The following is a 57,671-nucleotide window of genomic DNA, read 5'->3' as shown; positions in this document are numbered from 1 at the left end:
CAAGGTGGCGTGAGCGCGCCGCCGCAACTCAGGAGACAAAACATGAAGATGACTCGGCTGGCGGTCGCAGTGGCGGCTACTGTCTTTGGTGCGTTTGCAGGGGGCGCCTCGGCGCAGGTGTCGGGCGACACCGTGAAGATCGGCTATATCACCGACATGTCCGGACTGTATGCCGATATCGATGGCCCGGGCGGCCTCGAGGCGGTGAAGATGGCAATCGAGGACCACGGCGGCAAGGTGCTCGGCAAGCCGATCGAACTGGTCTCGGCCGACCATCAGAACAAGGCTGACATCGCGGCGTCGAAAGCGCGCGAATGGATGGACCAGCAAGGCCTGGACATGCTGCTGGGTGGCACGAACTCCGCCACGGGCCTGGCCATGAACAAGGTGGCGCAGGAAAAGAAGCGCGTCTATTTCAACGTGGGTGCCGGCACGGCGCGCCTGACCAACGAAGAGTGCTCGCCGTACACGGTGCACTACGCCTACGACACGGTGGCGCTGGCCAAGGGCACCGGCAGCGCGGTGGTCAAGCAGGGCGGCAAGAAATGGTTCTTCCTGACTGCCGACTACGCGTTCGGCCACTCGCTCGAGAACGACACCGCGGCCGTGGTGAAGGCCAATGGCGGCACCGTGGTGGGCCAGGTACGCCACCCGCTGTCGGCATCTGACTTCTCGTCGTTCCTGCTGCAGGCACAGGCGTCGAAGGCCGACATCCTGGGCCTGGCCAATGCCGGTGGCGACACGATCAACGCGATCAAGGCGGCCAAGGAATTCGGCATCACCAAGAACATGAAGATCGCCGGCCTGCTGATGTTCATCAACGATGTGCACAGCCTGGGCCTGAAGAACACCGAAGGCCTGCTGATGACCGACAGCTGGTACTGGGACATGAACGACGACACGCGCAAGTTCGCGAATCGCTTCTTCGGCAAGATGAAGAAGATGCCGAGCAGCTTGCAGGCCGCCGACTATTCCGCGATCAGCACCTACCTGAAGGCCGTGGACGCGGCCAAGACCGATGATCCGGACAAGGTCATGGTCGAGTTGAAGAAGATGAAGATCAACGACTTCTACAACAAGGGCCAGATCCGCGCCGACGGCCGCAATATCCACGACATGTACCTGATGCAGGTGAAGGCCCCGGCCGAGTCGAAGAAGCCGTGGGACTACCTGAAGGTGGCGGCCACGATCCCGGGCGACCAGGCGTTCACCACGGTCGCCGAGTCGAAGTGCCCGATGATGAAGAAGTAAGCGAACCCAAGATGGTTTGCTCCCCTCTCCCGCACGCGGGAGAGGGGCAGGGGGAGAGGGCAGGCGCATATTCCGCGACAAGCCGTAACGGAAATCGCCTTGCCTTCTGTCCCGACCTCTCTCCCACAAGCGAGAGAGGAGAGACATACCAACAGGCAATCTGAGCCATGGATATTTTCGGAATTCCGCTACCCGCCATGCTGTCCCAGCTGCTGCTGGGGTTGGTCAATGGCGCTTTCTACGCGATGCTGAGCCTGGGGCTGGCCGTGATCTTCGGCCTGCTCAACGTGATCAACTTCGCGCACGGCGCACTGTTCATGCTCGGTGCCGTGCTGGCATGGGCCGGCATGGAGTACGCAGGGCTCAACTACTGGGTAATGCTGGCGCTGTCGCCGCTCGTGGTGGGCCTGCTTGGCGTGATCATCGAGAAGACGATGCTGCGCTGGATCTACAAGCTCGATCACATCTACGGCCTGCTGCTGACGCTGGGTATCACGCTGATCATCGAAGGGGTGTTCCGTTCGATCTACGGCGTGTCCGGCCTGCCGTACTCGCCGCCCGATGCACTGCAGGGCGCCACGGACCTGGGCTTCATGATCCTGCCGAACTATCGTGCCTGGGTCGTGGTGGCGTCGGTGGTGGTGTGCCTGGCCACGTGGTTCGTGATCGAGAAGACCAAGCTGGGTGCCTACCTGCGCGCCGGCACCGAGAACCCCAAGATGGTGGAAGCGTTCGGTGTGAACGTGCCGCTGATGGTGACGCTGACCTACGGCTTCGGCGTGGCACTGGCCGCGTTCGCGGGCGTGCTGGCGGCACCGGTGATCCAGGTGTCGCCGCTGATGGGCCAGAACCTGATCATCATCGTGTTTGCCGTGGTGGTGATCGGCGGCATGGGATCGATCATGGGTTCGATCATCACGGGCCTCGGGCTCGGCGTGATCGAGGGCCTGACCAAGGTGTTCTATCCGGAAGCATCGTCGACCGTGGTGTTCTTCATCATGGTGATCGTGCTGCTGCTACGCCCGGCCGGGCTGTTCGGGAGGGAGAAGTGATGAGCGGACCGACGGGACAAACCGCGGTGGCGGTGGAAGCCAAGGGCTTCAAGGAAGGAACGGGCTTGCAAAAGAAAGTGCTCTACGGCCTGCTGTTGCTGGGCCTGATCGTCGCGCCGCTGGCCGGCGCGTATCCGGTGTTTGTGCTGAAGGTGCTGTGCTTCGCGCTGTTCGCGTGTGCGTTCAACCTGCTGATCGGCTTTACCGGGCTGCTGTCATTCGGTCACGCGGCGTTCTTTGGCGGTGCCGGCTACGCGGCCGGCCATGCAATGAAGGTATGGGGCGTGACACCGGAGGTGGGGCTGCTGTGCGGCACGCTGGCAGGCGCGTTGATCGGCTACGTGGTGGGTTCGCTCGCGATTCGTCGCCAGGGCATCTACTTCTCGATGATCACGCTCGCGCTGGCGCAGATGCTGTTCTTCTTCTGCCTGCAGGCGCCTTTCACTGGCGGTGAGGACGGCCTGCAAGGCATACCGCGCGGCAAGCTGTTTGGCGTGCTGTCGCTGTCCGACGACATGACGCTGTACTACGTGGCACTGGCCATCATCGTGGCGGCGTTTGCGTTGATCGTACGCACCGTGCATTCGCCATTCGGACAGATCCTGAAGGCGATCCGCGAGAACGAACCGCGTGCGATTTCGCTGGGTTACGACGTCGACCGTTTCAAGCTGCTGGCCTTCGTGATCTCGGCCGCGCTGTCGGGCCTGGCGGGTTCGATCAAGGCGCTGGTACTGGGCTTTGGCACGCTGACCGATGTGCACTGGTCGATGTCGGGATCGGTGATCCTGATGACGCTGGTGGGCGGCCTGGGCACGCTGTCGGGCCCGATCGTCGGCGCGTTCGTGGTGGTGGCGCTCGAGAACAAGCTGGGCGATATCGGGACGTTCCTGGCCAATCTGACCGGCATCGGCTGGTTCAACGTGCTTGGCGAATCGGTGACGATGGTGACCGGCATCATCTTCGTGATCTGTGTGCTAACGTTCCGCCGCGGCATCATGGGCGAGCTGATCGCGCTCACGAATCGCAAGAAATAACCGATGGGCAAGTGCGGGTCGGGCGACATGCCCGATTTTGGGGCTAGGGTTATTGCTGACTTGTTTCATACGCACCGGTTCGTTACATTGCATATACGGTTTTCGCAGGTTACTTGGAGGCGGAAGCGAGGAGACGACAGGCGCGCACCCGGTGTCGGGTAGCAGCAGCCAATACGATAAAAGGGCGTTGCCGGGTGATCCCTGGCAACGCCTTTTTCATTTCCTGCCTCCGGATGTTCGCGATCCGCCCCTCGGATTCACCCGGGTGCTGCCCGATGCATGTTCGGCATGACCACCCGCCAGCCCCCGTGCGACAATGCCAGGCTCGTTTCGCAGCCCGCCATGTCCAGTCCTTCCGAACCCCAAGATTTGTCCGCCACGCAGCGCTGGGTACGCCCCGGCGTCAACGCCGATGCGCCCGCGCTCGATGTGTGGCTGATGGGCCGCGCGCCGTTGCCAGTGCCGGAAATGCGCGCGCGCAGGCTGTCGCTGGAAGCGCTGCTTGAGCAAGGCGGCCACGGCATCTGCCTGCTTGGCGGCACCAATGCTGTGCACGCCACATTCGATTGCCTGCTGCCGGTCACACTTATCCACAGCTTGTCCACCGGTGGGCGCGTGGCGATGGTCGCCGAATGGTGCCCGCCTGCGGCATTGCCCGCTCTCTGGCTGGGGCTGTGTTGCACCGTGCTGGCCGACTGGTGCCGCGCGCATGGCATCCGGCGTATCTGTATGGCACCGGGCGTGGTCAGCGATGCCGGAATGGCGCCTGAGGGCTTCCAGCCCGACCCGACCGGGCTTTGGGTACGCAATCTCGTGCCAACGCCCAAGCAGCTCGGATAGCGCCCTCCGTCGCCGGCATCTCATCAGTATCCTTCCCTCGGGTTCACCCATCTCTCGACTGTTCCACCATGGAGTTTGTGTTTCTGGCTGCTGCCGCCTTCCTGGCCGGCATGATTGACGCTGTGGCAGGCGGTGGCGGACTGGTGCAGATCCCGGCGCTGTTCTCGACATACCCGAACATGGCCCCGGCCACGTTGATCGGCACCACCAAGTTGGCGTCGATGGCGGGCACCGCCAATGCGGCCGCGCGTTATGCACGCAAGGTACGGATCTACTGGGGCGCCACGGCGCCGGCGATGATCGCCGCGTTCATGCTGTCGATGGCCGGGGCCTGGACGCTGACGAAGATCCCGGCGGAGCCGTTGCGCAAGGCCTTGCCGTTCGTGTTGCTGATCCTGCTGGCCTATACGGTGGCAAAGAAGGACCTTGGCGCCGAGCATGCACCGACGCTGTCCGGCACGCGGGAGCGCGTGGCGGTGCTGCTGGCGGGCGCGGCGATCGGTTTCTACGACGGTGTCTTCGGGCCTGGCACGGGCAGCTTCCTGATGATCGTGTTCGTGCGCGTGTTCGGCTATGACTTCCTGCATGCTTCGGCATCGGCCAAGGTCGTCAACCTGGCCACCAACCTTGCCGCACTGCTGTTGCTGGCGGCCAAGGGACATGTCTGGTGGCAGCTGGGTATCGTGATGGCCGTAGCCAATGTGGCCGGCAGCCAGGTGGGCAGCAAGCTGGCGCTACGCCACGGTAGCCGGTTCGTACGCAAGGCATTCATCGTGGTGGTCAGCGCGCTGATCCTGAAGACCGCGTACGACGCATTCCTGCGCCAGGCCTGAACACCAGAGCACCAGAACTCCAGGGTGCCAGAACACCGAAACCCGATACTGTTGCGCCCGCGCTGCTGCGGGTTAATCCCGCCTATTCGTGGCAAATCGCTGTGTTAGACTCGGTTCGCATTCCCGACCGTGCGGTCGGGAAATGCCACTGCGCAATCCGGGGGTAATACGCGCAGGACGGGAAAGAAGGGGCGAGCTTCGATGTTCCGCACCCATCGGATGCCAGCGCGGATGCCTGCGCTGCAACCGGCAGAGAGCCTGCACAAGCAGGCCGAAATAAAAACAACTGAGGGCATCCGTCGGCCGGAAGCCGGCGGATGCCTTTTTCCGTTTCTGGAACCGAAGGAGACACGCCATGACGTTCAAGCGCGCCAGCTTGCTGGCTCTTGCCGCCGCCAGCCTCTTTGCCGGGGCGGCCAGCGCCCAGGTGAAGGTTGGGGTCACGGTATCGGCCACCGGGCCGGCCGCATCGCTGGGCATCCCTGAAAAGAACACGTTCACACTGCTGCCGAAAGAGATCGCGGGCAAGAAGATCGAGTACATCGTGCTCGACGACGCCACTGACACGACCACGGCGGTCAAGAACACGCGCAAGCTGATCAGCGAGGACAAGGTCGATGTGGTGGTGGGTTCCACCGTGACGCCGAACTCGCTGGCGATGGTGGACGTGGCCGCCGAAAGCGAAACGCCGATGATCTCGATGGCCGCCTCGGCCCGCATCATCGAACCGATGGACACCAAGCGCGCCTGGATCTTCAAGACCCCGCAGAACGACTCGCACATGGCTACCGCCATTGCCGAGCACATGACCAACAACAACGTGAAGACGGTGGCGTTCATCGGCTTTGCGGATGCCTACGGCGACAGCTGGGCGCAGGAATTCGCCAAGGTCGCGGAGATGCGCAAGATCAAGGTCGTGGCCAACGAACGTTTTGCGCGCACCGACAACTCGGTGACGGGACAGGTCCTCAAGATGATGGGCGCCAACGCCGATGCGGTGCTGATCGCAGGCTCGGGTACGCCGTCGGCACTGCCAGCCAAGGCGCTCAAGGAACGGGGCTACAAGGGCAAGATCTACCAGACCCACGGCGTGGCCAACCCCGATTTCCTGCGCGTCTGCGGCAAGGACTGCGAGGGCACGTTCCTGCCAGCCGGGCCGTTGCTGGTGGCGGAGCAGTTGCCTGACAGCAATCCGGTCAAGAAGCCGGCCCTGACCTACAAGACCGCCTACGAGAAGGCTTTCGGTGGCCAGGTTTCGACCTTTGGCGGACACGCCTGGGATGCCGGCCTGCTGCTGCAGAACGCGATTCCGGAAGCGCTCAAGAAGGGGCAGCCCGGCACGAAGGAATTCCGCAAGGCCTTGCGCGATGCGCTGGAGCAGACCAAGAACCTGCCGGTATCGCACGGCATCATCAACATGACGCCCACCGACCACCTCGGCATGGACCAGCGCGCACGCGTGATGGTGCAGATCGTCGATGGCAAGTGGAAGCTGCAGAAGTAAGCCGGCAGGCATCAACCGCGCGAGGGTGTGCAAAGGTGTGCGTAACGGCGCAGGGGCGCATGGACAAGCCATGCGCCCTTTTTTTGCCCGCCGCGCGCCGAAGACTATGTAGACGGCAACGCAGCCATTAAGCTGACGTTGCGGACCCATCACGATACGGGGAGACAATGGACCTTTCGATTGCGGCCATTCTGGCGCAGGACGGCATCACCTCCGGCGCGATCTACGCGCTGCTGGCACTGGCCTTGGTGCTGGTGTTCTCGGTGACGCGCGTCATCTTCATTCCCCAGGGCGAGTTCGTGGCCTACGGCGCGCTCACGCTGGCCGCGATGCAGGCCGGCCATGCGCCACAGACCACGTGGCTGCTGCTGGCGATGGGCGTGCTGACGTTCCTCTACGAATGCGTGGCCGTGCTGCGCAGCCCCGAGCTGCGCAGCACGGCGGCGCGCAGGCTGGCAATCCTGGCCGGCAAATACCTGGTGTTTCCCGGTGCGGTCCATCTGCTGGTGCAGCAGTATGCCGGCCAGCCCTTGCCGATGATCGTGCAGATCGCGCTGACGCTGCTGATCGTGATTCCGCTCGGCCCCATGCTGTACCGGCTGGCCTATCAGCCGCTGGCCGAAGCGAGCACGCTGGTGCTGCTGATCGTTTCGGTCGGCGTGCACTTTGCACTGGTGGGGCTGGGGTTGGTGATGTTTGGCGCCGAAGGCTCTCGTACCAATCCGTTCTCCGATGCACGCTTCGACGTGGGCAGTCTCAGTGTGTCGGGACAGAGCCTGTGGGTAGTGGCCGTGTCAGCCGTGCTGATCGGCGCTTTGTACTTCTACTTCGAGCGCACGCTGCAAGGCAAGGCGCTGCGCGCAACGGCCGTGAACCGGCTCGGTGCGCGGCTGGTTGGCATCGGTACCACGCAGGCGGGCCGCCTCTCGTTCACGCTGGCCGCGGCAATGGGCGCGCTGTGCGGCATCCTGATCGCACCACTGACCACGATCTACTACGAGTCGGGCTTCCTGGTCGGGCTCAAGGGCTTTGTCGGTGCCATCGTGGGCGGGCTCGTCAGCTATCCGGTGGCCGCGCTTGGCGCGCTGCTGGTGGGGTTGCTCGAATCGTATTCGTCGTTCTGGGCCAGTGCCTTCAAGGAGGTCATCGTCTTCACGCTGATCATTCCGGTGCTGCTGTGGCGATCGCTCACCAGCAGGCATGTCGAGGAAGAGGAATAGGCCATGACGATGCTCACCGACAAACCGTTGGAGAAGACCGTGGACACGCAAGGTAGCGCCGCATCGCGCAAGCGTGACGCAACGCAGGGCGCCACGCGCAACCGTATCCTGACCCTGGCGTTCGTGATCGTGCTGGCACTGCTGCCGGTGCTGCCGACGCCCGAGTTCTGGATCACGCTCGGCAACTACATCGGGCTCTACAGCATCGTGGCGATCGGGCTCGTGCTGCTGACCGGCGTGGGCGGCATGACGTCGTTCGGGCAAGCGGCGTTCGTTGGCCTTGGCGCCTACAGCACGGCGTACCTGACCACGCAATTCGGGCTGTCGCCGTGGTTCGGCCTGGTGGTGGGGCTGGTCATCACCGTGGCGTCGGCCTACGTGATCGGATTGATCACGATGCGCATGTCGGGCCACTACCTGCCGCTGGCAACTATCGCATGGGGTCTGTCGCTGTTCTACCTGTTTGGCAATCTCGAGTTTCTTGGCAAGTACGACGGGCTTAACGGCATTCCGGTGCTGTCGTTCCTGGGCATCGACCTGCAATCGGGCCGTGCGATGTTCTACCTGATCTGGGCCGTGGTGCTGCTGGCGGTGCTGGCGATGCAGAACCTGTTGAACTCGCGGCCGGGACGCGCGATCCGCGCGCTCAAGGGTGGCGGCACGATGGCCGAAGCCATGGGCGTGAACACCGCGTGGATGAAGGTGGTGATCTTTGTCGTGGCGGCGATCCTGGCCTGTATCTCTGGCTTCCTCTATGCCCATCTGCAACGTGCGGTGAATCCCACTCCGTTCGGCCTGAACTACGGCATCGAATACCTGTTCATGGCCGTGGTTGGCGGCGTGGGCCATGTGTGGGGCGCGGTGCTTGGCGCGGGCGTGCTCACGATCCTGAAGGACGTGCTGCAGGGGCTGTTGCCGAAGCTGCTCGGCACCACCGGCAACTTCGAGATCATCGTCTTCGGTGTGTTGCTGGTATTGCTGCTGCAGTACGCGCGCGACGGCATCTGGCCGTTCCTGCGCAAGCTGATGCCGTCGGGGCCACCGGTAGCCGCGCCCGATCACGCGGATGCGTTGCCGCTCAGGCAGAAGCCTGGCGCGGGCGAACTGATTCTCGATGTGCGCGCCGCGCGCAAGCAGTTCGGTGGACTGGTAGCGGTCAACGATGTGAGCTTCGAAGTGCGCGCGGGAGAGATTGTTGGACTGATTGGCCCGAACGGCGCGGGCAAGTCCACCACGTTCAACCTGGTCACTGGCGTCTTGCCGCTGACGAGCGGCGAAGTGCGTTATCGCGACCAGATCATTTCCGGCTTGCCATCGCGTGAGATCGTGAAGCGTGGTGTCGGCCGTACCTTCCAGCACGTGCATCTGTTGCCGACCATGACGGTGCTCGAGAACGTGGCTATCGGGGCGCATCTGCGCGGTGACTTCAGCGCGCAGGGCGGCGTGTCGGCGGCGATCCTGCGCATGAATCGTGTCGAAGAGCAGAAGCTGCTGTTTGAAGCCAGGCGTCAACTCGAACGCGTGGGCCTGGCTGATTGCATGTACATGGAGGCCGGTAGCCTCGCACTGGGCCAGCAGCGCATTCTGGAAATCGCACGCGCGCTGTGCTGTGATCCTGCGCTGTTGCTGCTCGATGAGCCGGCGGCGGGGCTGCGCTACAAGGAGAAGCAGGCACTGGCCGAACTGCTGCGCAAGTTGAAGGGCGAGGGCATGAGCGTGTTGCTGGTGGAACATGACATGGACTTCGTGATGAACCTGACCGATCGCCTGGTGGTGATGGAGTTTGGTACGCGCATCGCCGAAGGCGTGCCGGAAGAGGTGCAGAAGAATCCGGCGGTGCTGGAAGCCTATCTCGGCGGTGTCGAGTGAGGAGATGAGATGAGTCTGATACTGGAGGTGAAGGACCTGCACGTGCGCTATGGCAAGGTCGAAGCGGTGCACGGGGCTAACCTGCAAGTGCAGGCCGGCAAGATCGTCACGGTGATCGGCCCCAATGGCGCGGGAAAGTCGACCATGCTCAATGCGATCATGGGCGCTCTGCCTGTGAGCGGGTCGGCCAGCGGCAGCGTGCGTTACCTGGGCCACGACATGGCCGGCATTCCCGTGGAAGGGCGGGTCGGGCGTGGCATGTGCCTGGTGCCCGAAAAGCGCGAGCTGTTCGCGACCATGACCGTCGAGGACAACCTGCTGCTGGGCGCCTTCCGTCGCAAGAAGGCCGGCGAGCGCAACTACCTTGACCAGATGGACGTGGTCTACGAACTGTTTCCGCGCCTGAAGGAGCGGGCGAAGCAGGAAGCCGGGACGCTGTCGGGCGGCGAGCGCCAGATGCTGGCGGTAAGCCGGGCGCTGATGGCCAAGCCGCAGCTGCTGATGCTCGATGAGCCGAGCCTTGGCCTGGCGCCGCTGATCGTCAAGGAGATCTTCCAGATCATCAGCAATCTGCGCAAGACCGGGGTAGCCACGCTATTGATCGAGCAGAACGCCCGGGCGGCGCTGCAGGTGGCGGACTACGGCTATGTGATCGAGACCGGCGACATGGCGATGGAAGGCGAGGCGGCCGCGCTGGCCAGCAATCCCAAGGTCATCGAAACTTATCTGGGCCTGGCCAGGAAGGCTGCCTGAGCCACCTGAGCCGGTCTGATCGACCAAAACTATCGATAGAAGAAATAACGGCGCCGTCTTGGGCGCCGTTTTTATCTATACAGACGATCTTGTTCACAAAATTATCCACAGGCACGATGGCTGCCTAAGAAAGTAGCACTGTGATATCGGCTGCTGCCGCGGCGAGCAGCCATTGCCTGAAAATGTTCAGTGCCGGATGGTCGCGCCGTTCTCGCGGCGAGCACAGAAAGTAGCCACGCGTGAGCGTAACCGGCAGGTCGAATGGTGCGACAACCTGGCCAGCCTGCATGGCGTCACGCACCAGGCAGCGCTGCAGCACCGCTATCCCCATGTCGGCCTTGACGGCCTCCAGCAGGATCGACACCTGGTCGAAGCCTCGCGCAAGCTTCGGCGCAGCACTGGGTACGCCCGCGGCGTGCATCCAGGTCTGCCAGTTGGCCGGTGCAGTGGTGTGGAAAAGTAGTGGTTCATCGAGCAGATCCGCCGGTGTTGTCCACAGGCCAGCCGCACGTTTTGCATGCGCTCGGGCAGGGTGGCATACCGGCACCATCTCGCGCCCGATCACATAGTCCACCTGCCAGTTAGGCCACTGGCCCGCCTCGCCGGTCAGGATCGCGGCATCGGGTCGGGCACCCGAGAAATCCTCGTCACGACGGTACGGCACGAAATCCAGGCGGATATCAGGATGCTTGCGATGGAAATCGGGCAGGCGCGGGACCAGCCATACGCTGGCTAGCGTGGGCACCGCCGAGAGCGTCAGATGATGCCGCCGGTCTTCGCCAAACATTGCCGCGCTGGCGTTCTCCAACGCTGCCAACGGGCCTGCAACCGCGTCGAGGTAGGTACGGCCTGCGTCCGTGAGCGTGATCCTGTGCGCGTTGCGATGGATCAGCGGCTGGCCGAAGTGCGATTCGAGCCGTGCAATGGCGCGGCTGATCGCACCTTGGGTTACGCACAGGGTTTCCGCCGCGCGCGTAAAGCTGCCCAGTCGTGCCGCGGTGGCAAACGCATGCAGCTCGGACATCGAGGGAGAGCGGATGCGCATACCAGGCCTCAGGATGATCTTTGGTAATGGAAGCGTGCAATATAGTCGTTTGTGCAGGGCCGGTAAACTCCACGACACTCGCTGGTCGGTACCCAGATTCGAGAACGAACAAGAGGAGTTTGACCAGATGAACCGAGCCCACAATGCCGGTGGCACGCGCCGCCAGTTCCTGTTGTCCACAGTTTTGTCCACAGCCGTCGCCGCCGCGTTTGCCGGCATCGCGACGCCTGCCGCGGCGCAGTCCGGCTATCCCAACAAGCCGATCCGGCTGGTGGTGCCGTTCGCGGCAGGTGGTACCACAGACCTGTCCGCGCGGCTGGTGGCCGAGTTCGCTGGGCGCGAGCTGGGGCAGACCATCGTGGTAGACAACAAGGGTGGGGCAGGGGGTTCGATCGGCATGGAGCAGGTTGCCCGTGCGGCGCCCGACGGCTACACCATCGGCATGGCCACGGTCAGCACCCATGGTTCGAATCCCGCCGTATACCCGAAGCTAGGCTATGACCCGCTCAAGGACTTCGCACCCGTCACCAACGTGGTAGCGATTCCGAGCGTGTTCGCGGTGCATCCAAGCGTACCCGCCAAGACGATGCAGGAGTTCGTGGCACTCGCCAAGGCCAACCCGGGCAAGTATACGTTTGCCTCGCCAGGGGCGGGTTCGCTCGGTCATGTAAACATCGAGAACTTCATGACGCTGGCGAAGATCGACCTGCTGCACGTGCCGTACAAGGGGGCGGGCCTGGCGCTCAACGATGCGGTGGCAGGGCAGGTCAATGCCATTACCGACAACCTGTCGACGACCTTGCCCCACGTGAAATCGGGTCGACTGCGCGCGCTGGCGGTACTTGGTGCGCAGCGCTCAGCGCAGCTGCCCAACGTACCCACGTATGCGGAGTTGGGCTACAAGGACATGGGCGAGGGCGGCTGGTTCGGTATCGTGGCCCCGGCCGGCACGCCGCCGGCGGTCGTCGACAAGCTCAACGCGGCGATCCATAGGGCGATGCAGAATCCCGAGTTCAAGCGCAAGGTGGAGGAGTCGGGCGGTACGCTGATTCCGACTACGCCAGACCAGTTCAAGGTGCAGATCCAGCAGGCCATGGCCCGCTATGCCCGTGTGGCCAAGGCCGCCAACATCAAGCTGGACTGAGTCATGACGATGTCTGCGATTGCCTATGAGGCCGTAACTGGCGACGCGGCCGCAGGGCCGTTCACGCTGGCATTGCCGGATGGCGATGCCTTGCCGCTGGTCTGCGATTCACCGCACAGCGGGGTCCACTATCCGGCCGACTTCAATGCCGCCGTGCCGTTGCAGCGCTTGCGGGGCGGGGAAGATACCCATATCGACACGCTGTGGTCGGCGATTCCCAAGGTCGGCGGCACGCTGCTTGGCGCTACCTTTCCGCGGGTATATATCGACCCGAACCGCATGCTGGAGGACCTGGATCCCGAGCTATTGGCGACTGAATGGCCGACACCATTGTCGCCGGGCGAGAAGACGCGGCTTGGATACGGGCTGGTCTGGCGCCGCATCGACGCCGCCACGCCGCTCTACGACCGCAAGCTCAGCGTGGCGGAAGTGCAGAACCGGATCGAGCGCTATTACCGGCCGTACCATGCGGCGCTGGCAAGCGCGGTAGAGGCGGCGTACCGGCAGTTTGGAGCGCTGTGGCACCTGAACCTGCATTCGATGCCCAACAATGCCTATGAGCGGCTCAAGATCGTTAGCCCGCACCCCTTGGCGGACTTCGTGCTGGGGGATCGCGACGGTACGACGTGCGAGCCCGGTATCGTCGCACTGGTCGAGCGCGAACTGAGGGAGATGGGCTACACGGTCGCGCGCAATGATCCGTACAAGGGGGTGCAGTTGATCGCTCAGATCGGTCGACCGGCCGAGCGGCGCAACAGCCTGCAGATCGAGATTCGTCGCCCCCTCTATATGGATGAAGCGACGAAGGCACCGAACGAGGGCTTTGCTACGTTGCAACGGGATCTGGCCAGCCTTAGTGGCAGCATCGCCACGTATATTCGGACTCAGCTTTGACGCATGTTTCACGTGAAACATGTGACGAACGGAAGGGCCCCGCGCAAGCGGGGCTTTTTATTTGGCGGGTGTCGTTGGCTGTCCTGTGAGCGAGTGTTTCACGTGAAACACACTTTCGCTCGACACGAGTATCGCGAGCGTCATGTTTCACGTGAAACATTGAGAGCGTCACGGTTCACCAATCGATTGCCGCTATAATTCGGCATCCCGTATCTTCCCGCCAGGCCTCCCGGAGGAGGTGTCCCATGCTTTACCCGAAAGAATTCGACGTCATTGTCGTCGGTGGTGGCCACGCCGGCACCGAAGCTGCCCTCGCTGCCGCGCGCATGGGTTGCCAGACGCTACTCCTGAGCCACAACATCGAAACGTTGGGCCAGATGAGCTGCAACCCGTCCATTGGCGGCATTGGCAAGGGGCATCTGGTCAAGGAAGTGGATGCGCTGGGCGGCGCGATGGCAGCTGCCACCGACGAATCCGGCATCCAGTTCCGCATCCTCAATTCCAGCAAAGGTCCGGCCGTGCGCGCCACGCGCGCCCAGGCAGACCGTGTGCTGTACCGCAAGGCAATCCGCACCCGACTGGAAAACCAGCCGAACCTGATGCTGTTCCAGCAGGCGGTAGACGACCTGATGGTGGAAGGGGATCGCGTGGTTGGCGCCCGGACCCAGGCCGGTATCGACTTCCGGGCCCGGGCCGTGGTGCTGACGGCGGGTACGTTCCTCGACGGCAAGATCCACGTCGGGCTGGACAACTACACGGGCGGACGTGCGGGCGATCCTGCTGCCGTGTCGCTGTCCGCACGCCTCAAGGAACTGAAGCTGCCGCAAGGGCGCCTGAAGACCGGCACGCCGCCGCGCATCGACGGCCGCACCATCGACTTTTCGGTCATGGAAGAGCAGCCCGGCGATCTTGAGCCGGTGCCCGTGTTCTCTTTCCTGGGCCGTGCGGAGCAGCATCCGCAGCAGCTGCCGTGCTGGATCACCCATACCAATAGCCGCACTCACGACATTATCCGCGGCGGCCTCGACCGTTCGCCGATGTACACGGGCGTGATCGAAGGGGTAGGGCCGCGGTACTGCCCGAGTATCGAGGACAAGATTCACCGCTTTGCCAGCAAGGAAAGCCATCAGATCTTCCTGGAACCCGAAGGCCTGACGACCAACGAGTTCTATCCAAACGGGATCTCGACCAGCCTGCCGTTCGACGTGCAGCTGGAACTCGTGCATTCGATCCGTGGCATGGAGAATGCCCACATCCTGCGTCCCGGCTATGCGATCGAATACGACTATTTCGATCCGCGCGGACTGAAGGCATCGCTGGAAAGCAAGGCGATCCAGGGACTGTTCTTTGCGGGTCAGATCAATGGCACGACCGGCTACGAAGAGGCCGCCGCGCAAGGTCTGCTCGCGGGTATCAACGCCGGTTGCTTCGTGCGCGAGCGCGATGCGTGGACGCCGCGTCGTGACCAGGCTTACCTGGGCGTACTCGTCGACGACCTGATCACGCGTGGCGTGACCGAGCCATACCGCATGTTCACCAGCCGTGCAGAGTTCCGCCTGAGCCTGCGCGAGGACAATGCCGATATGCGCCTGACCGAAGCAGGGCGCGAACTTGGCGTGGTCGACGATGTACGTTGGGATGCCTTCAACCGCAAGCGCGACGCTGTTTCACGTGAAACAGAGCGACTGAAAAGCACCTGGGTCAACCCGACCCTGCTGCCGGAGGCTGACGCCGTACCACTGCTGGGCAAGGCAATCGAGCGCGAATATTCGTTGGCGGATTTGCTGCGTCGCCCCGAAGTCCGCTATGAAGCACTGGTGACGCTGCAGGACGGACGGTACGCGCCCGAAGCACCGCTGGACGGTGACGCCATGCTGGCGGATCAGATTCGCGAGCAGATCGAGATCGGCATCAAGTACCACGGCTACATCGCGCGTCAGGCAGCCGAGGTAGACAAACTCGGTGCCAACGAGGCCACCAGGCTCCCCGCTGATTTCGACTACACCGAAGTACGCGGCCTTGGTTTCGAGGTCAGCCAGAAGCTGAACCAGCATCGTCCCGAAACACTGGGCCAGGCCTCGCGGATTTCGGGTGTAACCCCGGCCGCGATTTCGCTGCTGCTGGTGCATCTGAAGAAGAAGGGCATGGGTCGTGGCGCCCAGGCAAACACGGCGGCCGGCAACGGCCAGGAGGCTGCCTGAGTGGGGGGCTTCCGATACGCCGTGGTCGATGACGCGGCGCAGCGCCAACGGCTCGAAGCCGGACTCGATGCAATCGGGCTGGTACTGGCACCGGCGCAGATCGACACGCTGTTTGCGTACCTGACGCTGCTGCGCAAATGGAACAGCGTCTACAACCTCACGGCGATCCGTCACCCCGACGAGATGCTGACGCACCATCTGCTCGACTCCCTGGCCGCCATCCCGGCGCTGGCGGAAGCGGCGCGCAGCGTAGCCGTACCTGATGCTGCGCGGGGCAGGGTGCTCGATGTAGGTTCGGGTGGCGGCATGCCCGGCATGCCGCTGGCCATTTCATGTCCCGACGTGTCGGTGCTGATGGTCGATATCGTCCAGAAAAAGACCGCGTTCCTGACCCAGTGCCGTGCCCAGTTGCAATTGAGCAATGCCGCGGCGCATTGGGGCCCGGTAGAGAAAATCGAGGATGCCACCGGTTATGCGGTGATTACCTCGCGCGCGTTTGCCGAACTGACCGATTTCGTAAATCTGTCCGGCCACCTGCTGGCGCCGGGCGGCAAGCTGCTGGCGATGAAGGGCATTTATCCACAGGCAGAACTTGATCGCATGGAAGCCGCGGGCCTGATGCAGACGTGGCAAGTCGACGCTGTGCCGAAACTGATCGTGCCGGAACTCGACGCGGAGCGGCATCTCGTAGTGTTATCGCGGCGTTGAATCCGCACAATGTGAATTACCAAAGCATTATTCGTCGGACGAATGACGATGGTGCACTCAGGAGCTGCAAGCGCATATGGCCAAGGTATTCGTGATCGCCAACCAGAAGGGTGGCGTCGGCAAGACCACAACCACGGTGAACCTGGCCGCCGGCCTGGCCGCGCAGGAACAGCGCGTGCTGCTGGTGGACCTGGATCCGCAGGGCAACGCCTCGATGGGTTCGGGCATCGACAAGCAGGCGCTCGAACACAGCGTGTACCAGGTGCTGGTGGGACTGGCATCGGTGACGCAGGCGCGCCAGCGTTCCGAGTCGGGGCGCTATGACGTGCTGCCCGCCAATCGCGAACTGGCCGGTGCCGAAGTGGAGCTCGTGGAACTGGACCAACGCGAACGCCGGCTCAAGCAGGCGCTGGCCGAGGTCGATGACCAGTATGACTTTGTGCTGATCGACTGCCCGCCGTCGCTGTCGCTGCTGACGCTGAACGGCCTGTGCGCCGCGCACGGCGTGATCGTGCCGATGCAGTGCGAGTACTTCGCGCTGGAAGGGCTCTCGGATCTGGTCAACACGATCAAGCAGGTGCATGCGAACCTGAACCGCGAGCTCAAGGTGATTGGCCTGTTGCGCGTCATGTTCGATCCGCGCGTGACGCTGCAGCAGCAGGTATCGGCCCAGCTCGAGGCCCACTTCGGCGACAAGGTCTTCAAGACCGTGATTCCGCGCAATGTGCGACTGGCGGAAGCACCGTCGTACGGCATGCCGGGCGTGGCATTCGATGCGTCCTCGAAGGGCGCGAAGGCGTATCTCGATTTCGGCGCGGAAATGATCGCGCGCGTGCGTCAGCTCGGCTGAGCCGCACGAACAGACAAGGATGGCGAGCATGGTGACCGCGAAGAAGAAAGGCCTTGGCCGGGGACTGGAAGCACTGCTCGGCGGCCCCGCCGAGATCGTCGAGACCGCGAAGCAGGAGGGCGCGCCCTCGGTGCTGCGCGTGGACCAGATGCAGCCAGGCAAGTACCAGCCGCGCACGCGCATGGACGAAGGCGCGCTGCAGGAACTGGCCGCGAGCATTCGCGCGCAGGGCCTGATGCAGCCGATCCTGGTGCGTCGCGTCGCCGAGCCCGATCGCTACGAGATCATCGCTGGCGAACGCCGCTATCGTGCGTCGAAACTTGCGGGCCTCGACAAGGTGCCGGTACTCGTGAAGGACGTGCCCGACGAGGCCGCCGCCGCGATGGCGCTGATCGAGAATATCCAGCGCGAAGACCTGAACCCGTTGGAAGAAGCGCAGGGCATCATGCGCCTGATCCGCGAATTCAGTTTCACGCATGAACAGGCAGCCGAGTCGGTGGGCCGTTCGCGCAGCGCGGTATCGAACCTGCTGCGTCTGCTGAACCTGGCTTCGCCGGTGCAGACCATGCTGATGGCGGGCGATCTCGACATGGGGCATGCGCGTGCCTTGCTGGCAGTCGATGGTGCCACCCAGATCACGCTGGCCAACCAGATCGTCAACAAGCGCCTGTCGGTGCGCGAGACTGAAAAACTCGTGGCGTCGACGCTCAAGCCATTCGACCTCAAGTCGCTGAAGCACAAGCAGGGCAATGGCACGCGCGATGTGGCGCGCCTGGAAGAAGAACTCTCGGACATGCTGGGCCTCGCGGTCCAGATCAAGCTCGGTGCGCGTGGCAAGGGTCAGCTGACCATTCACTTCGCAACCAACGATGCGCTTGACGGCGTACTGACGCGCCTGCGCGAGCCTGCGGCCAGCGCATAACCTGTTCCGCGGTATACGGCAATTGTTTTACAGGTGGTTTTTTCAGGTTGTCGGCCCGGCGCGACAGGGCCGGCCCCCTGCACCATGTCGCGGCACAAATCTGCGCGATAACCGCACGAGCCTCCGCTGATGTCCTTTTGCAGTGCACGCCCAGCACTGCATCGCGCGGGTGGATTCACCATCATGCACGGACTGGCGTGCGCAATCCAATTACGTTTCGCATCATTGCCACGCAATATCACGCCATCCATCATGAAGACGTGATAGCAACCGTTGTGCGAAATTCCCTGCAAGCTAACTGAAAGCAGATTGACTCGTATCGACGATTGCTAATAGAATCGTGCGGTTTGAATTCTGGCCGGACGCGAAAAGTTCCGGCCTGGAACGAGGCTAGACAGGTGGTGGTTCAAGAGCGTCGCGACGATTGGGATGATAACGCCGAGCGTGACGACGAAGCTGTCGATCCGCTGTCGCGTGCCGATGCCGTGAAGTTGCTTGGCGAACGCGCATTGCGTCCGTCGCGCATGACACCGGCAAAGGTGGTGATGGCGCAGGTTGTCGTGACGCTGTTGTCCGCGCTTGGCTGGGCGGTGTTCGCGCAGCAGCATGGACCGGCAGGCTGGTCGGCATTCTTCGGCGGCATGGCGTGTTTCGTGCCCAGCGGTTTCTTCGCGCTGCGTCTGTGGATGTCGCGCGGGCAACCGTCGGTCGGCGGCCTGGTGGCCGGCGAGGCGATCAAGGTCTTCGGCACCATGGCTTTGCTGGTGCTGGTGATCGTGCTGTACCGCGATCTGCGCTGGGTGCCGCTGCTGGTCACGTTCCTGTTGGCGCTCAAGACTTATTGGGTGGCGCTCGCGATCCGCTGATCCATCAGGCGGTGTTCGCGAATCCCGTCGCCCTTGGCAATGCCTCAGGCAGGGCCACGGCGTGGGGTTCCATCTCAGATGAGGCACCCATCCGGAATATCAAGTGTTTCAACACGCAGTGCGTCACAACGGTGAAGCGCAGCGTGAGTAAGGTTTTGCCCAGAACAATACGGCGGGCTTGCCCAGGCGGTGACCGGTCATGTGACCGAAGGCCAAAGCAAGTCCCATACCGGTTAGCCACCAAAGTTGGCGCCGGACCAACAGATTTCGCAATATACCTATCGTTTCGACATGTCAGCTGAAGCTACTCAAGGCGCCGGGCACGTGCTCACACCCTCAGGCTATATCGCCGAGCACTTGCAGAACTTTAATTCGGTCGGCGGCAAGCAGCACTCCGTCGTCGACTTCAGCATCATCAACTACGACACCGTGTTCTGGTCGGTGCTGTGCGGCTTCATCGCCGTGCTGTTCCTGTACATGGCCGCGCGCCGTGTCAGCGCCGGCGTGCCGGGCCGCTTCCAGGCCTTCGTGGAGATGATCGTCGAGATGGTCGACGACCAGGCCAAGGGCATCATCCATGGCGACCGTTCGTGGATTGCGCCGCTGGCGCTGATGGTGTTCTGCTGGATCACCATGATGAACGCGATCGACCTGATCCCCGTGGACTGGGTCACCGGCCTGAACAACGTGCTGGGCGTCTTCCACATCCATCTTCCGCACCACCGCGCAGTGGCCACGGCCGACCTGAACGGCACGCTGGGCATGTCGTGCTCGGTGCTGGTGCTGATGATCTACTACAGCTTCAAGATCAAGGGCGCGGGCGGCTTCATGCACGAGCTGTTCTCCGCACCGTTCGGCGCCAAGTGGTACCTGGCCCCGTTCAACCTGATCCTGAACATCATCGAATTCCTGGCCAAGGCCGTGTCGCTGGGCATGCGGTTGTTCGGCAACATGTACGCCGGCGAACTGGTGTTCCTGCTGATCGCGCTGCTGGGTTCGATCTGGACGTTCAGCGCCGACCTGTCGGCACTGGGCTTCGTCGGCCACGTGGTTGCCGGCACCGTATGGGCGATCTTCCACATCCTGATCGTCCTGCTCCAGGCCTTCATTTTCATGATGCTGACGCTGGTGTACATCGGCCAGGCTCACGATCACCACTGATCGACAGATCACTGGTCACGAATTTTCAAGTTCTTCGTTTTTTGGTTTTTTGGTTCTAAGTCTCTCTAAATTAAAGGAGTCATCATGCAAGCATATCTCGCCAACATCCAGGGTCTGACCGCAATCGGTATCGGCATCATCATCGGTCTGGGCGCTATCGGCGCCTGCCTGGGTATCGCCCTGATGGGTGGCAAGTACATCGAAGCCTGCGCTCGTCAGCCTGAACTGATGAACCCGCTGCAAACCAAGATGTTCCTGCTGGCTGGCCTGATCGACGCTGCATTCCTGATCGGTGTGGGTGTTGCAATGCTGTTCGCCTTCGCCAACCCGCTGCTGGCTGTCATTCAGTAAGTCTTTTCGGTCTGCATGATGCTGACGGGTGGCGCAGGCCTCAATCCGATGGCCCCGCCGCCCTTGTGCATTTATCTGTAGTTTGATTACCGAAAGGAACACACCATGAATCTGAACGCAACGTTTTTTGCGCAGATGGTCGTGTTCTTCATCCTGTGGTGGGTTGTTGCCAAATTCATTTGGCCGCCGCTGGTGAAGGCGCTCGACGAACGCGCAAAGAAGATCGCCGATGGCCTCGCTGCTGCCGAAAAAGGCAAGGCGGAGCTTGAACTCGCCAACAAGCGTGTGGACCAGGCCATGGCCGAAGCCCGCACCGAAGGCGCACAACGCGTGGCCGACGCTGAAAAGCGCGCCCAGGCAGCCGCCGACGAGATCAAGCAGAACGCCCAGGCAGAAGCCGCACGCATCATCGCCCAGGCCAAGGCCGAGGCAGATCAGCAAGTGACCCGCGCACGCGAAACGCTGCGTGACCAGGTTGCAGTGCTGGCCGTGAAGGGTGCAGAGCAGATCCTCAAGCGTGAAGTGAACGCGCAGGTGCACGCAGACCTGCTCACTCAACTCAAGGCTGAGCTCTAATCATGGCTGAAACCGCAACCATTGCCCGTCCCTACGCCGAGGCGCTGTTCCGCGTCGCGAGCGAAGCCGGTGCAGGCAACATGGGTGCATGGTCCGAACTGGTGTCGGAGATGGGGCAGGTTGCCGCCAACCCCGACATGCAGGCGCTCGCCACCGATCCGAACGTGCCGGGCGACAAGCTCGAGCAAGTGTTCCTGTCGGTGCTGAAGAGCCCGGTCAACGACGAAGCTCGCCGCTTCGTGACGCTGCTGGTGGAAAACAACCGCCTGACGGTGTTGCCGGAAATCGCCGAGCAGTTCCATGCGCTCAAGAACGCCCGCGAGGGGTCGTCCGACGTAGAGATCACCAGCGCATTCCCGCTGGATGACTCGCAGACGAACGAACTGGTCGCCGCACTCGAACGCAAGTTCGGCCGCAAGCTGTACGCAAAGGTGGCGGTTGACCCGTCGCTGATCGGCGGCGTGAGCGTCAAGGTCGGCGACGAAGTGCTCGACACCTCCGTGCGCGCGCGCCTGGCTGCCATGCAAGCCACGCTGACCGCCTGACCGCAACGGCCGACGGATTGAAGAATTAGGAGCATTGTGATGCAACTGAACCCCTCAGAAATCAGCGAGCTGATCAAGTCCCGCATCTCGGGTCTTGGCGCCGACGCTGAAGTGCGCAACACCGGCACGGTGATCTCCGTGACCGATGGTATCTGCCGCGTGCACGGCCTGTCTGGCGTGATGCAGGGCGAGATGCTGGAATTCCCGGGTAACACCTTTGGCCTGGCACTGAACCTCGAGCGTGACTCGGTGGGTGCCGTGGTACTGGGTGATTACGAACACATTTCGGAAGGCGACACGGTCAAGTGCACCGGCCGCATTCTGGAAGTGCCGGTTGGCAAGGAACTGCTGGGCCGCGTGGTGAACACACTGGGCCAGCCGATCGACGGCAAGGGTCCGATCAACGCCAAGGAAACGGACGTGATCGAGAAGGTGGCCCCGGGCGTGATCGCACGTCAGTCGGTGAGCCAGCCGGTGCAGACCGGCCTGAAGTCGATCGACGCAATGGTGCCGATCGGCCGTGGCCAGCGCGAGCTGATCATTGGCGACCGCCAGACCGGCAAGACCGCCGTGGCCGTCGACGCCATCATCAACCAGAAGGGCAAGGGCGTCTTCTGCGTGTACGTGGCAATCGGCCAGAAGGCTTCGACGATCTCGAACGTGGTGCGCAAGCTCGAAGAGCTCGGCGCCATGGAATACACGATCGTCGTGGCCGCCTCGGCTTCGGACTCGGCCGCCATGCAGTACCTGGCTGCCTACGCCGGCTGCACGATGGGCGAATACTTCCGCGATCGCGGTGAAGACGCGCTGATCGTTTATGACGACCTGACCAAGCAAGCCTGGGCCTATCGCCAGGTGTCGCTGCTGCTGCGTCGTCCGCCGGGCCGTGAAGCATATCCGGGTGACGTGTTCTACCTGCACTCGCGTCTGCTCGAGCGTGCTGCCCGCGTGAACGAAGACTACGTGGCCAAGTTCACGAACGGCGCCGTCACCGGCAAGACCGGTTCGCTGACCGCGCTGCCCGTGATCGAAACGCAGGCCGGCGACGTGTCCGCCTTCGTGCCGACCAACGTGATCTCGATTACCGACGGTCAGATCTTCCTGGAAACCGACCTGTTCAACGCCGGTATCCGCCCCGCTATCAACGCCGGTATCTCGGTGTCGCGCGTGGGTGGTGCAGCGCAGACCAAGATCGTCAAGAAGCTGTCCGGCGGTATCCGTACCGACCTGGCCCAGTACCGTGAACTGGCTGCGTTTGCGCAGTTTGCTTCGGACCTGGACGATGCCACCCGCAAGCAGCTGGAGCGCGGCCGCCGCGTGACGGAACTGCTGAAGCAGCCGCAATACCAGCCGCTGCAGGTGTGGCAACTGGCCGCGTCGCTGTATGCCGCGAACAATGGCTTCCTCGACAACGTCGACGTGAAGGACATCCTGCCGTTCGAAAAGGGCCTGCACGACCACCTGAAGACCAAGTTCGCCGACCTCGTCAACCGCATCGAAGATACCAAGGATCTCTCGAAGGACGACGAAGCCGCCCTGCGTGCCGCGATCGAGGATTTCAGGAAGTCCGCCGCGTTCTAACCGCGTGATTCCATGCGCTGCGCCGCAGCTGCCGCAAGGCAGTCGGCGCGGCTCGAATGGAGAGGAAAGATATGGCCGGAACGAAAGAGATTCGAACCAAGATCAAGAGCGTGCAGAACACGCGCAAGATCACCAAGGCGATGGAAATGGTCGCCGCATCCAAAATGCGCAAGGCGCAGGAACGGATGCGTAACGCCCGCCCGTACGCAGAAAAAGTGCGCAATATTGCCGCGCACCTGGCCACCGCCAACCCCGAGTTCAAGCACCCCTTCATGGTGGCACGCGATGTGAAGCGCGTCGGCATGATCGTGGTGACGACGGACAAGGGCCTGTGCGGCGGCATGAACACGAACGTGTTGCGTGCGGTGACCAATGAACTGAAGACCCTGCAGGGCCGCGGCGTGGACGTGCAAGCGACCGCCATCGGTACCAAGGGCATGCAGTTCCTGGGTCGCATCGGTGCCAAGGTGGTCTCGAACGTGGTGCAGCTCGGTGACACCCCGCATCTGGAAAAGCTGATCGGCGCGATCAAGGTCCAGCTGGACGCATATACCAACGGCGAAGTCGACGCGGTGTACCTGGCCTATACCAGGTTCATCAACACGATGAAGCAGGAGCCGATGGTTGAGCAACTGCTGCCGCTGGCAGCCGACAAGCTGAGCCAGACCGAAGATGAAAAGCGCGCCTACTCGTGGGATTACATCTACGAGCCCGACGCCCAGACGGTTGTGGAAGAGCTGCTCGTCCGCTACGTCGAAGCGCTGGTGTACCAGGCCGTGGCTGAGAACATGGCGTCGGAGCAATCCGCGCGCATGGTGGCCATGAAGGCGGCTTCCGACAATGCCAAGAACGTGATTGGCGAACTGCAGCTGGTCTACAACAAGACCCGCCAGGCAGCCATCACGAAGGAACTGTCGGAAATCGTCAGCGGCGCAGCTGCGGTCTAAGGCGTCAAGAATTCAAGCTATCGGAGATACGAAATGAGTATCGGAAATATTGTGCAGTGCATTGGCGCCGTGGTGGACATCGAGTTCCCGCGCAACGCAATGCCGAAGGTGTACGACGCACTCGTGCTCGAAGAGGGCAACGACAAGTCGTTCGCCGAGAAGGGTCTGACCTTCGAAGTGCAGCAACAGCTCGGTGACGGCGTGGTGCGTACCATTGCCCTGGGCTCGTCGGACGGCCTGCGCCGTGGCATGTCGGTGAAGAGCACCGGCGCCCCCATCTCCGTGCCGGTTGGCCACGGTACGCTGGGCCGCATCATGGACGTGCTGGGTCGCCCGATCGACGAAGCCGGCCCGATCGCCGCTGACGAAAGGCGCGCGATTCACCAGAAGGCACCGAAGTTCGACGAACTGTCGCCGTCGGTTGACCTGCTGGAAACCGGCATCAAGGTGATCGACCTGGTTTGCCCGTTCGCAAAGGGCGGCAAGGTGGGCCTGTTCGGTGGCGCCGGTGTGGGCAAGACCGTGAACATGATGGAGCTCATCAACAACATCGCCAAGCAGCACAGCGGTTTGTCGGTGTTCGCCGGCGTGGGCGAGCGTACCCGTGAAGGGAACGACTTCTACCACGAAATGAAGGACTCGAACGTGCTCGACAAGGTGGCCATGGTGTTCGGCCAGATGAACGAGCCGCCGGGCAACCGTCTGCGCGTGGCGCTGACCGGCCTGACCATGGCCGAGCGCTTCCGCGATGAAGGCCGTGACATCCTGTTCTTCGTCGACAACATCTACCGCTACACGCTGGCCGGTACCGAAGTGTCGGCACTGCTGGGCCGTATGCCTTCCGCCGTGGGCTACCAGCCGACGCTGGCTGAAGAAATGGGCAAGCTGCAGGAACGTATTACGTCGACCAAGACTGGCTCGATCACGTCGATCCAGGCCGTGTACGTGCCTGCCGATGACTTGACCGACCCGTCGCCGGCTACCACCTTCCTGCACCTGGACTCGACCGTCGTGCTGTCGCGTGACATCGCCGCGCTGGGTATCTACCCGGCCGTCGACCCGCTCGACTCGACCTCGCGCCAGCTGGACCCGCAAGTCGTGGGTACGGAACACTACGAAGTGGCCCGTCGCGTGCAGCAAACGCTGCAGCGCTACAAGGAACTGCGCGACATTATCGCGATTCTGGGCATGGACGAACTGTCGCCGGAAGACAAGCTGGCCGTTTCGCGCGCGCGAAAGATCCAGCGTTTCCTGTCGCAGCCGTTCCACGTGGCCGAAGTGTTCACGGGTTCGCCGGGCAAGTACGTGCCGCTGAAGGAAACCATCCGTGGTTTCAAGATGCTGGTGGATGGCGAGTGCGATCACCTGCCGGAACAGGCGTTCTACATGGTGGGCTCGATCGACGAAGCCTTCGAGAAGGCCAAGAAGCTTCAGTAAGCGGCGTCTTTCGCCTTCATGCGCCGCGTTCGGCTGCCTTGGCAGCTGGCCGCGCGGCCTGAGGGCGAAACACATGCTTCCTGATATGAGGGAAGCAAACGCTTTCTGGAGAAAGGATCTTATATGGCAACCATTCTTGTAGACGTCGTCAGCGCGGAAGCGTCGATCTTCTCCGGTCAGGCGAAGTTCGTGGCGCTGCCGGGCGAGACGGGTGAGCTCGGTATCCTGCCAGGCCACACGCCGCTGATCACACGCATCCAGCCGGGTGCGGTGCGCATCGAGAAAGAAGACGGCAGCGAAGAGTTTGTGTTCGTTGCCGGCGGCATTCTCGAAGTCCAGCCCCAGCACGTTACCGTGCTGGCCGATACCGCTATCCGTGGTATCGACCTGGACGAGGCCAAGGCCCGGGAATCCAAGCGCGCTGCCGAGGAACTGATGCAGAACCAGAGCAGCGACCTGGACCTGGCGCGAGCCCAGAGCGAACTGGCAGTGGCCGCGGCGCAACTGGCCGCAATCGCCCGCCTGCGTCGTAAGAAGTAAGCATTTCCCGCAAGGGCGGCGCGCTGTTGTTTTTTGAGCGCGCCAATAAAAAAGGCAGCCAGGTGGCTGCCTTTTTTATCTTGCGAACGCTAATATTTTCTCGCCTGGACCACAAAAAAAAGCGCGCGGGCCGGGGAGGCTCCGCGCGGACGGGAAAATCCCTTCGAGGGGTCAATTCGAAGGAACGGGTTCGGTCCAGGATTCACTTACAAGCGCAGCGGAACTTTCTTTCCGCACATCAGCGAGTTTCCAGTCTTCGGAATCTCAAGCTTCGCGCTATCGGTCTTCCTGGTATTCCGGATCAGCTAATTCTTACATCGGCTGGTCCGGAAAAATCGGGTCACTGCTCAGACTTTCTTCAAAACCCCTTATTATTCAAGGCTTTAGCGGCGGGGTCACCTCGCACCAAGCGCTGGTCTGTCAATGCATTGTGGGGGAAACTTCCGAGGATGGCAGTAACAAAATGTATCGTTTTGCAAGTAGATGAAAGCCCGGCGAATAAAAAGCCGGCGTTTTAAACACTTTTGGCTCATTTTGAAAGCGTTTTCACGCTGAGGCTGTGTCGAGTCCGCGCTCAGCAATGTTAAGACATTGCCGCGCTAGTGTACTGAATGCATTACGTTTTTTCCGCCAGCGCTTAACTTGCACCCCACTTTGGCGGGGTGCTGAAAATCGACTTTGGTAAATTGTGTTCGGTAGCGCATTCAGCGTTACGATTCGAAACGGTTACCGGACAAGCCGGCAATGCGGCGAGTCAGTGGCGCGAACCGCAATACCGGGCGCTACACTGAGGCCCGCGCGCTTTTTCGTTGATTTCACCCATGGCCATCGATCCCCAGTTGCAAGCCTATTTCCGCCGCATGGCGGACCGTTACGCCGGCCAGCCCGCGCCCACGGACGCCCCTGCGCGCCGGACCCGCTTTGAAGAGATGGCCGCACTGTCACAGCTGCCCAATCCGGATGGCATGGTGGCCAGCAATCTGGAGATTCCGGTCCAGGGCGCGTCGATATCTGCACGACTTTTTCGACCGGCTGGGGCTGTGCAGCCAAAGCTGATCGTCTACTTTCACGGCGGTGGCTGGGTAATAGGATCGCCAGCCACGCACCATACCGTGGCCGCGTTGCTGGCAGCCGATACCGGGTGCGCGGTGGCGAGTGTCGACTATCGGTTGGCGCCCGAATATCCGTTCCCGGTGCCGTGCGACGATGCCATGGCCGCCGTGCAATGGCTGGCCGACGCCCGCGAGCAGCTTGACGTCGAGCGTGACTTCCTGGCCGTGGCTGGTGACAGCGCGGGTGCGCATCTGGCGGCGGTGGCCGCACGCGCAATCAATGAAGCGGCGCGCAAGCATGTGGTCAACGCCCAGTTGCTGATCTATCCGGTGACCGCGCCAGTGCTGACCACGGAAAGCTATCGTGCATTTGCCGACGGCCCGGGCCTGACGCGTGACGAGATGTCCTGGTTCTGGACCCAGTACATCGGCGCGGAGGCTTTGGCGCGCGGCGCGGAACATGCCGATCCACGCATTCGCCTGATGGCGACACCGCCCACGCAGCGGCCGCCGGGCAGCGTGGTCATGGTGGCCGCCAACGATGTCTTGCGCGACGATGGCCTGCTATATGCCGACTATCTGGTGCGCCACGACGCGCCGGTTGTCACGATCGAGGCCAGTGGCATGACCCATGGTTTTGCCCGGCTGCAGTCCGAGGCGCCACGCGCACGCGAATGGATGCGGCGCGCCGCCGAGGCCTTTGTCTCTAGCTTCGACGACCTCTGAAAAGTCGGCCTCATTATGACGGCCATCATCCCGCCGGCCGGCTGAAGCCGGCGGCGTTCCCGTAGAATGGCGGTCTTACGAGGATGACCATGACCGCATTGCAGAACGATACTTTCCTGCGCGCGCTGCGCCGGCAACCTACCGAATATACGCCGTTGTGGCTGATGCGCCAGGCTGGCCGTTACCTGCCCGAGTACAACGCCACGCGCGCCCGCGCGGGCAGCTTCCTGGGCCTGGCAAAGAATCCCGCCTACGCCACCGAAGTCACGCTGCAGCCGCTGGATCGCTATCCGCTCGACGCGGCGATCCTGTTCTCGGACATTCTCACGGTTCCCGATGCGATGGGCCTTGGCCTGTCGTTCGCGCAGGGCGAGGGGCCACGCTTCGCGCACCCGCTGCGTACTGAAGCCGATGTGGCGAAGCTGGTCGTGCCCGACATGTCATCGCTGCAGTATGTGTTCGATGCGGTCAGCGAAATCCGCCGTGCACTGGTCCAGAACGGCACCCAGCGCGTACCGCTGATCGGCTTCTCGGGCAGCCCATGGACCTTGGCCTGCTATATGGTCGAAGGTGGCGGATCCGACGATTTCCGCACCGTGAAAGCCATGATGTATGGCCGTCCGGACCTGATGCATCGCATCCTGGACATCAATGCACAGGCGGTTTCGGCGTATCTGAACGCGCAGATCGAAGCCGGCGCGCAGGCGGTCATGGTGTTCGACACCTGGGGTGGCGCACTGGCCGACGGCATGTACCAGGCGTTTTCGCTGGCCTATATGCGCCGCGTGCTGGCCGGCCTGATGCGTGACCACAACGGGCAGCAGGTTCCGGTAATCGTCTTTACCAAGGGCGGTGGTATCTGGCTGGAACAGATTGCCGAGATCGGGCCAGATGCCATCGGGCTGGACTGGACCGTCAACCTCGCCGAGGCGCGTCGCCGTACGCATGGCAAGGTGGCGCTTCAGGGCAATATCGATCCCACTGTGCTGTTCGCGCCTGAAGCCGCGATTCGCGAACAGGTGCGCAATGTGCTGGACAGCTATGCTGCAGCCGGCGGAAGTGATGGCCACGTGTTCAATCTGGGCCATGGGATTTCGCAGTTCACGCCGCCGGAAAACGTGTCAGTGCTCGTGGACGAAGTGCATCGGCACAGTCGCAAGCTGCGCACGGCCCAGGTTGCACCCGCGGCCTGAAACCATGTCTTTCCCCGCGCCGCAGCGATCTGATGGGTATTTGAGGCGCAGTGTCGGGGGAGGCGCTATCTGCAATCTGTCAAGTAAACTATTTCGCATTCTGACGCCAAAAAGGTGCTGACCGCTTGCTGTCAAGGCTTGACTTATGCACACCGATAGGTTTGCCGCAGTGCACGAGCGGGTTACCCCTTAACTCAGTTGGGGGGTGTTTGCAAGTCCTTGATTCATAAGGCTTTGAATCTTCTGCAAAGGTGGGTGCAAGGTCCATGAAAGCCTTGTCCCGGGCCCCTTGACAGGCAACTGATGCGACTTTTCAACAAAGTTATCCACAGGGCGGCCGCCAGCGTTGGAAAACCATCCTCGGATCATCGACTTAGGGTCACATTTGAAGTTTTACTTTAAGTTGATGTTGCGCCGCACACAGACAACCACACCGGCATTCGCCATGGCGCGGATGCACAATGATTGCGCAGCCGCAATGCACCACGCAGGGGTTTCCGGATGACCAGTGCAGGCGGGGGCGTCATCAATTCTGTGGCGGATACGTTACAGACAATCGCCGATACCGTTCCGCAGCCCGGCGGCATTGTACGCGTCGCGCTGGATACGCCTGCCGATGACTGTTTCGACTACCTCGCCGAAGGCGACGTGGCGGCCGGCGATCTCGTGGTGGTGCCATTTGGCAAGCGGCAAGTGGTCGGCGTAGCCCTCGAGCGCGCGGATACATCCGACGTTCCCGCCGATCGTCTGCGTCCGATTGCCAACCGTATCGACTGGATGCCGCCGCTGGGACCAGCCTGGATCGCGCTGGCCCGCTTTGCGGCCGGCTACTACCAGCGCCGGTTCGGCGAGGTGATGCTGCCCGCGCTGCCCCCGTCGCTGCGTGACACCGAGACCTGGGAGCGGCTTGGCCAGCGTGCCCAGACCACGCAGTACCGGGTACGCCCCGGGCAGGCCGACGTGCTGCGCGGCGCAATACCGGCGCGGGCCCGTTCGGTACTGGCGCTTGCCGATGCACTGGTAAATGCGCAGGAGTGGGTACGCCTGCCCGATGCGCGCGCGCTGTGCACCGCGGCGCCCGCGCGCCTGGCCGAGTGGGAAGCCGCTGGCTGGATTGAATCCGCACGCGTCGACCGTCCCTTGCTTGAAACGCAGCCTGCGCACACTGCCTCGGTGGCGCCGATGCTGCATGCCGAACAGCGTGATGCCGTCGCCGCCATCGGCGCCGTGTCGGGATACACGGCCTTCCTGCTGCATGGCGTGACGGGCAGCGGCAAGACCGAGGTCTATCTGCATGCCATGGCGGAGCGGCTCTCGGCCGATCCGACCGCGCAGGTGCTGATGCTGGTACCTGAAATCAATCTCACGCCGCAGCTACAGGCGCGCATAGCCGAGCGCTTTCCTCACCTGCCGCTGGCCGTGCTGCACAGTGGCCTCGCGGACCAGGAGCGCAGCCTTCAGTGGCTGGCCGCCCACCGCGGCGAGGCGCGTATCGTACTGGGTACGCGCATGGCCGTGATGGCGTCGCTGCCGAACCTGCGGCTGATCGTGGTCGACGAAGAGCACGATACGTCCTACAAGCAGCAGGAGGGCTTGCGCTATTCGGCACGGGACCTCGCGGTGTGGCGCGCCAACCAGCTCAAGGTGCCGATCGTACTGGGCTCCGCCACGCCGTCGATGGAAACCTGGCACCGTGCGGAACAGGGCGCCTACCGCAAGCTGGTGTTGCGCGAGCGCGCGCAGGCCGATGCGGCGTTGCCGACGGTCAGGCTGATCGACCTGAACCACGAGCGCCAGCGGCAGCGGGCACTGTTCGAAGGCTTGTCAGTGCCGCTGCTCGACGCCATCCAGCAACGGCTCGATCGCGGGCAGCAAAGCCTGCTGTTCCTGAACCGTCGTGGCTATGCGCCGGTGCTGGCCTGCGACAGCTGCGGCTGGCTGTCCGGCTGTCCGCGCTGCTCCGCGTACCTGGTGCTGCATCGCCCCGAGCGGCGCCTGCGTTGCCACCATTGCGGGATCGAATCGCCGGTACCGCATCACTGTCCAGATTGTGGAAATGTCGATGTCGCCCCGCTGGGCCGCGGCACGCAGCGTATCGAGGAAGCGTTATCCACACGTTTTCCACAGGCACGTATCGCGCGGATCGACGCCGATTCCACGCGGCGCAAGGGCAGCGCCCAGGCCATGTTCGATGAAGTCCATGCCGGCGAGGTCGATATCCTGGTCGGCACGCAGATGGTGGCCAAGGGCCACGACTTCCAGCGCGTGACACTGGTTGGCATCGTCCATCCGGATGCCGCGATGTTCAGTCACGACTTCCGCGCGGCCGAGCACCTGTTTGCATCGCTGATGCAGGTTTCCGGACGGGCGGGCAGGGCGGGACTGGGTGGCGAAGTGCTGATCCAGACGCGTTACCCGGATGCACCCGCATTGCAGTCGCTGGTGCGCCATGACTATGATGGATTCGCAGCCAGCCAACTGCGCGAGCGCCGGCAGGCCGGGTTGCCTCCATACGCGTATCAGGTGCTGGTGACGGCCGAGCACGGCCAGCTGGAACGGGCGCTGGCGTTTTTGCAGGCAGCCCGCGAGCACGCCGATTCGTGTGCGATGGCGCCCGAGGTGCAACTGCACGATCCGGTGCCGATGTCGATGGTGCGACTGTTCAACAAGGAGCGCGCCCAGATGCTGGTGGAAGCCGGCTCGCGCCCGGTATTGCAGCGTTTTGTAAGAGAGTGGGTCCAAACATTCGACGAAGTTGGCACGCGTGTGAAAGGCGTGCGCTGGCAGCTGGAAATCGATCCGCTTCGCATCTGAGTGCGGGCTGCCTCGCACCAGTCAATGTTGCTTCGGTGCAACCTGAGAACAGGTTGTCGAACTAAGTGGTTGCACTAGGTTGCACCTAGTAAATCTCCGAGAGTAAGATCGCGCCAATCGGGCATCCTGCCGTTGCTACGCGTATGTAGCGGCCAGGGGTGCCAAACGCCTTACCACGATCCGCTGGAGAACCGCCCGCATGGCCACCACCACCCTCGGCGTCAAGCTCGACGACGCCTCGCGCGAACGCCTCAAACGTGTCGCCCAATCGATCGACCGTACGCCGCACTGGCTGATCAAGCAGGCGATCTTCACGTACCTGGAGCAAGTGGAGCGGGGTCATCTGCCGCATGAGGCAGGCACGGGTGTGCCGGGCGATGCCGATGGCGCCGACACGGGTGACATGGCGCAAGGCGATGCGATGCCGCAGCCGTTCCTGGAGTTCGCCCAGAGCATCCAGCCGCAATCGGTACTGCGCGCGGCCATCACGTCGGCCTACCGCCGCCCGGAAACCGAGTGCGTGCCGGTGCTGCTGGAACAGGCGCGCCTGCCGCAAGGCCAGGCCGACGCCGCGATCAAGATGGCCAAGACGCTCGCGCAAAAACTGCGCGAGAACAAGGTGGGTACGGGCCGTGAAGGCCTGGTGCAAGGCCTGATCCAGGAATTCTCGCTGTCGTCGCAGGAAGGCGTGGCGCTGATGTGCCTGGCCGAAGCACTGCTGCGCATTCCCGACAAGGCCACGCGCGACGCCTTGATTCGGGACAAGATCAGCGGCGCCAACTGGCAGTCGCACCTGGGCCAGAGCCCTTCGCTGTTCGTCAACGCGGCCACCTGGGGCCTGCTGCTGACCGGCAAGCTGGTGGCCACGCATACCGAATCCGGTCTGTCGAAGGCGCTGACGCGCATTATCGGCAAGGGTGGTGAGCCGCTGATCCGCAAGGGCGTGGACATGGCCATGCGCCTGATGGGCGAGCAGTTCGTCACCGGCGAAACGATTTCCGAAGCGCTGGCCAATGCGCGCAAGTACGAAGCCGAAGGCTTCCGCTATTCGTACGACATGCTCGGCGAAGCGGCGATGACCGAGGCCGATGCCCAGCGCTACCTGGCGTCGTACGAGCAGGCCATCCACGCGATTGGCCAGGCTTCGCGCGGCCGCGGTATCTATGAGGGTCCCGGGATCTCGATCAAGCTGTCGGCGCTGCACCCGCGCTACAGCCGCGCCCAGCATGAGCGCGCGATCACCGAACTGTATGGCCGTCTGAAGAGCTTGACGCTGCTGGCGCGCCAGTACGATATCGGCATCAATATCGATGCGGAAGAAGCCGACCGCCTGGAAATCTCGCTCGACCTGCTCGAACGGCTGTGCTTCGAGCCCGAGTTGGCCGGCTGGAACGGCATCGGCTTCGTGGTACAGGGCTACCAGAAGCGTTGCCCGTTCGTGATCGACTACCTGATCGACCTGGCGCGCCGCAGCCGCCATCGCCTGATGATCCGCCTGGTCAAGGGCGCCTACTGGGACAGCGAAATCAAGCGCGCCCAGGTGGACGGGCTGGAAGGCTATCCGGTCTATACGCGCAAGGTCTACACCGATGTGTCGTACGTGGCCTGCGCGCGCAAGCTGCTGTCGGTGCCGGACGCAATCTATCCGCAGTTCGCCACGCACAACGCGCACACGCTGTCGGCCATCTACCAGATCGCTGGCCAGAACTACTACCCGGGCCAGTATGAGTTCCAGTGCCTGCATGGCATGGGCGAGCCGCTCTACGATCAGGTCGTGGGTCCCATTGCCGATGGCAAGTTCAACCGCCCGTGCCGCATCTACGCACCGGTGGGTACGCACGAGACGCTGCTCGCCTATCTGGTGCGGCGCTTGCTGGAGAACGGCGCGAACACGTCGTTCGTGAACCGCATCGCCGATGAAACGATCGCGCTGGACGAACTGGTGGCAGATCCCGTGGCGGTGGTCGAGCAGATGCACCAGACCGAGGGCGTGCTGGGCCAACCGCATCCGCGCATTCCGCAGCCGCGTACGCTTTATGGCAAGTCACGCGCCAACTCCGCCGGCATCGACCTGTCGAACGAACACCGGCTGGCGTCGCTGTCGTCGGCATTGCTGTCCGGCACCAGCGAGTCGCATCGCGCCGACCCGTTGCTCGGTACCGATGTGCCGCGCGGTGACGCGAAGTCTGATCCGGTGCTGAATCCGGCCGATCATCGCGATGTGGTGGGTCAGGTCAGCGAAGCCACGCCGCTTGAAATCGAAGCCGCGCTGGCGGCCGCGGTGAACGCGGCGCCGATCTGGCAGGCCACGCCGCCCGAAGTGCGCGCCGCCGCGCTGGAACGTGCCGCCGACTTGATGGAAGCCCAGATGCAGTCGCTGATGGGCATCATCATGCGCGAAGCCGGCAAGACCTTCTCGAACGCGATTGCCGAAGTGCGCGAGGCCGTGGACTTCCTGCGCTACTACGCGGTGCAGGTGCGCGAGACGTTCTCGAACGATACCCATCGCCCGCTGGGTCCGGTGGTCTGCATCAGCCCATGGAACTTCCCGCTGGCGATCTTCACCGGACAGGTGGCCGCGGCGCTGGCCGCCGGCAACCCCGTGCTGGCCAAGCCGGCCGAACAGACGCCGCTGATCGCGGCTGCCGCGGTGCGCCTGCTGCGCGAAGCGGGCGTGCCGGCCGGTGCCGTGCAATTGCTGCCGGGACGTGGCGAAACCGTGGGTGCCGCGCTGGTGGGCGATACGCGCGTCAAGGGCGTGATGTTCACCGGCTCGACCGAAGTGGCGCGCCTGCTGCAACGCAACCTGGCAGGCCGGCTTGACGCCGCTGGCCGTCCGGTGCCGCTGATCGCTGAAACCGGCGGGCAGAACGCGATGATCGTCGATTCGTCGGCGCTGGCCGAACAGGTGGTGGGCGACGTGGTGTCGTCGGCATTCGATTCGGCCGGCCAACGCTGCTCGGCATTGCGCGTGCTGTGCCTGCAGGAAGACGTGGCCGACCGCATCCTGGAAATGCTCAAGGGCGCCATGGGCGAACTGACGCTGGGCAACCCGGATCGCCTGCCGACCGACGTGGGCCCGGTGATCGACGAGGAAGCGCGCGGCAATATCGTGCGCCATGTCGAGGCCATGCGTGCCAAGGGGCGCCGTGTGCATCAGGCCGATTCGGCAGCCGCGCAATCGGCGGCCTGCCGCCATGGCACGTTCGTGCCGCCGACGCTGATCGAACTCGATTCGATCGAAGAACTGCAGCGCGAAGTGTTTGGCCCGGTGCTGCACGTGGTGCGCTATCCGCGCGCCGCGTTGAACACGATGATCGACCAGATCAACGCTACCGGCTACGGCCTGACGCTGGGCATCCACACCCGCATCGACGAGACCATCGCGCATATCGTGGAGCGCGCGCATGTGGGCAACCTCTATGTGAACCGCAATATCGTGGGCGCGGTGGTGGGCGTGCAACCGTTCGGTGGCGAGGGCCTGTCGGGTACCGGCCCGAAGGCGGGTGGACCGCTGTACCTGCATCGTCTGCTGTCGGTCTGCCCGCAGGATGCGGTGGTGCGCGCGGTGCGTGCCTCTGACATCAACGGTGGCACCGCCACCGTCCCGGTGTCGCCCGAGCTGGCCGCGTTGAAGGCCTGGGCGCAGGCCGGCCAGCCGGAGCTGGCGGCCGCATGCGAGCGCCTTGCTGCCGCATCGGCGTCGGGTCTCACCGCCACGCTGCCGGGTCCCACGGGCGAACGCAACACGTACTCGCTGCTGCCGCGCGACCGCGTGCTGTGCCTGGCGCAGACCGAGTCCGACCTGGCGCTGCAACTGGCCGCCGTGCTGGCCGTGGGTGCGCAGGCGTTGTGGGTTGACACACCCGTGTCGAAGACGCTGTTGGCACGCCTGCCGGCCGCAGTACAATCGCGCGTCCGCGTGGTTTCCGACTGGAAGTCGGCCGACACCGCGTTCGACGCGGTACTGCATCACGGCGATTCCGACCAGCTGCGTACCGTGTGCGAGCAGGTGGCCACGCGTCCCGGCCCGATCGTCGGCGTCCAGGGTCTTGCCCAGGGTGAACCGAATATCGCGCTGGAGCGTTTGTTGATCGAACGTTCGCTGTCCGTCAACACGGCGGCGGCGGGCGGCAATGCAAGTTTGATGACGATCGGCTAAGGCGCTGCCTGCCGACGGAAGTCAGAAGCGTGTGGCGGGGGCCGGCGATCCCGACCCCGCCCGCAACCCAGGAACGGACGGTGCTGCCAACGCCGATCCGCAAATATGCCGACACCGGCACCATATGGCACCCTATGGGACCCAAGGAGAACTGATGAGCTCGACATTCCGCAAGACGGCCATGACCGTTGCCATGGCCGTTGCTGGCCTGACCGCCGCCTCGGCCGCTTTCGCCCAGGCACAGGAAATCAAGCTGGGCTACGCAGGCCCGCTGACCGGCGGCCAGGCGCAATACGGCAAGGACATGCAGAACGGCATCGTCCTGGCTATCGACGACATGAACGCCACCAAGCCCAAGATTGGCGGCAAGGAAGTCAAGTTCGTCCTGGTCTCCGAAGACGACCAGGCCGACCCGAAGACCGGTTCGGTCGTGGCCCAGAAGCTGGTGGACACCGGCATCCAGGGCATGCTCGGCCATTTCAATTCGGGCACCAGCATTCCCGCGTCGATGGTCTACAACCGCGCCGGCATTCCGCAGATCGCCATGGCCACGGCGCCTGAATACACGCGTCAGGGCTTCAAGACCACGTTCCGCATGATGACGTCCGACACGCAGCAGGGTTCGGTGATCGGCGCCTACGTGGTGAAGAAGCTCGGTGCCAAGAACATTGCCATCGTGGACGACCGCACGGCCTACGGCCAGGGCCTGGCCGACGAGTTCGAGAAGGCTGCCAAGGCTGCCGGCGGCAAGATCGTGCGCCGCGAGTTCACGAACGACAAGGCCGTGGACTTCAAGGCGGTGCTGACCAACATCAAGCGCAGCAATCCGGACGTGATCTTCTACGGCGGCGCCGAAACGCAGTCGGCCCCGATGGCCAAGCAGATCAAGGAGCTGGGCATCAAGGCACCGGTGGTGTCGGGCGAAATGTCCAAGACCGACAACTTCCTGAAGCTGGCTGGCGCGGCTGCCGATGGCACCGTGGTGTCGCTGGCTGGCCTGCCGCTGGAGCAGATGCCCGGCGGCGCTGCCTACGAGAAGAAGTACGAGAAACGCTTCGGCTCGAAGGTGCAGACGTACTCGCCGTACGCCTATGACGGCGCCACCGCGATGATGACCGCGATGGTCAAGGCCGGTTCGGCCGATCCGGCGCGCTACCTGCCGGTGCTGGCTGCGACCAACATGCAGGGCGTGACCACCAAGACGCTGGCCTACGATGCGCGCGGCGACCTGAAGGACGGCGGTATCACCGTCTACAAGGTCCAGGGCGGCAAATGGACCGTACTGGAGACCGTCGGCGGCAAGTAATTCCGGCCGTTGAATACGGGCCAGCCTGACGCCTTTCCTGCGTCGTGCTGGCCGGCAGAACTGGCGCCACGCGGAGTGCTCCGCGGTGGCGCTTTTTTGTTGGTGGAGCACCGTGTTCATGCAAGGTCAATCGTAAGCAGACTGTTTTTTCCCGTTGTTCTCTGAAAGGTGTGCCGCGCCGATAGCGCATAATTCGGCTTTTGCTGAATTCTTGAAGGAGCGGGCCGTGCAGGATGTCCGTTACGAGCACGCGATCGCGCTAGCCAATGCCGGGCGCCATGAAGAGGCGCTGCAGATTGCCGACCAGTTGTGGGCGGCGTACCCCGAAGTCGTGGACTACGCCGCGTTGCGCGCGCAGTTGCATGCCGACCGTGGCGATGGCGCCGCCGCGCTGGCCGCGCTCGATGAAGCCATGGCGCGCCTGCCCGATCTGCCGCTGGCGCCGATGCACCGCTGGGCATCGCGCGGTGCGCTGGCCCATCTGTATGGCACGCTGCTGATGCGCGAAGGCCGCGATACCGATGCGCAACCGTGGTTGCACGAGGCTGCCCGCCGCAATGGGCTGGCAACAGGAGAATGGGCCGCGCACTTCTACGCCGGCTTCGTGGCCTTCCGCCTCAATGATTTTGCGCTGGCCGGGCGCTACTGGCACGATCTGCTGTACCGCGCGCCTGACCTGGGTGCTGGCGACATCCTGCCGCTGGTGCAGGACTATGTGGCACGCAGCGATGCCGCGGAACAGCTTGGCGAGCCGCTATTGCGGATCTGCCTGGGCCGCATCGCGCTGGATTCCCCGGAACTGCTCGACCTGACCCCGGCCGCTGGCGACACCCTGGCCGCGGCACAGGCCGAGCGCGTGCTGGCCGAACAGCCCGATCATCCCGAGGCCCGCCGGCTGCGTGCCCCGCTGCGCGTGGGCAGCGACCCCGCCGGGGCCATCGACGATATCGATACGTATCTGCGGCAGCGCCCCGATCCGCTGGCACAGGTACGCGCGCTGACCTGGCGTCACCAGGTTCACGCGGCGGCAGGCGCCAACGCGCCCGCCCAACCGGCCTGGACCGGCTTTGCGATGACCGCTGACGCGGACGATGGCGCGCTGTACCTCCAGGCGGCCACCGCGCTGGGCAGTTTCCTCGACGAGGTGCCTGCCTCGCAGGCAGCGCTCAAGCCGATGCTCGAAGCCGCCTGCCGCAAGGGCCTGGCCTGCTTCGAGGCGTACTTCGCCACCGGCGAGGGCGATGTCGGCGGCCATGGCGGCAATGCCGATCCGCACCTCTATTCATTGCTGTGCCGGTTGCTGGCGCGCACGCTGCCCGCGGATGCCGCACACCTCGAGGAAAAGGTCGCGCTGCACCGCAAGGGCATGGCTGCCAGCGACTTCATCGACCATTGGATCGACCTGCTCGACGCCTACGCATCGGCGGGCCAGCACCAGCAGGTGGTGGACCTGTCCGGCGAAGTGTTGAACCGCTATCCCGTGGAACGCAATCCGGCCGACGTAAGCTGGGCCTTCAGCCGGCTGGTGGCGGCCTGGGCGGCTATCGGCGGGCGCGAGGCCACGGAATCGGCCAGCGCCGCACTGGCGCATATGGATGCGCGTCTCGACGCCTTGCCGGTCGAAGCCCGTAGCGAGGGGGCGCACGCCATGGCCCATGCGCGGGCGCACTACGGTGCGCTGTTGCAGACTGGCATGGCGTCGATGGACGAGCACGACAAGGCCGATGCGATTGCCGAGCTTGAAGCGCTGCAGCGCCGTTCGATGCTGGTCGAGGACGCCTGGCTGTGCGGGCGCTTTGGCCAGATCTGGCGTGACCTGGGCGACACCGGGCGCGCCTTGCCGCTGTTCGAACAGGCGGTGGCGCTTGGCGAAGGCGATGCGCGTGCGCAGGCGTCTGCACGTGTGCAGCGCGCGAAGCTGCTGGTGGAACTCGAGCGCCATCCCGAAGCGCTCACCGATTTCCAGCTGGCCTTTGCCACCCGTGACGGCTGGGATGCACAGACCTGGCTGGTGGCCGTGCAGGCCGCGCTGGGCATGTCGCAACGTGAAACCGCGCTCGAATGGTTCGAGAAGGCGCGGGCGCTGGATGGCGGTAACGGCACTACGCGCGGACTCTATGCAAAGGTGGAAACCGCACTGAAGGCCACTCGGCCGAAATGGAAAGTCTGGGGCGTCTGAACCGGTGCGCCATGAATGTGGCCTATCGCACAGGACGATTCTGATTTTGCAAGTCCTACAAATCAGCGATCGCGCTTGATTGCCGATTTTAGTGAGAAATGAAGATAGTTGGCGGTACGTTGCGGAAAGTGTCGGACAAGCACTGACACTTTAAGACGTGTCCTTCCGTTACCATGTCGCGCATGAACGGATTAAGCCAACTATTTCCCTCGTTGCCGCTGGCGCCGGGCGGGCTGTTCTGGGTGGGTCTCGCGCTGGTTGGCGCGGGCCTGGCCGGAGAGGTCTGCCGCCGCTGGCTGGGCTGTCCGCGTATCGTCGGCTACGCGGTTGTGGGGCTGTTCGCGGGCATGCTCGGCCGCAGCATCGTCGACGACAACATGATCACGCAGACGCGCGTGCTGATCGACATGGCGCTGGCATTGGCGCTGTTCGAGCTCGGGCACCGGCTGTCGCTGTCCTGGCTGCGCGCAAACCGATGGCTGCTGTTCACCAGCGCCGCGGAAAGCCTGCTGACCTGGGGGCTGGTGGCCACCGTGCTGCAATGGCTCGGCGCGTCGCCCGGCGTGGCCATCCTGGCGGGCGGCATCGCCGTAAGTACCTCGCCGACCATCGTGCTGCAGCTCAAGAACGAATTGCGCGCCGAAGGCCAGGTCACCGAGCGGCTCATGGCGATGGCCGCGCTGAACTCGATCTACGCCGCCGCCATCGTGCAGGTTGCGACTGGCTGGCTCCATTCCGAGTACGGCAATATCGGCGCCGCGCTGCTGCATCCGCTCTACCTGCTCGTGGGCTCGTGCCTGCTGGCATGGGTGGTGGGCAAGGTGGGCCATGCGATCTATGCGCGCATGTCGGCCGATGACCACTACAGCTTCCTGGTGCTGGTCGGGCTGGTGCTGTTCACGCTGGCGCTTACGCGCGTACTGAAACTGTCGATGCCGCTGACGCTGATGCTGGCCGGGGTCGTATTCAAGCATCAGGACCGTCAGCCGCATGTGTGGCCCACGCACTTTGGCAGCGCGGGGAGCCTGCTGATCATCGTGATGGTGGTCTCGCTGGGCCTGCCGCTGACCGCACACGACTGGGTGATTGGCGGCACATTCGCGGTGGCACTGGTGGTCTTCCGCCACGTTGCCAAACTGGTGGGCGTGGTCTCGCTGGGATCTTTTTCGGGGCTGAGCCTGCGGCAATCGATGGCGCTTGGCCTTGCGCTGGCGCCGATGTCGGGGCTGGCCTATCTTCTGATGAACGACGTGGCCCGCCTGTATCCTGGCACGGGCGCGCCGCTGGCATCGATCATCCTGTGTGCACTCGCGATCGAGCAACTGCTTGGCCCGATCATCGCAGCCTGGGCGCTGCGTTATGCGGGTGAGTCGCGGATCAATGGAGGAGGGCGCTGATGTCGCTCGAACCGTTCAAGCATTCCGAGGCGCTGACCTTTGGTGTCGAGCTGGAATTGCAGCTCGTCAATCGCCATGACTACGACCTGGCGCCGTTCGCACCGGACCTGCTGCGCGCGCTGAAAGGGGCGCAGCATGCCGGCGATATCAAGCCCGAGATCAGTCCATCGATGATCGAGATCAGCACGGGCATCTGCCGCGACTATGCGCAGGCGCTGGAAGAACTGACCGTGATGCGCGACCTGATGATCAACGCATCACGCGGGCTGAACCTGGGGATCTGCGGTGGGGGCACCCATCCGTTCCAGGTCTGGTCCGACCGAACCATCTCGGACTCACCGCGCTACCAGTACATCTCCGAACTCTATGGCTACCTGGCCAAACAGTTCACGGTGTTCGGCCAGCACGTCCATATTGGCTGCCCAAGCGCCGACGAATCACTGTTCCTGCTACACGCGATTGGCCGCTATGTGCCGCACTTTATCGCGTTGGGCGCATCGTCGCCGTATGTGCAGGGCGTGGATACCGGCTTTGCGTCGGCACGCCTGAACTCGGTGGCGGCATTCCCGATGAGCGGCCGTGCCCCGCATGTGCTGACGTGGGATGGGTTCGGGGCTTACTTCGAGAAGATGCGCGCCACCGGCGTGATCGAGAGCATGAAGGACTTCTATTGGGATATCCGTCCCAAGCCCGAGTTCGGCACGATCGAAGTTCGCGTGATGGATACCCCGCTGACCGTGCAGCGCGCCTGCGATATTGCCGCCTATATCCAGGCGCTCGCGCGTTACCTGCTGTTGTCGCGGCCGTTCATGCCGCAGGAAGACGACTACCTGGTGTACACGTTCAATCGCTTCCAGGCCTGCCGGTTCGGACTCGAAGGCGAGTACGTGCATCCGAATGAACTGACTCGCATGCCGATCGCGGACCATATCCTGTCGATCTGCGATGCGCTGGAACCGCATGCGGAGGCGCTGGGTTCGCTGCAAGCGCTGGCGAACATTCGCGCGCAGGCGGCCAGTCGCGATAACGATGCGCATTGGGTACGCACGGTCAACGATGAGGCCCACAGCCTGCGCGATACGGTACGGCGTACGTGTGAACGCTGGGAGGCGTAACCGGATACCGATGCAGATTCACTGCACCGAATATCCCTTGCCAGACATGCAGGCTTTCCACGCCTGCCAGTAAGTCCCCATCGCCTGATCCTTGCTGGCCGCAGCTTGCGAGTTGGCGGCGTTGGTCTGGCGGCGCTCCTGCCGATGCGCCATGCCGCCGGCCATCGTTCCCGTTGCCGCGCCAACCGCGGCGCCCTTGCCTGCATCCCCACCAATCGCACCGGCTACCGCACCCACGGCCGCCCCGCCTGCCGCCCCGCGCACGCGCTGGCCACCCTGTGCCTGGGCCGGTGGCGGTGCCTGCGCGACCGCTGCCGGATCGATGCCGGTCTGTTGCTTGGCCCAGCTATAACAGGCGCCGTCGTCACTGGCCTGTTGTTGTTGGGATTGGCCTTTGGCGGGATAGGCAACGGGCTTCTGCGGCATGGACTGTGCCTGCACCGTCAGGACTGCCATGGCAGTGGCGCTGGCGAGCGCCAGCCTGCGTAAGTTGCGGATCGTCATGCTTCGTTCTCCTCGGTCCCGGGATACGGCACACGTGCGCTGATCAGTATTGCAGCGGGAGAAGCGAAGTCAATTGAATTAGTTGATGCGCGGTAATAAGTGCAATCAGGCGCCGTGCGGCACGCTTTCCCCGTCGCGTCCCGTCACCAGCCCAAGCTGCTGGTTGGCAGGCACGGCAACGTCGATCAGCTTTGGACGTGGCAGATTCAGCCCACGCATCATCACGATGAACTCGTCGCGTGTGCGGCCCGCGATACGGCTGTTGGTGGCGCGCTCGTGGCCGATCGTTGACGCCGTACGCCCCTTATAGTCGTGCGCCGGGTACACGTACGTGTCGTCGGGCAACTTGAAGAGCTTCTGCGTCAGGCTGTCGAACAACGTGCCGGCGTCACCCGACTGGAAATCGGTGCGGCCGCAACCGTCGATCAGCAAGGCATCGCCGGTGAAAATGCGACGCACCACCATGCCATCGGCGGTGGCCTCTTCCCACAGGTAGCTCATGCTCCCAGCGGTATGGCCGGGTGTATGGATTGCATGGAGCACCTGCTTGCCGAACGAAATGGTGTCGCCATCGATCAGTTGCTTCTGTGCGGGCTTGATATCGCAGCCCGACGGGGCAGCGGTGCCTGCGCCGGTCAGTTGGGCGAGATGGCCCGCGGACGTGATGTGATCGGCGTGCGCATGGGTCTCCACCACCCACACCAGCCTGGCCCCGGTCTGTTTCAGCAAGGCCTGGTCGCGCTCGTACTGGCGATCGACCGGGTCGATCAGGACTGCCTCGTGTGTATCGGCGTCGATCAGCAGATAGGTGAAGGTGGAGGACGTGTCGTCAAACAGCTGATGAAAGGTCTGCATGGCCGTATTTTTCTTTGGCAAACCGAAAGTGCTTCCATCATACGTCGTTGGCTCGCGCCGGCAAACGTGTTCAACATTCGACGATATTGACAGCGAGCCCACCGCGCGCGGTCTCCTTGTACTTGGTCTTCATGTCGGCGCCGGTCTCGCGCATGGTCTTGATGACCGAGTCCAGAGACACATAGTGCGTGCCGTCGCCGCGCAACGCCATGCGCGCCGCATTGACTGCCTTCACGGCCGCCATCGCGTTGCGCTCGATGCACGGAATCTGCACCAGGCCACCCACCGGATCGCAGGTCAGCCCGAGGTTGTGCTCCATGCCGATTTCGGCGGCGTTCTCGACCTGCTCCGGGGTGCCGCCAAGTACCGCCGCCAACGCGCCGGCGGCCATCGAACACGCGACGCCGACTTCGCCCTGGCAGCCCACTTCGGCGCCCGAGATCGACGCGTTGAGCTTGTAGAGCAGCCCGATAGCGCCGGCGGTCAGCAGGAAGTCGACCACGCCCTGGCGATTCGCACCGGGAATGAAGCGGTCATAGTAGTGCAGCACCGCGGGGATGATGCCGGCGGCGCCGTTGGTTGGCGCAGTGACCACGCGGCCGCCCGCGGCATTTTCCTCATTGACGGCGATCGCATAGAGATTGACCCAGTCCATCACCGAAAGCGGATCGGACAGCGCGCGTTCGGCCTGCTGCGTCAAATGGCGATACAGCTCGGGGGCGCGCCGCTTCACCTTGAACGGGCCCGGCAGTTGGCCATCGGTGCGGCAACCGCGCGATACACATTGCTGCATGACGTCCCAGATATGCAGCAGGCCATTGACCACTTCGGTTTCGGAGCGCCACGTCAGCTCGTTCTCGCGCATCAGTTGCGCGATCGACTTGCCATTGGCATGCGCCATGTCCAGCATCGCCCGTCCGCTGCGGAACGGATGCGGCAACTGCATCTCCGCCACCTGCAGCTGGGTATTTGCCGCCCCGGCCGTGACCACGAAGCCGCCGCCCACCGACAGGTAGCGTGCTTCGCGCAAGGTGTTGCCATCGGCATCGTACGCATGAAACTTCATGCCGTTCGGATGCTCGGCCATCGCTTCGCGACGATAGAACGCAATATGCTCGCGCTCGACGAACGGCACCGTATGCTTGCCCAGCAGCGTGAGCAGTTTTCCCGAACGCAAGGCGGCCAGCTTTTCGTCGATGGCGTCCGGATCGACCGTGTCCGGCGCTTCACCCATCAGGCCCAGGATGACACCCTTGTCGGTGCCGTGACCCTTGCCGGTCGCACCGAGCGACCCGTACAGCTCCGCGCGCACGCTTGCCACCTGGGGTAGCAGGCCATCGCGTTCCAGGCCCTGCGCGAACATCAGGGCCGCGCGCATCGGACCCACGGTGTGCGAGCTCGACGGGCCAATGCCCACCTTGAACAGATCGAAAACGCTGACTGCCACGGCTGACTCCAGGAATATGCCGGCGCTAGACCGGCGTGTCGATATCGAACCTGTCCGGCTGGCGCCATAGCGTGCCGGGGGTGGTGTGATCGGAGGAATCGAGCGGCCGCTCCTTCATCTTCACACTGATGGAGCCGTCGGTTTCGAGAATGGCGAAATGCACGTCATCCACGCGCGTACAGCCGTTGCGCCGCAGTGCCTTGTGCAGTTCATGCGTGCTGATGCGCTCGCGGCGCATCACTTCCTCGAACACCTGGCCCTGGTGGATCACGATCTGCGGCCGGCCGCCGACCAGCGCTTCGAAGCGCCGGCTGCGCCAGGTGAAATAGCCAAGCGTGCTATCGGTCAGGAACAGCGTGCCCGCCAGGATCAGACCGCCCAGTACCGAGTTGTCGCCGGCGTTCATCGCGTTCTGCACCGCGTTCGAGATGATCAGCAGCAACACCAGGTCGAACGGTGTGAGCTGGCCAATCTGGCGTTTGCCCGACAGGCGCATCAGCACCAGGATGGCCACATAGACGATCAGCCCGCGCACTACGAATTCCCACCAGGGAACACTCAGCGTCCACATGAATGAGACCTCCGCTCCGGAACCGCGCCGCACGCCGGCGCTCGCAGTTTGAGCATAGCCTGTGGAAGGCGTCCGCGTGTATCGGACGCCGCCCGACAGGCTAACGGGCTAACGGGCTAACGGACTGAGCGGCGCACTCCGGCTTACTCTTCTGCGTACTCGCTCATCGGCACGCACGAGCAGAACAGGTTGCGGTCGCCGTACACGTTGTCGGCACGGCCCACCGGCGGCCAGTACTTCTGCGTGCGCAGCGATGCCACCGGGTACGCGGCTTCCTCGCGCGTGTACTTGTGATTCCACTCGTTACCGACCACCACGGCCGCGGTATGCGGTGCGTGCTTGAGAGGATTGTCGTCGCGGTCGAAGCTGCCGTCTTCCACGCGCGCGATTTCGCCACGGGTGGCGATCATGGCGTCGATGAAGCGGTCGAGCTCGTGCAACGCCTCGCTTTCGGTCGGCTCGATCATCAGCGTGCCCGGCACCGGGAAGCTCATGGTCGGGGCGTGGAAACCGTAGTCCATCAGGCGCTTGGCTACGTCCTCGTTGGAGATGCCCGTGGTTTTCTGCAGCGGACGCAGGTCCAGGATGCACTCGTGCGCCACCAGGCCGTGCTGGCCCGTGTACAGCACCGGGAAGTGCGGCGACAGGCGTCGTGCCACATAGTTGGCGGTCAGGATCGCATTCTCGGTGGCGGCGGTCAGGCCGCTCGAGCCCATCATGGCGACATACATCCACGAGATCGGCAGAATGCTGGCCGAGCCGAACGGCGCGGCCGAGATGCCGCCGATGCCGTTGTCGTCACGACGGTAGCCAACGCTGTCCTGGTTCGGCAGGAAGTCCGCCAGGTGCGCGCCTACCGCGACCGGGCCCACGCCGGGGCCTCCGCCGCCGTGCGGAATGCAGAACGTCTTGTGCAGGTTCAGGTGCGACACGTCGCCACCGAATTGGCCCGGCGCGGCCACGCCGACCATTGCGTTCATGTTTGCGCCGTCGACATAGACCTGGCCACCGTGCTGGTGCACGATCTCGCAGATCTGTTGCACGCCCTGTTCGAACACGCCATGCGTGGACGGGTACGTGATCATGATCGCGGCCAGGTTCTTGCTGTGCTGCTCGGCCTTTTTCGCCAGGTCTTGCAGGTCGACGTTGCCGTTCTCGTCGCAGGCCACCACCACCACCTTCATGCCGGCCATCTGGGCCGATGCCGGGTTGGTGCCGTGCGCCGACGACGGGATCAGGCAGATGTCGCGATGGCTTTCACCACGGCTGGCGTGATACGCGTGAATGATCAGCAGGCCTGCGTACTCGCCCTGCGAGCCGGCGTTGGGCTGCAGGCTCACCGCGGCATAGCCGGTCGCCGCGCACAGCATGGCTTCGAGCTGGTCGATCATCTCGCGGTAGCCCACGGTCTGGTCCAGCGGTGCGAACGGATGGATGTTGCTGAATTCGGGCCACGTCACCGGAATCATTTCGCTGGTGGCGTTGAGCTTCATCGTGCATGAACCCAGCGGAATCATGGTGCGGTCCAGCGCGAGGTCCTTGTCGGCCAGCGAGCGCAGATAGCGCAGCATCTCGTGCTCGGCGTGGTGCGTGTTGAACACCGGGTGCGTCAGGTAAGCACTCTGGCGTGCCAGCGCAGCCGGGAAGCCCTCGCCAACCGTGGCTTCGATCTTGTCGAACTCGGGTACCGGCTTGCCGTGCGCGAAGATTTCCCACAGCGCGATCACGTCATCGCGCGATGCGGTCTCGTCCAGCGAGATGCCGATGCGCGTGGCGCCCGCATGGCGCAGGTTGATGCCGCGCGCAGTAGCCGAGGCATGGAACGCTTCGGTGTTGAAGCCGGTTTCCAGTGTCAGCGTATCGAAGAACGTGGCATTCACTGGCGTATGGCCCAGCGTCTTCAGGCCGGCGGCCAGCGTGGCGGTCAGGCGGTGAACGCGTTGCGCGATGCGCTTCAAGCCCTGCGGGCCATGGTAGACCGCGTACATCGACGCCATTACGGCCAGCAGTACCTGAGCGGTACAGATATTCGAGGTCGCCTTCTCGCGACGGATGTGCTGTTCGCGGGTCTGCAGCGCCAGGCGATAGGCTTTGTTGCCTTGCGCGTCGATCGTTACGCCCACCAGGCGGCCCGGCATCGAACGCTTGAAGTCGTCCTTGACGGCCATGTAGCCCGCGTGCGGACCACCGAAACCCAGCGGCACGCCAAAGCGCTGCGAGTTACCCACCGCCACGTCGGCACCCCATTCACCCGGCGCCACCACCAGCGTCAGGGCCAGCAGGTCGGCGGCAGCCACCACGAGGCCACCGGCCGCATGCACGGCTTCGGCGATCGCGCGGTAGTCGGCGACATCGCCGTTCACGCCCGGGTACTGCAGCAGCACGCCGAATGCATGCGCCTGCGCGGCGTCGGCCGCAGGGCCGACCTTGACTTCGATACCGAGCGGCAGGGCGCGCGTGCGTACCACTTCCAGCGTTTGCGGCAGCACGTCGTCGGCCACGTAGAACGTGTTCGATGCGTGCTTGTTCACGCGTTGCAGCAGCGTCATGGCTTCGGCCGCGGCGGTGCCTTCATCGAGCATCGACGCATTGGCGATATCCAGGCCGGTCAGGTCAGTGACCATCTGCTGGAAGTTCAGCATGGCTTCCAGGCGACCTTGCGAGATTTCGGGCTGGTAGGGCGTGTACGCGGTGTACCAGGCCGGGTTCTCGAAGATATTGCGCAGGATGACGCCCGGCGTGAGCGTGTTGTAGTAGCCCTGGCCGATAAAGGTCTTGAGCACGCGATTCTTGCCAGCCAGGCCGCGCAGGCGGGCCAGTGCGGCTTCCTCTGTCAGCGGCGCGGTGAATTCACCAAGCGACATGCCATCGCGGCGGCGGATCGCGGCGGGCACCACGGCGTCGATCAGCGCGGCGCGGCTGTCAAAGCCGAGCACCTTGAGCATGTGTTGCTGTTCGGCGGAGTCGGGGCCGATATGGCGAGCGGCGAAGGCGTCGCGCGCCTCCAGTTCGGCCAGCGTGGGCCGTGCACCTTGGGCGGCAGCGTTCATGGGAAGCGGGGCGTTCATGGCAAGGAATCTCGTGGGGCACGCGGCGGCAGGTGGTCAGCCTGGCCGCCGCGCGCGGCATCAAACAGTCAGCGCAATCAGGCGCCGACGCTGGCCTTGTAGGCGTCGACGTTCATCAGGCCGTTCACATCGTCGCCGTTGGCCGGCTTGAGCTTGAACAGCCATGCATCGAATGCGTTGGCGTTGACCGATTCCGGCGCAGCCGAGGCGGCGTCGTTGACGGCGATCACTTCGCCGGCTACCGGCGCGTAGATGTCGGAAGCCGCCTTGACGGACTCCACCACGGCCAGCGCGTCGCCAGCGCCGACCGACTTGCCCACTTCAGGCAGTTCCAGGAATACGATGTCGCCCAGCGCGTCCTGCGCGTGGTCGGTGATGCCGATCGTCAGCGTGCCGTCGGATTCGACGCGCACCCATTCGTGCGACTCGGTGTACTTCAGGTCAGCGGGGAAATTCATGAGGTTCTCCGGGATACAGTGTGTTTCTTGTTTCAAGCACCCGCCGCAGCATGTGGGCTCGAGCGGACGGGTGAAAGGGCGACCGTTGTTGTGAAGCCGGGCGATGCCTCAGCTCACGAGTGCCTTGCCATTGCGCACAAACGGCAGTTTAACCACAGTCGCGGTCAGTTTGCGGTCGCGAATCTCGACCTGGACGTCGGTACCGGGCGTGATCTCGCGGGGCAGGCTGGCAAAAGCGATCGACAGTTGCAGCGACGGGCTGAACGTGCCGCTGGTGATCTCGCCGTCGCCGGCTGCGGTAATGACCTTCTGGTGCGCGCGCAGCACGCCACCCTTGTCGCGCAGGATCAGGCCCGCGAAAGTCTTGCGTTGTCCGTCTTGCTGCAATGCGGCCTTGCCGACGAAATCGCGCTCGCTTTGCAGGTCCACGGTCCAGGACAGGCCCGCGTCGAGCGGCGAGGTGTGAATATCCATGTCCTGGCCATACAGGTTCATGCCGGCTTCCAGGCGCAGCGTGTCGCGTGCGCCCAGGCCGGCAGGGCGTACGCCCGCGGCGGACAGCTTTTCCCAGATCCCGGCGACGTTCTCGGCGGGCACCACCAGCTCGAAACCGTCTTCACCGGTATAGCCGGTACGCGCCACCATCAGTTCGCCCATGCCGGGGTCCTGCACGACGAGCGCATTGAACGGCTTCAGCGCCTCGGCGGGCTGGGTGGACGGGAACGCCTGATAGACCTTGGCGCGCGCATTCGGGCCTTGCACGGCCACGATGGCCAGCTTGCCGGCGCCGGCCGGCGCCACATCGCCGCGGCGCGGGGTGATGGTCACGCCGCTGCCGGTGGCGGCATTGCGCGTCACGATCCATTCGAGATCGCCGACGGCCGTGCTGGCATTCACCACCAGGCGGAAATGGTCCTCGGCAAAGAAGTAGACGATCAGGTCGTCGATCACGCCGCCTTTTTCATCGAGCATGCACGAATACAGTGCCTTGCCCGGTGTTTGCAGCTTGTCCACATTGTTGGCCAGCAGGCCGCGCAGGAAAGCACGTGTGTTGGCGCCATGAAGGTCCACCACGCACATGTGCGAGACGTCGAACATGCCGGCATCGGCGCGCACGGCATTGTGTTCCTCGATCTGCGAGCCGTAGTTGACCGGCATGTCCCAGCCGCCGAAGTCGACCATACGGGCGCCGAGGGCGCGGTGGATAGCGTTGAGGGGCGTGGCCTGGAGCGTCATGGGTATCCTCGGATCGAAAACGAAAAAAGGGTCATCCGCCGCAACGCTCGGCCGCACCAATGTGCAACCAATCCGCTGCGGCGGATGACCCCTCTGTCCTCGATACCTGAGAGATTACAAAGCTTGCGCTTCGTGCGCCCCTTCGGTGGACATGCTCACCCTGCATTCAGCAGCGGCGGATGTCGCTCTCCAGAGTGCGGCATGCATTGTGTGCATGTTGCATGCCGATCCGGTCGGTCCATGGTGCCTGAGAGTTTTTGGGTAGTTCCCCTTCGGCGGCGCAATGACTGCGCGCTCTCCCGGCCGGATGCGCGAGAATGTACGGGACCGGTCTGCCTTTGTCAAACGCGGGCAGCCGGTCTCGCCCCCGGCATTGATCACCGGACCCCCGGCCGGCTAGCGGCGGTCCTTCGTCACCACGTTACCGACCACGCCACCCACGGCCGCACCGCCCAGCGTACCCAGCGCGCTACCGTCGGTCAGTACGGCGCCGCCCAGCGCACCCGCACCCGCGCCGATTGCCGTATTCCGTTGTTTCGGGGTCATGTCGGCGCAACCGGCAAAGGTCACCAGCGTCACGCCGATCAGCGCCACTTTTGAAAGCGTGCGAACTGTTTTCATGATGGGCTCCTTGAGGTCATCGATGTCATCGTTTCCGATGTGTTGAAGTTGTCTCCCGTGACGGTGGCGCAGCGCGCCTGAACCGGGCGGTCGTGATCGATAAGAGGCAAGCTCCATGCCCCGGGTGCGGTCGCTTTACGATTGTTACCGTCGTGAAACGCCTGCTGTCGGACACCGCCGGACAAGCCTGCCGCGGGCTTGAGCGCGTGTTAACATCGACGCCTTTCGCGACACGCCTGCCGCGTGCGCTTTTCGCCCTCTCGCCGGTTTCATTCCCTGCCTCATGACCCACGGACTCAACGCCGCGCAATCCGAAGCCGTCCGCTACCTGGACGGCCCCTGCCTTGTGCTGGCGGGCGCCGGCTCCGGCAAGACGCGCGTGATCACGCAGAAAATTGCCCACCTGATCGAGGACAAGGGGTTCGAGCCACGTCACATTGCGGCGGTGACCTTCACCAACAAGGCGGCCAAGGAAATGCAGGAGCGCATTGGCAAGCTCATGGAGGGCAAGACCACGCGCGAAGGGAAGCGCATTCCACTCAAGCAGCTGACCGTTTGTACGTTTCACTCGCTCGGCGTGCAAATCTTGCGCATGGAAGCCGAGCATGTCGGGTTGAAGCCGCAGTTCTCGATCATGGATTCGGACGACTGCTTCGGTCTGGTGCAGGAGCAACTGGGCACCACCGACAAGAAGCTGATCCGCAGTGTGCAGGGCACCATCTCGCTGTGGAAGAACGGCATGGTCGATCCCGAGACGGCGCTCGCGCAGGCGGCCAACGCCGATGAGCACCAGGCGGCCATGGTGTATCGCAACTACGTGGCCACGCTGCATGCCTACCAGGCGGTGGATTTCGACGACCTGATCCGCCTGCCCGCCGAACTGTTCGCGCGCGATGAAGCGGTGCGACTGAAATGGCAGAACCGGCTGCGCTATTTCCTGGTCGACGAATACCAGGACACCAACGCCTGCCAGTATCAACTGCTGAAGCTGTTGGCAGGCGGCTCGCATTTGCGCGCACCGGCGTTCACCGCGGTGGGTGACGACGACCAGGCCATCTATGGCTGGCGCGGTGCCACGCTCGACAACCTGCGTTTGCTGCAGACCGATTTCCCCGATCTCAAGGTCGTCAAGCTCGAACAGAACTACCGTTCGACGGTGCGCATCCTGGAGGCGGCCAATGCGGTGATCGCCAACAATCCAAAGCTGTTCGACAAGAAGCTGTGGTCGGAGCACGGCATGGGCGACCCGATTGCCGTGCACCCGATGAACGACGAAGAGCACGAGGCGGAGTCGGTGGTGTTCCGCTTGTCGGCGCACAAGTTTGAACGGCGCGCGCAGTTTCGCGATTACGCGATCCTCTATCGCGGCAATCACCAGGCGCGGCTCTTCGAACAGATCCTGCGCCGCGAGCGGATTCCGTATGTGCTGTCCGGTGGCCAGAGCTTTTTCGACAAGGCCGAGATCAAGGACATCTGTTCCTACCTTCGCTTGATTGCGAATCCCGACGATGATCCTGCGTTCATCCGCGCGATCACCACGCCACGGCGCGGGGTCGGCAATACCACGCTGGAAGTGCTCGGCACGTTCGCGGGGCAGGCCAAGGTATCGCTGTTTGAAGCCGCGATGATGGGTGGCATCGAGGCGAAGCTGCAGCCGCGCCAGCTGGAACCGTTGCGCGTGTTCTGCGAATCGATGGTGCGGCTGGCCGATCGCGCGGAGAAGGATCCGGCCACGGTGTTGCTCGATGACATGATGGAAGGCATTCACTACGAAGCCTATCTGTACGACACCTTCGACGAACGGCAGGCGCAATCACGCTGGACCAACACGCTCGAGTTCCTGGACTGGCTCAAGCGCAAGGGCACGCGGCCCGAAGCGGAAGGCGAGGGCGAGGCCACCGGCTTCGACAATGCCGATGGCTTTGGCGACGAAGGCAAGAACCTGCTCGAACTGACGCAGACCGTGGCGCTGATGAGCATGCTCGAAGGGCGCGAGGAAGATCCCGATGCGGTGCGGCTGTCGACGCTGCATGCGTCCAAGGGCCTCGAATACCCGCACGTGTTCCTGGTGGGCGTGGAAGAGGGCATCCTGCCCCATTCCCGCGAAGACGAGGACATGGGCGACGACAAGATCGAGGAAGAGCGCCGGCTGATGTATGTGGGGATTACGCGCGCGCAGCGTAGCCTGCAGATCAGCTGGTGCAAGAAGCGCAAGCGTGCACGTGAAACCTACTCGGTCGAGCCATCGCGCTTTATCGCCGAGATGAAACTCGACGATGGCCCGGCGGTGCCCCAGGACGAAACCCCGGCGATGAGCCCCAAGGACCGGCTGGCCGGACTCAAGGCATTGCTCGGCAAGCCCGCCGGCTGAGTTTGATACAAGCCTGACAAGATTTCGGCGCGCAGGCTGACTACGATTGCATCGCGCAAGAACGTTTTCGGCGTTCCTGCGCCACACCGTGCCCGCCCTTCGGTGACGGTGTGGCTGGGCGCATGCGAGCCCGGCTTCTTCCCTGTTGAGCGCTCCTGGTTGCGGCAGCACCGGGAGCGTTTTTTTCGAATCCCCTATGTGCTTTTCTCCCCTCTCCCGCGAGCGGGAGAGGGGCCGGGGGAGAGGGCAAGCCTCTCAAATCCCAATAGCGCGCTGCATGTGTCGCTCAATGCACGTATCAATCCTGATACAAAGCCGGCATTCCCTGTAATAGGCTAGCTGGTACATTGGCCGATCAAATTTTTCGCCTCGTATCGTTGCTGCCCATCATGGATCTTTCTCCCAACCTGCCCGTCCGCCTGCTGATCGTCGACGACGATCCCCAGATTCGCACCATGCTGGCCGAATACCTGGCCACGTTCGGCATGGAAGCCGACGGTGCGGAAGGCGGCGCGGCGATGCGCGCGGCACTGGGAAAGCAGGAATACGACCTCGTGATCCTGGACCTGTCCCTGCCCGGTGAGAACGGCCTGACGCTGTGCCGCGAGATTCGCGAGAGCAGCAACCTGCCCGTGATCATGCTGACTGCGCGCGCGGAACTGGCCGACCGCGTGGTCGGGCTGGAGGTAGGCGCGGACGACTACGTGACCAAGCCGTTCGAGATGCGCGAGCTCGTGGCGCGTATCCATACCGTGCTGCGCCGCAGCCGTAGTGAAGTGCGACGCCCGGCATCGACGTCGGCCGGCCACGAAACACGTTTCGGTTGCTGGCGCCTGAATACCACGCTGCGCCAACTGGTCGATGCCGAGGAGACCGTGGTGCCGCTGTCCAACGCGGAGTTCCGGCTGTTGCTGACCTTCATTGAAAACCCGAACCGCGTGCTCGATCGGGAAATGCTGATCAACAACGCGCGCGGCCGCGACCTCGATGTATTCGACCGCAGCATCGACCTGCTGGTGTCACGCCTGCGGCAGAAACTGCGCGACGATCCGCGTGACTCGGCACTGATCCGCACCGTGCGTGGTGAAGGCTACGTCTTCACCGGCAACGTGGAGCACTGAACGCATGGCTGCTGCGACCCCGCCGTCAGCCGACGGCGCTTCGGTAGTCAGGCCCGAGCCGCCGGGCGACAACGTTGCGGGCCGGCGCCGGTTCAATTCGATGTTCATGCGGTTGTTCTTCGTAATGACCGCCATCATGCTGGCCGTGCATGTGCTGGGCGTGACCGTGATCGAGAGCGTGTTCCCGCGCCCCGGTTCCGAGCGCTACATGGAACGCATGCGCCGTGCCGCGTCGGAGGCCGAAGCGGCTGGCCAGCTCGCGCCCGACCGGCCACCGCATCCGCTGGAAGGCATTTTTGCACCCGATCGACCGCCAGGTCCGCCACCGGGCATGCGCGGGGGCGAACCGTTCGACTTCGACGGGCCGCCGTTGCGACCCGACGCGTTTCGCGAGCGCGGTCCCGGCGATCGTCCACCGGGACCGCCGCCGGGTTTCCATATCCGCGGCATCTGGCCACCGCATCTGGGCCTGCTGTTCCAGCTCGCGGCCATCCTGATTGCGTCGTGGGCCGGCGCACGCCTGCTGGCGCGGCCAGTGCAGCAACTGGCCAGTGGCGCGAACCGCCTTGCGCAGGATGTTCATGCGCCGCCGCTCGACGAGGACAACGGTCCCGCCGAAGCGCGTGAGGCCACGCGCGCGCTGAACCTGATGCAGCAACGCATCCGCACGCAGCTCGCGCAGCAATCGCGTTTCCTGGCAGCGGTGTCGCATGACCTGCGCACGCCGCTGACGCGCATGAGCCTGCGTATCGAGCGTATCGAGGACAACAACGTTCGGTATCGGCTGCGCCAGGACCTGGCCGAGATGAATGGCCTGATCGATGCGACGCTTTACTACCTGCGTGAACGCGACGATGCCACCGGCCCGCGCCAGCGCGTGGACGTGCTGGCACTGCTGCAGGCAGTTGTCGACGATGCGCAGGAGATCGGGCAGGACGTGCGCTTGTCCGGCGAAGCGGCACCGCTGCTGGCGTACCCCACGGAATTGCGTCGTGCGGTGGTCAACCTGGTGGAGAACGCGCACCGCTATGGCGGTGCGGCGCACATCATCCTGGCCGACAGCCCCGAGCGTGTCACGATCGATGTCTGCGATAACGGTCCGGGTATTCCACCCGCCGAGTTGCAACGCGTGCTCGAACCGTTCTATCGCGTGGAGTCGTCACGCAGCCGCGCCACTGGCGGCGTGGGCATGGGTCTGTCGATTGCGGCCGATATCGTGGCGCGTCATGGCGGAGAACTGAAGCTGACGAACCGGCTCGAAGGTGGGCTGCGCGTCAGCATCACGCTGCCGCGCGCATAGCCGGAAAATCAGGCGCGCTGCGGCAGGCCGCTCTTGCCGATCGGTGCCAGTTGCACGTACTGGGACCCGCGCAAGCCACGCGTGAAATCGAGCGTGAAATCGCCCACGTCGATACGCGCCTGCAGCGCGCGGCGCAACTCGAGCGTCCCCGGACCCTTAACGCCGGCGGCAGAGCGCACCAGCCACGCTGCGCCGATATAGCCGGCGAGCGTGGCAGGCGAGGGCGGTTCATCGAGATACTGCTTCATGCGCGCCACATGTTCCTTTACCACCCGCAAGGTCGATTCCTGCGGACCGGGCGCGATCTGCGTCACCACCATGCCGCCGGCATAGTTGCTACCGAGGATTTCGCGCGCCGACGACGGGCTGACCGCGGACAATCCCACCAGGAACCCGTACCAGTTCTGTGCCGCCAGTGCACGTCCAAGGCTGCCGTAGGCCAGCGTGTCGCCGGCCACCACGACCGCACCGGGACGCGCCGAGGCAATGCGTCGCGCGCTGTCGTCGAAGTTTCCGCCCAGCGTCACTGCACGCGTCGACATATCCTTTTCCAGTCGTGCCAGCCATGGCGTGCCGGCGCCGAGCGTACCCGCCGCGAAGTCGGGCGACACGGCCAGCGCAATGCTGCTCAGGCCGTAGCTGTGCAACTGGCGCACGGCGGCGTCGAGTTCGGACTGATAGTCGGCGCGCGTGAACCAGATGTTCTCAGCCGACATGGACAGCCCCGACAGCGGTGCCACGATCTGCACGCCGCGCCGGGTCAGTTCGGACGAACTCGCCAGCGCGGGCAACAGGTTGTCACCTGGCCCGAACAGCACCTCGGCACGTTCGTTGTCGGCCAATGCCACCGCTTGTGCCACGGCGCCACGCAGGTTCGCATCGGCATCGCGCACCACATGCACGATGCGCAAACCGCTATTGATGGCCGGGGATGCATTGAAGGCATCGAACATGACCTTGGCACCTGCCAGATAGTCGCGCGCCTGATCAGACTGCGGGCCCGTGCGATCGACCAGATGCCCGACCACCAATTGCCGGCGTGACGCTTGTGCGGCCGGTTGTGCCAACGCTGCGGCTGGCACCGCCGCAGCACAGGAAAACGCACCGAGCCATTGCAGGGTGCGACGGCGGCCTGCCGATGTTGGCAGGCATGACAGGTTCGACTGCGGCAAGGCTGGGCGCATGGCAGCGGGAGGGAGTCGGGTGAAAGAAGGGAACGTGCTGTGCAGCGACAACGGGCAGGAGTGCCGGAGCCGCGAGAGCCGGGGCCGAGACTATCGGCCCTTTATGACGCTCGCGTGACTTTCATGAGGCCAAGGGCCCCCCGTTCGCGGGGCTGGCCGGCGTAGGCGCGTCGTGGTTTTGATGCGCGTCAAGGTTGAGGGATTGGGGGAGGCATAGCATCGGTGGCTATCCACGCCCACAAAACGAGCTTCCTCATGTCCGCCCCCACATTGCATCCCGCCGACACGGCGTTCGACCGGCACGCGCTTGCCGACTTCCGCAGCCTGGCCGGCCGCATCGATGGCAACGGCCCGCGATACACCTCCTATCCGACCGCAGACCGTTTTCACGCGGAAGTGGACGACGCCGGTTACCTGGAGGCGCTCGACCTGTGCCGCGCCAGGTCACCGGCGCCGCTGTCGCTCTATCTCCATATCCCGTTCTGCGAAAACATCTGCTACTACTGTGGCTGCAACAAGATCATCACCAAGGATCACAGCCGCAGCGCGCGCTACGTGGACTACCTGGCGCGTGAAATGGCGATGGTGGCTGGACGCCTTGGCGAGCGCCGCGCCGTCATGCAATCGCATTGGGGCGGCGGTACGCCAACCTTCCTCGATCCCGATGAAATGCGTTGCGTGATGGCAGCGTTACACCAGCACTTTGAATTGCTGCCCGAAGGTGAGCACTCCATCGAGATCGATCCGCGCCGCGTGACCGACGAACGCATGGCGCTGCTGGCCGAACTTGGCTTCAACCGTATCAGCCTGGGCGTGCAGGACTTCGACCCCGAGGTGCAGCAAGCCATCCACCGCGTGCAGTCGTAT

Annotated in this window: 46 protein-coding genes and 2 riboswitches (1 of these 48 cut by a window edge); of the genes, 36 read left to right on the top strand and 10 right to left on the bottom strand. The window is 63.7% G+C overall.

What is annotated here, in order from left to right; all coding sequences use genetic code 11:
- The first annotated feature begins 42 nt into the window (after positions 1-42).
- From ACO550_RS17240 to ACO550_RS17200, 9 genes are all read left to right on the top strand, one after another.
- Complete coding sequence (locus tag ACO550_RS17240) at positions 43-1,251, top strand: ABC transporter substrate-binding protein (protein WP_315593052.1); 1,209 nt, start codon at positions 43-45, stop codon at positions 1,249-1,251.
- A gap of 167 nt (positions 1,252-1,418) precedes the next feature.
- Entirely contained in the window at positions 1,419-2,303 is an 885-nt protein-coding gene (locus tag ACO550_RS17235) for an ABC transporter permease subunit (RefSeq protein WP_315593051.1), read from the top strand.
- The gene (locus tag ACO550_RS17230; protein ID WP_315593050.1) at positions 2,303-3,337 is read left to right on the top strand and encodes a branched-chain amino acid ABC transporter permease; all 1,035 of its coding nucleotides are present in this window, start codon (positions 2,303-2,305) and stop codon (positions 3,335-3,337) included. Before ACO550_RS17235 ends, ACO550_RS17230 begins: the two co-directional genes overlap by 1 nt.
- Before the next feature lie 342 nt (positions 3,338-3,679).
- Complete coding sequence (locus ACO550_RS17225) at positions 3,680-4,177, top strand: hypothetical protein (RefSeq protein WP_315593049.1); 498 nt, start codon at positions 3,680-3,682, stop codon at positions 4,175-4,177.
- A 68-nt stretch (positions 4,178-4,245) separates the two neighbouring features.
- On the top strand, positions 4,246-5,010 hold the full coding sequence (locus ACO550_RS17220) for a sulfite exporter TauE/SafE family protein (protein WP_315593048.1): 765 nt from the start codon (positions 4,246-4,248) through the stop codon (positions 5,008-5,010).
- 355 nt (positions 5,011-5,365) lie between these two features.
- On the top strand, positions 5,366-6,514 hold the full coding sequence (locus ACO550_RS17215) for an ABC transporter substrate-binding protein (protein WP_315593047.1): 1,149 nt from the start codon (positions 5,366-5,368) through the stop codon (positions 6,512-6,514).
- 167 nt (positions 6,515-6,681) lie between these two features.
- A complete protein-coding gene (locus ACO550_RS17210) occupies positions 6,682-7,734 on the top strand; it encodes a branched-chain amino acid ABC transporter permease (protein ID WP_315593046.1) in 1,053 nt (350 codons plus the stop codon).
- Positions 7,735-7,737: 3 nt separating this feature from the next.
- Positions 7,738-9,603, top strand: a complete 1,866-nt coding sequence (locus tag ACO550_RS17205; RefSeq protein ID WP_315593045.1) for a branched-chain amino acid ABC transporter ATP-binding protein/permease — start codon at positions 7,738-7,740, stop codon at positions 9,601-9,603.
- Positions 9,604-9,612: 9 nt separating this feature from the next.
- On the top strand, positions 9,613-10,356 hold the full coding sequence (locus tag ACO550_RS17200; RefSeq protein ID WP_315593044.1) for an ATP-binding cassette domain-containing protein: 744 nt from the start codon (positions 9,613-9,615) through the stop codon (positions 10,354-10,356).
- A gap of 124 nt (positions 10,357-10,480) precedes the next feature.
- Here the strand turns inward: ACO550_RS17200 and ACO550_RS17195 are convergent, their stop codons facing one another.
- Complete coding sequence (locus ACO550_RS17195; RefSeq protein ID WP_315593043.1) at positions 10,481-11,401, bottom strand: LysR substrate-binding domain-containing protein; 921 nt, start codon at positions 11,399-11,401, stop codon at positions 10,481-10,483.
- 127 nt (positions 11,402-11,528) lie between these two features.
- Here ACO550_RS17195 and ACO550_RS17190 point away from each other — a divergent pair, with 127 nt between their 5' ends.
- The 23 genes from ACO550_RS17190 to ACO550_RS17080 all read left to right on the top strand — a co-directional run bounded on the left by ACO550_RS17190 (position 11,529) and on the right by ACO550_RS17080 (position 42,068).
- Positions 11,529-12,545, top strand: a complete 1,017-nt coding sequence (locus ACO550_RS17190) for a tripartite tricarboxylate transporter substrate-binding protein (RefSeq protein WP_315593042.1) — start codon at positions 11,529-11,531, stop codon at positions 12,543-12,545.
- Between the two features lie 3 nt (positions 12,546-12,548).
- Positions 12,549-13,439, top strand: a complete 891-nt coding sequence (locus ACO550_RS17185) for an N-formylglutamate amidohydrolase (RefSeq protein WP_485994910.1) — start codon at positions 12,549-12,551, stop codon at positions 13,437-13,439.
- A 245-nt stretch (positions 13,440-13,684) separates the two neighbouring features.
- Positions 13,685-15,640, top strand: a complete 1,956-nt coding sequence (mnmG, locus tag ACO550_RS17180; protein WP_315593041.1) for a tRNA uridine-5-carboxymethylaminomethyl(34) synthesis enzyme MnmG — start codon at positions 13,685-13,687, stop codon at positions 15,638-15,640.
- Positions 15,641-16,348 carry a 16S rRNA (guanine(527)-N(7))-methyltransferase RsmG gene (gene rsmG, locus ACO550_RS17175; RefSeq protein ID WP_315593040.1) on the top strand — a complete coding sequence of 236 codons (708 nt, stop codon included), beginning with the start codon at positions 15,641-15,643 and terminating at the stop codon, positions 16,346-16,348. It abuts the gene before it with no gap.
- 76 nt (positions 16,349-16,424) lie between these two features.
- The gene (locus tag ACO550_RS17170) at positions 16,425-17,198 is read left to right on the top strand and encodes an AAA family ATPase (RefSeq protein ID WP_315593039.1); all 774 of its coding nucleotides are present in this window, start codon (positions 16,425-16,427) and stop codon (positions 17,196-17,198) included.
- 28 nt (positions 17,199-17,226) lie between these two features.
- Positions 17,227-18,120, top strand: coding sequence for a ParB/RepB/Spo0J family partition protein (locus tag ACO550_RS17165; RefSeq protein ID WP_315593038.1), 894 nt, complete (start codon positions 17,227-17,229; stop codon positions 18,118-18,120).
- A 398-nt stretch (positions 18,121-18,518) separates the two neighbouring features.
- Positions 18,519-18,986: an ATP synthase subunit I gene (locus ACO550_RS17160; protein WP_315593037.1), complete on the top strand. Its 468-nt coding sequence runs from the start codon at positions 18,519-18,521 to the stop codon at positions 18,984-18,986.
- Positions 18,987-19,277: 291 nt separating this feature from the next.
- The gene (gene atpB, locus ACO550_RS17155) at positions 19,278-20,147 is read left to right on the top strand and encodes a F0F1 ATP synthase subunit A (protein ID WP_315593036.1); all 870 of its coding nucleotides are present in this window, start codon (positions 19,278-19,280) and stop codon (positions 20,145-20,147) included.
- Between the two features lie 84 nt (positions 20,148-20,231).
- On the top strand, positions 20,232-20,498 hold the full coding sequence (gene atpE / locus ACO550_RS17150) for a F0F1 ATP synthase subunit C (protein WP_092138471.1): 267 nt from the start codon (positions 20,232-20,234) through the stop codon (positions 20,496-20,498).
- Positions 20,499-20,603: 105 nt separating this feature from the next.
- Positions 20,604-21,074 (top strand): F0F1 ATP synthase subunit B, encoded by a 471-nt coding sequence (locus ACO550_RS17145; protein WP_315593035.1) that lies wholly within the window; start codon positions 20,604-20,606, stop codon positions 21,072-21,074.
- A gap of 2 nt (positions 21,075-21,076) precedes the next feature.
- A complete protein-coding gene (locus ACO550_RS17140) occupies positions 21,077-21,619 on the top strand; it encodes a F0F1 ATP synthase subunit delta (protein ID WP_315593034.1) in 543 nt (180 codons plus the stop codon).
- A 39-nt stretch (positions 21,620-21,658) separates the two neighbouring features.
- Complete coding sequence (gene atpA / locus ACO550_RS17135; protein ID WP_130393671.1) at positions 21,659-23,200, top strand: F0F1 ATP synthase subunit alpha; 1,542 nt, start codon at positions 21,659-21,661, stop codon at positions 23,198-23,200.
- Positions 23,201-23,271: 71 nt separating this feature from the next.
- Positions 23,272-24,147, top strand: a complete 876-nt coding sequence (atpG, locus tag ACO550_RS17130; RefSeq protein WP_315593033.1) for a F0F1 ATP synthase subunit gamma — start codon at positions 23,272-23,274, stop codon at positions 24,145-24,147.
- Positions 24,148-24,180: 33 nt separating this feature from the next.
- Positions 24,181-25,584 (top strand): F0F1 ATP synthase subunit beta, encoded by a 1,404-nt coding sequence (gene atpD, locus ACO550_RS17125; RefSeq protein ID WP_315593032.1) that lies wholly within the window; start codon positions 24,181-24,183, stop codon positions 25,582-25,584.
- Positions 25,585-25,707: 123 nt separating this feature from the next.
- Entirely contained in the window at positions 25,708-26,124 is a 417-nt protein-coding gene (locus ACO550_RS17120; RefSeq protein ID WP_315593031.1) for a F0F1 ATP synthase subunit epsilon, read from the top strand.
- Positions 26,125-26,945: 821 nt separating this feature from the next.
- Positions 26,946-27,902: an alpha/beta hydrolase fold domain-containing protein gene (locus tag ACO550_RS17115; protein ID WP_315593030.1), complete on the top strand. Its 957-nt coding sequence runs from the start codon at positions 26,946-26,948 to the stop codon at positions 27,900-27,902.
- An 89-nt stretch (positions 27,903-27,991) separates the two neighbouring features.
- Positions 27,992-29,095 carry a uroporphyrinogen decarboxylase gene (hemE, locus tag ACO550_RS17110; protein ID WP_315593029.1) on the top strand — a complete coding sequence of 368 codons (1,104 nt, stop codon included), beginning with the start codon at positions 27,992-27,994 and terminating at the stop codon, positions 29,093-29,095.
- A 501-nt stretch (positions 29,096-29,596) separates the two neighbouring features.
- A complete protein-coding gene (locus tag ACO550_RS17105; RefSeq protein ID WP_315593028.1) occupies positions 29,597-31,909 on the top strand; it encodes a primosomal protein N' in 2,313 nt (770 codons plus the stop codon).
- Positions 31,910-32,108: 199 nt separating this feature from the next.
- Positions 32,109-36,071, top strand: a complete 3,963-nt coding sequence (gene putA / locus ACO550_RS17100) for a trifunctional transcriptional regulator/proline dehydrogenase/L-glutamate gamma-semialdehyde dehydrogenase (protein WP_315593027.1) — start codon at positions 32,109-32,111, stop codon at positions 36,069-36,071.
- Between the two features lie 154 nt (positions 36,072-36,225).
- Entirely contained in the window at positions 36,226-37,377 is a 1,152-nt protein-coding gene (locus ACO550_RS17095) for an ABC transporter substrate-binding protein (protein ID WP_315593026.1), read from the top strand.
- Between the two features lie 226 nt (positions 37,378-37,603).
- The gene (locus ACO550_RS17090; protein ID WP_315593025.1) at positions 37,604-39,556 is read left to right on the top strand and encodes a hypothetical protein; all 1,953 of its coding nucleotides are present in this window, start codon (positions 37,604-37,606) and stop codon (positions 39,554-39,556) included.
- 173 nt (positions 39,557-39,729) lie between these two features.
- The gene (locus ACO550_RS17085; protein ID WP_315593024.1) at positions 39,730-40,953 is read left to right on the top strand and encodes a cation:proton antiporter; all 1,224 of its coding nucleotides are present in this window, start codon (positions 39,730-39,732) and stop codon (positions 40,951-40,953) included.
- Complete coding sequence (locus ACO550_RS17080; RefSeq protein WP_315593023.1) at positions 40,953-42,068, top strand: YbdK family carboxylate-amine ligase; 1,116 nt, start codon at positions 40,953-40,955, stop codon at positions 42,066-42,068. Before ACO550_RS17085 ends, ACO550_RS17080 begins: the two co-directional genes overlap by 1 nt.
- 18 nt (positions 42,069-42,086) lie before the next feature.
- Here the strand turns inward: ACO550_RS17080 and ACO550_RS17075 are convergent, their stop codons facing one another.
- From ACO550_RS17075 to ACO550_RS17040, 8 genes are all read right to left on the bottom strand, one after another.
- Positions 42,087-42,572, bottom strand: coding sequence for a YMGG-like glycine zipper-containing protein (locus tag ACO550_RS17075; RefSeq protein ID WP_485994909.1), 486 nt, complete (start codon positions 42,570-42,572; stop codon positions 42,087-42,089).
- 105 nt (positions 42,573-42,677) lie between these two features.
- The gene (locus ACO550_RS17070) at positions 42,678-43,427 is read right to left on the bottom strand and encodes an MBL fold metallo-hydrolase (protein ID WP_315593022.1); all 750 of its coding nucleotides are present in this window, start codon (positions 43,425-43,427) and stop codon (positions 42,678-42,680) included.
- 70 nt (positions 43,428-43,497) lie between these two features.
- On the bottom strand, positions 43,498-44,874 hold the full coding sequence (locus ACO550_RS17065) for an L-serine ammonia-lyase (protein WP_315593021.1): 1,377 nt from the start codon (positions 44,872-44,874) through the stop codon (positions 43,498-43,500).
- A 25-nt stretch (positions 44,875-44,899) separates the two neighbouring features.
- Entirely contained in the window at positions 44,900-45,445 is a 546-nt protein-coding gene (locus ACO550_RS17060; RefSeq protein ID WP_315593020.1) for a DUF421 domain-containing protein, read from the bottom strand.
- A gap of 143 nt (positions 45,446-45,588) precedes the next feature.
- Entirely contained in the window at positions 45,589-48,513 is a 2,925-nt protein-coding gene (gene gcvP, locus ACO550_RS17055; RefSeq protein ID WP_315593019.1) for an aminomethyl-transferring glycine dehydrogenase, read from the bottom strand.
- A gap of 77 nt (positions 48,514-48,590) precedes the next feature.
- Positions 48,591-48,971, bottom strand: coding sequence for a glycine cleavage system protein GcvH (gcvH, locus tag ACO550_RS17050; protein WP_315593018.1), 381 nt, complete (start codon positions 48,969-48,971; stop codon positions 48,591-48,593).
- 108 nt (positions 48,972-49,079) lie between these two features.
- Entirely contained in the window at positions 49,080-50,207 is a 1,128-nt protein-coding gene (gcvT, locus tag ACO550_RS17045; RefSeq protein ID WP_315593017.1) for a glycine cleavage system aminomethyltransferase GcvT, read from the bottom strand.
- An 83-nt stretch (positions 50,208-50,290) separates the two neighbouring features.
- A riboswitch (glycine riboswitch) is annotated at positions 50,291-50,410 on the bottom strand.
- Positions 50,411-50,431: 21 nt separating this feature from the next.
- A riboswitch (glycine riboswitch) is annotated at positions 50,432-50,519 on the bottom strand.
- An 84-nt stretch (positions 50,520-50,603) separates the two neighbouring features.
- Positions 50,604-50,828, bottom strand: a complete 225-nt coding sequence (locus tag ACO550_RS17040; protein ID WP_315593016.1) for a YMGG-like glycine zipper-containing protein — start codon at positions 50,826-50,828, stop codon at positions 50,604-50,606.
- A 283-nt stretch (positions 50,829-51,111) separates the two neighbouring features.
- Here ACO550_RS17040 and ACO550_RS17035 point away from each other — a divergent pair, with 283 nt between their 5' ends.
- The 3 genes from ACO550_RS17035 (at position 51,112) to ACO550_RS17025 (ending at position 55,620) form a co-directional block, all read left to right on the top strand.
- Entirely contained in the window at positions 51,112-53,199 is a 2,088-nt protein-coding gene (locus tag ACO550_RS17035; protein ID WP_315593015.1) for a UvrD-helicase domain-containing protein, read from the top strand.
- A 389-nt stretch (positions 53,200-53,588) separates the two neighbouring features.
- Entirely contained in the window at positions 53,589-54,320 is a 732-nt protein-coding gene (locus ACO550_RS17030; protein WP_315593014.1) for a response regulator, read from the top strand.
- 4 nt (positions 54,321-54,324) lie between these two features.
- Positions 54,325-55,620 (top strand): ATP-binding protein, encoded by a 1,296-nt coding sequence (locus ACO550_RS17025; protein ID WP_315593013.1) that lies wholly within the window; start codon positions 54,325-54,327, stop codon positions 55,618-55,620.
- A gap of 8 nt (positions 55,621-55,628) precedes the next feature.
- On the opposite strand, the gene ACO550_RS17020 is transcribed toward ACO550_RS17025, so the two are convergent.
- Entirely contained in the window at positions 55,629-56,804 is a 1,176-nt protein-coding gene (locus tag ACO550_RS17020; RefSeq protein ID WP_315593012.1) for an ABC transporter substrate-binding protein, read from the bottom strand.
- A gap of 255 nt (positions 56,805-57,059) precedes the next feature.
- On the opposite strand from ACO550_RS17020, the gene hemN reads away from it, so the two are divergent.
- Positions 57,060-57,671 carry the beginning of an oxygen-independent coproporphyrinogen III oxidase gene (hemN, locus tag ACO550_RS17015; protein ID WP_315593011.1) on the top strand. It continues 819 nt past the right edge of the window, so 612 of the gene's 1,431 nt are visible here — the first part of the coding sequence; its start codon is at positions 57,060-57,062; the stop codon falls past the right edge of the window.

This window comes from Cupriavidus sp., assembly GCF_057315035.1.
Note: the sequence above shows the minus strand (reverse complement) of the source record. Positions and strands in the feature narration are given on the sequence as shown.

What these genes read in the sequence shown, in the direction of transcription:
- atpB (WP_315593036.1), top strand. Translation starts at nt 19,278, where the DNA reads ATGTCAGCTGAAGCTACTCAAGGCGCCGGGCACGTGCTCACACCCTCA.
- ACO550_RS17165 (WP_315593038.1), top strand. Translation starts at nt 17,227, where the DNA reads ATGGTGACCGCGAAGAAGAAAGGCCTTGGCCGGGGACTGGAAGCACTG.
- ACO550_RS17120 (WP_315593031.1), top strand. Translation starts at nt 25,708, where the DNA reads ATGGCAACCATTCTTGTAGACGTCGTCAGCGCGGAAGCGTCGATCTTC.
- ACO550_RS17235 (WP_315593051.1), top strand. Translation starts at nt 1,419, where the DNA reads ATGGATATTTTCGGAATTCCGCTACCCGCCATGCTGTCCCAGCTGCTG.
- mnmG (WP_315593041.1), top strand. Translation starts at nt 13,685, where the DNA reads ATGCTTTACCCGAAAGAATTCGACGTCATTGTCGTCGGTGGTGGCCAC.
- ACO550_RS17205 (WP_315593045.1), top strand. Translation starts at nt 7,738, where the DNA reads ATGACGATGCTCACCGACAAACCGTTGGAGAAGACCGTGGACACGCAA.
- ACO550_RS17060 (WP_315593020.1), bottom strand. Translation starts at nt 45,445, where the DNA reads ATGTGGACGCTGAGTGTTCCCTGGTGGGAATTCGTAGTGCGCGGGCTG.
- gcvH (WP_315593018.1), bottom strand. Translation starts at nt 48,971, where the DNA reads ATGAATTTCCCCGCTGACCTGAAGTACACCGAGTCGCACGAATGGGTG.
- hemE (WP_315593029.1), top strand. Translation starts at nt 27,992, where the DNA reads ATGACCGCATTGCAGAACGATACTTTCCTGCGCGCGCTGCGCCGGCAA.
- ACO550_RS17070 (WP_315593022.1), bottom strand. Translation starts at nt 43,427, where the DNA reads ATGCAGACCTTTCATCAGCTGTTTGACGACACGTCCTCCACCTTCACC.
- ACO550_RS17025 (WP_315593013.1), top strand. Translation starts at nt 54,325, where the DNA reads ATGGCTGCTGCGACCCCGCCGTCAGCCGACGGCGCTTCGGTAGTCAGG.
- ACO550_RS17035 (WP_315593015.1), top strand. Translation starts at nt 51,112, where the DNA reads ATGACCCACGGACTCAACGCCGCGCAATCCGAAGCCGTCCGCTACCTG.
- ACO550_RS17040 (WP_315593016.1), bottom strand. Translation starts at nt 50,828, where the DNA reads ATGAAAACAGTTCGCACGCTTTCAAAAGTGGCGCTGATCGGCGTGACG.
- atpD (WP_315593032.1), top strand. Translation starts at nt 24,181, where the DNA reads ATGAGTATCGGAAATATTGTGCAGTGCATTGGCGCCGTGGTGGACATC.
- atpG (WP_315593033.1), top strand. Translation starts at nt 23,272, where the DNA reads ATGGCCGGAACGAAAGAGATTCGAACCAAGATCAAGAGCGTGCAGAAC.
- ACO550_RS17225 (WP_315593049.1), top strand. Translation starts at nt 3,680, where the DNA reads ATGTCCAGTCCTTCCGAACCCCAAGATTTGTCCGCCACGCAGCGCTGG.
- ACO550_RS17220 (WP_315593048.1), top strand. Translation starts at nt 4,246, where the DNA reads ATGGAGTTTGTGTTTCTGGCTGCTGCCGCCTTCCTGGCCGGCATGATT.
- ACO550_RS17145 (WP_315593035.1), top strand. Translation starts at nt 20,604, where the DNA reads ATGAATCTGAACGCAACGTTTTTTGCGCAGATGGTCGTGTTCTTCATC.
- ACO550_RS17195 (WP_315593043.1), bottom strand. Translation starts at nt 11,401, where the DNA reads ATGCGCATCCGCTCTCCCTCGATGTCCGAGCTGCATGCGTTTGCCACC.
- ACO550_RS17185 (WP_485994910.1), top strand. Translation starts at nt 12,549, where the DNA reads ATGACGATGTCTGCGATTGCCTATGAGGCCGTAACTGGCGACGCGGCC.
- ACO550_RS17240 (WP_315593052.1), top strand. Translation starts at nt 43, where the DNA reads ATGAAGATGACTCGGCTGGCGGTCGCAGTGGCGGCTACTGTCTTTGGT.
- ACO550_RS17095 (WP_315593026.1), top strand. Translation starts at nt 36,226, where the DNA reads ATGAGCTCGACATTCCGCAAGACGGCCATGACCGTTGCCATGGCCGTT.
- atpE (WP_092138471.1), top strand. Translation starts at nt 20,232, where the DNA reads ATGCAAGCATATCTCGCCAACATCCAGGGTCTGACCGCAATCGGTATC.
- ACO550_RS17170 (WP_315593039.1), top strand. Translation starts at nt 16,425, where the DNA reads ATGGCCAAGGTATTCGTGATCGCCAACCAGAAGGGTGGCGTCGGCAAG.
- atpA (WP_130393671.1), top strand. Translation starts at nt 21,659, where the DNA reads ATGCAACTGAACCCCTCAGAAATCAGCGAGCTGATCAAGTCCCGCATC.
- ACO550_RS17190 (WP_315593042.1), top strand. Translation starts at nt 11,529, where the DNA reads ATGAACCGAGCCCACAATGCCGGTGGCACGCGCCGCCAGTTCCTGTTG.
- ACO550_RS17020 (WP_315593012.1), bottom strand. Translation starts at nt 56,804, where the DNA reads ATGCGCCCAGCCTTGCCGCAGTCGAACCTGTCATGCCTGCCAACATCG.
- putA (WP_315593027.1), top strand. Translation starts at nt 32,109, where the DNA reads ATGGCCACCACCACCCTCGGCGTCAAGCTCGACGACGCCTCGCGCGAA.
- ACO550_RS17200 (WP_315593044.1), top strand. Translation starts at nt 9,613, where the DNA reads ATGAGTCTGATACTGGAGGTGAAGGACCTGCACGTGCGCTATGGCAAG.
- ACO550_RS17030 (WP_315593014.1), top strand. Translation starts at nt 53,589, where the DNA reads ATGGATCTTTCTCCCAACCTGCCCGTCCGCCTGCTGATCGTCGACGAC.
- ACO550_RS17230 (WP_315593050.1), top strand. Translation starts at nt 2,303, where the DNA reads ATGAGCGGACCGACGGGACAAACCGCGGTGGCGGTGGAAGCCAAGGGC.
- ACO550_RS17085 (WP_315593024.1), top strand. Translation starts at nt 39,730, where the DNA reads ATGTCGCGCATGAACGGATTAAGCCAACTATTTCCCTCGTTGCCGCTG.
- ACO550_RS17105 (WP_315593028.1), top strand. Translation starts at nt 29,597, where the DNA reads ATGACCAGTGCAGGCGGGGGCGTCATCAATTCTGTGGCGGATACGTTA.
- ACO550_RS17080 (WP_315593023.1), top strand. Translation starts at nt 40,953, where the DNA reads ATGTCGCTCGAACCGTTCAAGCATTCCGAGGCGCTGACCTTTGGTGTC.
- gcvP (WP_315593019.1), bottom strand. Translation starts at nt 48,513, where the DNA reads ATGAACGCCCCGCTTCCCATGAACGCTGCCGCCCAAGGTGCACGGCCC.
- ACO550_RS17140 (WP_315593034.1), top strand. Translation starts at nt 21,077, where the DNA reads ATGGCTGAAACCGCAACCATTGCCCGTCCCTACGCCGAGGCGCTGTTC.
- ACO550_RS17215 (WP_315593047.1), top strand. Translation starts at nt 5,366, where the DNA reads ATGACGTTCAAGCGCGCCAGCTTGCTGGCTCTTGCCGCCGCCAGCCTC.
- ACO550_RS17075 (WP_485994909.1), bottom strand. Translation starts at nt 42,572, where the DNA reads ATGACGATCCGCAACTTACGCAGGCTGGCGCTCGCCAGCGCCACTGCC.
- gcvT (WP_315593017.1), bottom strand. Translation starts at nt 50,207, where the DNA reads ATGACGCTCCAGGCCACGCCCCTCAACGCTATCCACCGCGCCCTCGGC.
- ACO550_RS17115 (WP_315593030.1), top strand. Translation starts at nt 26,946, where the DNA reads ATGGCCATCGATCCCCAGTTGCAAGCCTATTTCCGCCGCATGGCGGAC.
- ACO550_RS17210 (WP_315593046.1), top strand. Translation starts at nt 6,682, where the DNA reads ATGGACCTTTCGATTGCGGCCATTCTGGCGCAGGACGGCATCACCTCC.